55 protein-coding genes and 1 riboswitch (1 of these 56 running past the window's edge) are annotated in these 55,418 nt (G+C 62.1%); of the genes, 23 read left to right on the top strand and 32 right to left on the bottom strand.

Features of this window, described 5'->3' with window-relative positions; genetic code table 11:
• From LUB09_RS19885 to yccS, 6 genes are all read left to right on the top strand, one after another.
• A protein-coding gene (locus tag LUB09_RS19885; RefSeq protein WP_231423501.1) for a TldD/PmbA family protein crosses the window boundary here: on the top strand, positions 1 to 12 show its end. The gene continues 1,305 nt to the left of window position 1, outside the view; only the last 12 of its 1,317 coding nucleotides appear in the window; the start codon falls outside the window, past its left edge; its stop codon occupies positions 10 to 12.
• 219 nt (positions 13 to 231) lie between these two features.
• Complete coding sequence (locus tag LUB09_RS19880; RefSeq protein WP_231423500.1) at positions 232 to 1,122, top strand: alpha/beta fold hydrolase; 891 nt, start codon at positions 232 to 234, stop codon at positions 1,120 to 1,122.
• Between the two features lie 35 nt (positions 1,123 to 1,157).
• Complete coding sequence (gene mdtD, locus LUB09_RS19875; protein WP_209985764.1) at positions 1,158 to 2,585, top strand: multidrug transporter subunit MdtD; 1,428 nt, start codon at positions 1,158 to 1,160, stop codon at positions 2,583 to 2,585.
• Between the two features lie 130 nt (positions 2,586 to 2,715).
• The gene (dbpA, locus tag LUB09_RS19870; RefSeq protein WP_231423516.1) at positions 2,716 to 4,053 is read left to right on the top strand and encodes an ATP-dependent RNA helicase DbpA; all 1,338 of its coding nucleotides are present in this window, start codon (positions 2,716 to 2,718) and stop codon (positions 4,051 to 4,053) included.
• 163 nt (positions 4,054 to 4,216) lie between these two features.
• On the top strand, positions 4,217 to 5,395 hold the full coding sequence (locus LUB09_RS19865; protein WP_231423499.1) for an NAD(P)/FAD-dependent oxidoreductase: 1,179 nt from the start codon (positions 4,217 to 4,219) through the stop codon (positions 5,393 to 5,395).
• A gap of 160 nt (positions 5,396 to 5,555) precedes the next feature.
• Positions 5,556 to 7,739, top strand: coding sequence for a YccS family putative transporter (gene yccS, locus LUB09_RS19860; RefSeq protein ID WP_231423498.1), 2,184 nt, complete (start codon positions 5,556 to 5,558; stop codon positions 7,737 to 7,739).
• A 94-nt stretch (positions 7,740 to 7,833) separates the two neighbouring features.
• On the opposite strand, the gene LUB09_RS19855 is transcribed toward yccS, so the two are convergent.
• Complete coding sequence (locus tag LUB09_RS19855) at positions 7,834 to 8,571, bottom strand: substrate-binding periplasmic protein (RefSeq protein ID WP_209985772.1); 738 nt, start codon at positions 8,569 to 8,571, stop codon at positions 7,834 to 7,836.
• 200 nt (positions 8,572 to 8,771) lie between these two features.
• On the opposite strand from LUB09_RS19855, the gene LUB09_RS19850 reads away from it, so the two are divergent.
• A complete protein-coding gene (locus tag LUB09_RS19850) occupies positions 8,772 to 9,224 on the top strand; it encodes a GNAT family N-acetyltransferase (protein WP_231423497.1) in 453 nt (150 codons plus the stop codon).
• Between the two features lie 101 nt (positions 9,225 to 9,325).
• Here the strand turns inward: LUB09_RS19850 and LUB09_RS19845 are convergent, their stop codons facing one another.
• Genes LUB09_RS19845 through LUB09_RS19835 form a run of 3 tightly spaced genes read right to left on the bottom strand, consistent with a single transcriptional unit; the run spans position 9,326 to position 12,289 of the window.
• Positions 9,326 to 9,622: a winged helix-turn-helix domain-containing protein gene (locus LUB09_RS19845; RefSeq protein ID WP_209985779.1), complete on the bottom strand. Its 297-nt coding sequence runs from the start codon at positions 9,620 to 9,622 to the stop codon at positions 9,326 to 9,328.
• A gap of 17 nt (positions 9,623 to 9,639) precedes the next feature.
• Positions 9,640 to 10,140, bottom strand: coding sequence for a M48 metallopeptidase family protein (locus LUB09_RS19840; RefSeq protein ID WP_209985783.1), 501 nt, complete (start codon positions 10,138 to 10,140; stop codon positions 9,640 to 9,642).
• A 43-nt stretch (positions 10,141 to 10,183) separates the two neighbouring features.
• Positions 10,184 to 12,289: a putative bifunctional diguanylate cyclase/phosphodiesterase gene (locus LUB09_RS19835; RefSeq protein ID WP_209985787.1), complete on the bottom strand. Its 2,106-nt coding sequence runs from the start codon at positions 12,287 to 12,289 to the stop codon at positions 10,184 to 10,186.
• Positions 12,290 to 12,597: 308 nt separating this feature from the next.
• Between LUB09_RS19835 and LUB09_RS19830 the strand changes: the two genes are divergently transcribed.
• Positions 12,598 to 13,263 (top strand): polysaccharide lyase family 7 protein, encoded by a 666-nt coding sequence (locus LUB09_RS19830; protein ID WP_209985789.1) that lies wholly within the window; start codon positions 12,598 to 12,600, stop codon positions 13,261 to 13,263.
• Positions 13,264 to 13,311: 48 nt separating this feature from the next.
• Here LUB09_RS19830 and LUB09_RS19825 read toward each other — a convergent pair whose 3' ends face one another.
• From LUB09_RS19825 to tkt, 7 genes are all read right to left on the bottom strand, one after another.
• A complete protein-coding gene (locus LUB09_RS19825) occupies positions 13,312 to 13,707 on the bottom strand; it encodes a hypothetical protein (protein WP_231423496.1) in 396 nt (131 codons plus the stop codon).
• Between the two features lie 872 nt (positions 13,708 to 14,579).
• Positions 14,580 to 15,644 carry a class II fructose-bisphosphate aldolase gene (gene fba / locus LUB09_RS19820; protein ID WP_003234513.1) on the bottom strand — a complete coding sequence of 355 codons (1,065 nt, stop codon included), beginning with the start codon at positions 15,642 to 15,644 and terminating at the stop codon, positions 14,580 to 14,582.
• 123 nt (positions 15,645 to 15,767) lie between these two features.
• Positions 15,768 to 16,103, bottom strand: a complete 336-nt coding sequence (locus tag LUB09_RS19815) for an MliC family protein (protein ID WP_231423495.1) — start codon at positions 16,101 to 16,103, stop codon at positions 15,768 to 15,770.
• A 61-nt stretch (positions 16,104 to 16,164) separates the two neighbouring features.
• Positions 16,165 to 16,392: a hypothetical protein gene (locus LUB09_RS19810; RefSeq protein WP_209985799.1), complete on the bottom strand. Its 228-nt coding sequence runs from the start codon at positions 16,390 to 16,392 to the stop codon at positions 16,165 to 16,167.
• Between the two features lie 32 nt (positions 16,393 to 16,424).
• Positions 16,425 to 17,588 carry a phosphoglycerate kinase gene (locus tag LUB09_RS19805; RefSeq protein ID WP_231423494.1) on the bottom strand — a complete coding sequence of 388 codons (1,164 nt, stop codon included), beginning with the start codon at positions 17,586 to 17,588 and terminating at the stop codon, positions 16,425 to 16,427.
• Positions 17,589 to 17,605: 17 nt separating this feature from the next.
• Complete coding sequence (gene epd / locus LUB09_RS19800) at positions 17,606 to 18,664, bottom strand: erythrose-4-phosphate dehydrogenase (RefSeq protein WP_209985805.1); 1,059 nt, start codon at positions 18,662 to 18,664, stop codon at positions 17,606 to 17,608.
• A gap of 166 nt (positions 18,665 to 18,830) precedes the next feature.
• On the bottom strand, positions 18,831 to 20,828 hold the full coding sequence (gene tkt / locus LUB09_RS19795) for a transketolase (protein ID WP_209985808.1): 1,998 nt from the start codon (positions 20,826 to 20,828) through the stop codon (positions 18,831 to 18,833).
• A gap of 272 nt (positions 20,829 to 21,100) precedes the next feature.
• Here tkt and LUB09_RS19790 point away from each other — a divergent pair, with 272 nt between their 5' ends.
• From LUB09_RS19790 to mltA, 5 genes are all read left to right on the top strand, one after another.
• The gene (locus LUB09_RS19790; protein ID WP_231423493.1) at positions 21,101 to 22,096 is read left to right on the top strand and encodes an ArsR/SmtB family transcription factor; all 996 of its coding nucleotides are present in this window, start codon (positions 21,101 to 21,103) and stop codon (positions 22,094 to 22,096) included.
• Between the two features lie 19 nt (positions 22,097 to 22,115).
• Positions 22,116 to 23,306, top strand: a complete 1,191-nt coding sequence (gene metK / locus LUB09_RS19785; protein WP_122542141.1) for a methionine adenosyltransferase — start codon at positions 22,116 to 22,118, stop codon at positions 23,304 to 23,306.
• Positions 23,307 to 23,410: 104 nt separating this feature from the next.
• Positions 23,411 to 25,075 (top strand): NAD-dependent DNA ligase LigB, encoded by a 1,665-nt coding sequence (ligB, locus tag LUB09_RS19780; RefSeq protein WP_231423492.1) that lies wholly within the window; start codon positions 23,411 to 23,413, stop codon positions 25,073 to 25,075.
• A gap of 40 nt (positions 25,076 to 25,115) precedes the next feature.
• Entirely contained in the window at positions 25,116 to 25,511 is a 396-nt protein-coding gene (locus LUB09_RS19775; protein WP_209985816.1) for a DUF1090 domain-containing protein, read from the top strand.
• A gap of 42 nt (positions 25,512 to 25,553) precedes the next feature.
• Complete coding sequence (gene mltA / locus LUB09_RS19770; protein WP_231423491.1) at positions 25,554 to 26,750, top strand: murein transglycosylase A; 1,197 nt, start codon at positions 25,554 to 25,556, stop codon at positions 26,748 to 26,750.
• Positions 26,751 to 27,066: 316 nt separating this feature from the next.
• Here the strand turns inward: mltA and LUB09_RS19765 are convergent, their stop codons facing one another.
• Positions 27,067 to 27,453, bottom strand: coding sequence for an MAPEG family protein (locus LUB09_RS19765; RefSeq protein ID WP_057006563.1), 387 nt, complete (start codon positions 27,451 to 27,453; stop codon positions 27,067 to 27,069).
• Between the two features lie 194 nt (positions 27,454 to 27,647).
• Between LUB09_RS19765 and LUB09_RS19760 the strand changes: the two genes are divergently transcribed.
• A complete protein-coding gene (locus LUB09_RS19760) occupies positions 27,648 to 28,907 on the top strand; it encodes a cation:proton antiporter (RefSeq protein WP_057006562.1) in 1,260 nt (419 codons plus the stop codon).
• Here the strand turns inward: LUB09_RS19760 and LUB09_RS19755 are convergent.
• Positions 28,901 to 29,788: a formate/nitrite transporter family protein gene (locus LUB09_RS19755; protein WP_209985822.1), complete on the bottom strand. Its 888-nt coding sequence runs from the start codon at positions 29,786 to 29,788 to the stop codon at positions 28,901 to 28,903. The two genes, LUB09_RS19760 and LUB09_RS19755, sit on opposite strands and share 7 nt — an antisense overlap.
• A 75-nt stretch (positions 29,789 to 29,863) precedes the next feature.
• Entirely contained in the window at positions 29,864 to 30,268 is a 405-nt protein-coding gene (locus LUB09_RS19750) for an acyl-CoA thioesterase (RefSeq protein ID WP_034128915.1), read from the bottom strand.
• Positions 30,269 to 30,466: 198 nt separating this feature from the next.
• Positions 30,467 to 30,572, top strand: a riboswitch (S-adenosyl-L-homocysteine riboswitch).
• 21 nt (positions 30,573 to 30,593) lie between these two features.
• Between LUB09_RS19750 and ahcY the strand changes: the two genes are divergently transcribed.
• The 5 genes from ahcY (at position 30,594) to LUB09_RS19725 (ending at position 37,148) form a co-directional block, all read left to right on the top strand.
• Positions 30,594 to 32,003: an adenosylhomocysteinase gene (gene ahcY / locus LUB09_RS19745; protein WP_231423490.1), complete on the top strand. Its 1,410-nt coding sequence runs from the start codon at positions 30,594 to 30,596 to the stop codon at positions 32,001 to 32,003.
• Between the two features lie 171 nt (positions 32,004 to 32,174).
• A complete protein-coding gene (metF, locus tag LUB09_RS19740) occupies positions 32,175 to 33,020 on the top strand; it encodes a methylenetetrahydrofolate reductase [NAD(P)H] (protein ID WP_209985829.1) in 846 nt (281 codons plus the stop codon).
• A 78-nt stretch (positions 33,021 to 33,098) separates the two neighbouring features.
• Positions 33,099 to 34,178, top strand: a complete 1,080-nt coding sequence (locus LUB09_RS19735) for a hypothetical protein (RefSeq protein WP_231423489.1) — start codon at positions 33,099 to 33,101, stop codon at positions 34,176 to 34,178.
• Positions 34,179 to 34,241: 63 nt separating this feature from the next.
• Entirely contained in the window at positions 34,242 to 35,033 is a 792-nt protein-coding gene (locus LUB09_RS19730; RefSeq protein WP_231423488.1) for a substrate-binding periplasmic protein, read from the top strand.
• A 222-nt stretch (positions 35,034 to 35,255) separates the two neighbouring features.
• On the top strand, positions 35,256 to 37,148 hold the full coding sequence (locus tag LUB09_RS19725; protein ID WP_209985840.1) for a DEAD/DEAH box helicase: 1,893 nt from the start codon (positions 35,256 to 35,258) through the stop codon (positions 37,146 to 37,148).
• A 126-nt stretch (positions 37,149 to 37,274) separates the two neighbouring features.
• Here LUB09_RS19725 and LUB09_RS19720 read toward each other — a convergent pair whose 3' ends face one another.
• Both LUB09_RS19720 and LUB09_RS19715 read right to left on the bottom strand, forming a co-directional pair.
• Positions 37,275 to 37,853, bottom strand: coding sequence for a YceI family protein (locus LUB09_RS19720; protein WP_209985844.1), 579 nt, complete (start codon positions 37,851 to 37,853; stop codon positions 37,275 to 37,277).
• 32 nt (positions 37,854 to 37,885) lie between these two features.
• Positions 37,886 to 38,437 (bottom strand): cytochrome b, encoded by a 552-nt coding sequence (locus LUB09_RS19715; protein WP_209985849.1) that lies wholly within the window; start codon positions 38,435 to 38,437, stop codon positions 37,886 to 37,888.
• Between the two features lie 273 nt (positions 38,438 to 38,710).
• Here LUB09_RS19715 and LUB09_RS19710 point away from each other — a divergent pair, with 273 nt between their 5' ends.
• Both LUB09_RS19710 and LUB09_RS19705 read left to right on the top strand, forming a co-directional pair.
• The gene (locus LUB09_RS19710; protein ID WP_209985854.1) at positions 38,711 to 40,117 is read left to right on the top strand and encodes an adenosylmethionine--8-amino-7-oxononanoate transaminase; all 1,407 of its coding nucleotides are present in this window, start codon (positions 38,711 to 38,713) and stop codon (positions 40,115 to 40,117) included.
• 30 nt (positions 40,118 to 40,147) lie between these two features.
• Positions 40,148 to 40,867, top strand: a complete 720-nt coding sequence (locus tag LUB09_RS19705) for a 16S rRNA (uracil(1498)-N(3))-methyltransferase (RefSeq protein ID WP_231423486.1) — start codon at positions 40,148 to 40,150, stop codon at positions 40,865 to 40,867.
• A 49-nt stretch (positions 40,868 to 40,916) separates the two neighbouring features.
• Here the strand turns inward: LUB09_RS19705 and LUB09_RS19700 are convergent, their stop codons facing one another.
• Genes LUB09_RS19700 through LUB09_RS19690 form a run of 3 tightly spaced genes read right to left on the bottom strand, consistent with a single transcriptional unit; the run spans position 40,917 to position 43,445 of the window.
• Positions 40,917 to 41,819: a transporter substrate-binding domain-containing protein gene (locus LUB09_RS19700; RefSeq protein WP_209985860.1), complete on the bottom strand. Its 903-nt coding sequence runs from the start codon at positions 41,817 to 41,819 to the stop codon at positions 40,917 to 40,919.
• 24 nt (positions 41,820 to 41,843) lie between these two features.
• Positions 41,844 to 42,194: a RidA family protein gene (locus LUB09_RS19695; protein WP_231423483.1), complete on the bottom strand. Its 351-nt coding sequence runs from the start codon at positions 42,192 to 42,194 to the stop codon at positions 41,844 to 41,846.
• A gap of 9 nt (positions 42,195 to 42,203) precedes the next feature.
• Positions 42,204 to 43,445, bottom strand: a complete 1,242-nt coding sequence (locus LUB09_RS19690) for a D-amino acid dehydrogenase (protein WP_231423481.1) — start codon at positions 43,443 to 43,445, stop codon at positions 42,204 to 42,206.
• Between the two features lie 108 nt (positions 43,446 to 43,553).
• Here LUB09_RS19690 and LUB09_RS19685 point away from each other — a divergent pair, with 108 nt between their 5' ends.
• On the top strand, positions 43,554 to 44,456 hold the full coding sequence (locus LUB09_RS19685) for a LysR family transcriptional regulator (RefSeq protein WP_231423479.1): 903 nt from the start codon (positions 43,554 to 43,556) through the stop codon (positions 44,454 to 44,456).
• A gap of 34 nt (positions 44,457 to 44,490) precedes the next feature.
• On the opposite strand, the gene trhA is transcribed toward LUB09_RS19685, so the two are convergent.
• Positions 44,491 to 45,108, bottom strand: coding sequence for a PAQR family membrane homeostasis protein TrhA (gene trhA, locus LUB09_RS19680; protein ID WP_209985871.1), 618 nt, complete (start codon positions 45,106 to 45,108; stop codon positions 44,491 to 44,493).
• 147 nt (positions 45,109 to 45,255) lie between these two features.
• On the opposite strand from trhA, the gene LUB09_RS19675 reads away from it, so the two are divergent.
• A complete protein-coding gene (locus LUB09_RS19675) occupies positions 45,256 to 46,176 on the top strand; it encodes a LysR family transcriptional regulator (protein ID WP_057006547.1) in 921 nt (306 codons plus the stop codon).
• A gap of 123 nt (positions 46,177 to 46,299) precedes the next feature.
• Here LUB09_RS19675 and madM read toward each other — a convergent pair whose 3' ends face one another.
• From madM to LUB09_RS19615, 12 genes are all read right to left on the bottom strand, one after another.
• Positions 46,300 to 47,064, bottom strand: coding sequence for a malonate transporter subunit MadM (gene madM, locus LUB09_RS19670; RefSeq protein ID WP_057006546.1), 765 nt, complete (start codon positions 47,062 to 47,064; stop codon positions 46,300 to 46,302).
• A gap of 1 nt (position 47,065) precedes the next feature.
• Positions 47,066 to 47,470, bottom strand: coding sequence for a malonate transporter subunit MadL (gene madL, locus LUB09_RS19665; RefSeq protein ID WP_124425307.1), 405 nt, complete (start codon positions 47,468 to 47,470; stop codon positions 47,066 to 47,068).
• A gap of 68 nt (positions 47,471 to 47,538) precedes the next feature.
• A complete protein-coding gene (gene mdcH / locus LUB09_RS19660) occupies positions 47,539 to 48,438 on the bottom strand; it encodes a malonate decarboxylase subunit epsilon (RefSeq protein WP_231423477.1) in 900 nt (299 codons plus the stop codon).
• Positions 48,435 to 49,031 (bottom strand): malonate decarboxylase holo-ACP synthase, encoded by a 597-nt coding sequence (locus LUB09_RS19655; RefSeq protein WP_231423476.1) that lies wholly within the window; start codon positions 49,029 to 49,031, stop codon positions 48,435 to 48,437. The genes mdcH and LUB09_RS19655 overlap by 4 nt, the downstream gene beginning before the upstream one ends.
• The gene (mdcE, locus tag LUB09_RS19650; RefSeq protein ID WP_209985879.1) at positions 49,025 to 49,795 is read right to left on the bottom strand and encodes a biotin-independent malonate decarboxylase subunit gamma; all 771 of its coding nucleotides are present in this window, start codon (positions 49,793 to 49,795) and stop codon (positions 49,025 to 49,027) included. The genes LUB09_RS19655 and mdcE overlap by 7 nt, the downstream gene beginning before the upstream one ends.
• Entirely contained in the window at positions 49,792 to 50,634 is an 843-nt protein-coding gene (locus LUB09_RS19645) for a biotin-independent malonate decarboxylase subunit beta (protein ID WP_231423475.1), read from the bottom strand. Before LUB09_RS19645 ends, mdcE begins: the two co-directional genes overlap by 4 nt.
• A complete protein-coding gene (locus LUB09_RS19640; RefSeq protein ID WP_057006540.1) occupies positions 50,627 to 50,926 on the bottom strand; it encodes a malonate decarboxylase subunit delta in 300 nt (99 codons plus the stop codon). Before LUB09_RS19640 ends, LUB09_RS19645 begins: the two co-directional genes overlap by 8 nt.
• A complete protein-coding gene (locus tag LUB09_RS19635; RefSeq protein ID WP_231423474.1) occupies positions 50,926 to 51,759 on the bottom strand; it encodes a triphosphoribosyl-dephospho-CoA synthase in 834 nt (277 codons plus the stop codon). Before LUB09_RS19635 ends, LUB09_RS19640 begins: the two co-directional genes overlap by 1 nt.
• The gene (mdcA, locus tag LUB09_RS19630; protein ID WP_231423473.1) at positions 51,760 to 53,430 is read right to left on the bottom strand and encodes a malonate decarboxylase subunit alpha; all 1,671 of its coding nucleotides are present in this window, start codon (positions 53,428 to 53,430) and stop codon (positions 51,760 to 51,762) included.
• A gap of 273 nt (positions 53,431 to 53,703) precedes the next feature.
• Entirely contained in the window at positions 53,704 to 54,138 is a 435-nt protein-coding gene (locus LUB09_RS19625; protein ID WP_057006537.1) for a hypothetical protein, read from the bottom strand.
• On the bottom strand, positions 54,101 to 54,730 hold the full coding sequence (locus LUB09_RS19620) for a nucleotidyltransferase domain-containing protein (RefSeq protein WP_057006536.1): 630 nt from the start codon (positions 54,728 to 54,730) through the stop codon (positions 54,101 to 54,103). Before LUB09_RS19620 ends, LUB09_RS19625 begins: the two co-directional genes overlap by 38 nt.
• A 173-nt stretch (positions 54,731 to 54,903) precedes the next feature.
• Positions 54,904 to 55,140, bottom strand: a complete 237-nt coding sequence (locus tag LUB09_RS19615; protein WP_231423472.1) for a DUF6124 family protein — start codon at positions 55,138 to 55,140, stop codon at positions 54,904 to 54,906.
• Positions 55,141 to 55,418 lie beyond the last annotated feature (278 nt).

Raw genomic sequence — 55,418 nt, 5'->3', positions numbered from 1 at the left:
CTGACCCTCTAATCCTTGGGGGACGGGGCTTGCTGCCGGTGGCGGCGTATCAGTCATGCATGCGGTGACAGACACACCGCCATCGGCAGCAAGCCCTCTCCCACAGTGTCCTGCGTTGCTTCTGACATCTCCTTCCGAACTTGCATGACTCCCCGTGCAGCCTGTTGTCGCCTGCTGAAAAGCTCGCTATAACGGTTAGTGGCAGACCGCCACCTCACAGGAAGTGCGACGATGAATCATGGAAGTTTCGTCATAGAGAAGCTGTTCAAGCATTACAACATTCACGTAGAGCAACTGGGCAACGACCCGCAACAGAAAACCGTGCTGATGGTCAATGGCGCGCTGTCCACCACGCGCTCCTTTGCGCGCACCAGCAAGTGCCTGGCCGAACATTTCAACGTGCTGCTGTTCGACCTGCCGTTCTCCGGTTACTCGCGCGAACACAACACCGACCTCGACCTGGTGACCAAAGACGACGAGGTGCACATCCTGCGTGCGCTGGTGGAGCGCTTTGCGGTCAACCATCTGGTGTCGGCGTCCTGGGGCGGTATCTCCACGCTGCTGACCCTGGCCCATAACCCGCCGTCCATCGAAAGCTCGGTGGTGATGGCCCTGGCACCCAACCTCAACCCCGTGATGCTCGACTACGTGGAACGCGTGCGCGTGCTGATCGAGGCCGATGACAAATCCGCCGTCGGCCATCTGCTCAACGAGACGGTCGGCCAGTACCTGTCGCCGCGCCTCAAGCGCAACAACCACCGCCACCTGTCGAACATGGCGACCACCGAGTACCGCCAGGCGCGTTTTCACATCCACCAGGTGCTGGCACTGGGCGATGGCAACTACCTGCCGGCGCTGCGCCAGATCGACACGCCGGTGCATTTTCTCAACGGCGCGCTGGACGCCTACACGCCGGCCGCCGACGCCCGTTTGTTCAAGCAATACGTGGGACGCAGCAGCTTTGCCGTGGCCGAACACACCGGCCACCTGCTCGATCTGGAATCGCGCGAGGCGGCAGCGGCAGTGCACCGGGCGCTGTTGGACTTTTTGGTCGGCAAACACGCGACGCTGTCGGAATTAGACGAACCGCCAATGGGAAAACACGCGGCGGATGGCGCATAATCGGCGATACATAGCCAGCTAACCAAAGGACTGCCATGCCGACCCGCGCTCCTCTCGATGCCAAGACCGCTCGCTGGCTGCCCTGGGTGGTGGCGATTGCCTTCTTCATGCAGTCGCTGGACGGGACGATTCTCAACACGGCCCTGCCGGCCATGGCCCAGGACCTCGCGGAAAACCCGCTGCGCATGCAAGGGGTGGTGATCGCCTATATGCTCACCGTCGCCTTGCTGATCCCCGCGTCGGGCTGGATCGCCGACCGCTTCGGCACCAAGAAAATCTTCTTCGGCGCAATCATGCTGTTCAGCATCGGCTCGCTGCTGTGCGCACTGTCCAGCAGCCTGAGCATGCTGGTGGGCGCGCGGGTCGTGCAGGGCCTGGGCGGCGCGCTGATGCTGCCGGTCGGTCGGCTGGTGGTGCTGCGCGCCTACCCGCGCTCCGAGCTGGTGCGGATCATGGGGTTCATCACGATTCCCGGCCTGCTCGGTCCACTGCTCGGCCCGACCATGGGCGGCTGGATGGTGCAATACATGACTTGGCACTGGATCTTTCTGATCAACCTGCCGGTGGGCATCATCGGCTGCTTCGCCGTGTGGAAATTCATCCCCGACCTGCGCGGCAGCGAGCGCACGCGATTTGACGGTATGGGCTTTGTGCTGTTTGGCGCGGCGATGGTGCTGATCACCATCGCCATGGAAGGCCTGGGCGAACTGCACCTGCCGCACCTGCGCGTGATGCTCCTGCTGTTCGGCGGGCTGGCGTGCCTGGCGGCGTACTGGCTGCGCGCCGGGCATATCGAAAATCCGCTGTTTTCGCCGGTGCTGTTCAAGACCCGCACCTTTGCCGTGGGCATCCTGGGCAACCTGTTCGCGCGCCTGGGCAGCGGCGCCCTGCCCTTTCTGGTGCCGCTGCTGTTGCAGGTGGCGCTGGGTTATTCACCGTCCCAGGCCGGCATGAGCATGCTGCCCCTGGCGGCGGCAGCGATGTTCGCCAAGTCCATCGCACGGCCGCTGATCGAGCGCCTGGGTTATCGCGCGGTGCTCACCGGCAACACCCTGGCGCTGGGCCTGATGCTGGCGAGCATGGGCCTGGTCAGCGAGCAGACGCCCTACCCGCTGCTGCTGGCCATGCTGGCGGTGCTGGGGGCGATCAACTCGTTTCAATTTACCGCGATGAATACCGTCACCCTGATCGACCTCGATGACGCCCAGGCCAGCAGCGGCAACAGTTTGCTGTCGGTGGTCGCGCAATTGTCCCTGAGCCTGGGCGTGGCCTGCGCCGGTGCGCTGCTCGGCGGGTTCACCGCCGACGCCGGCAACGATGGCGTGAACACGGTACTTGGCGCATTCCAGCTGACCTTCCTCACGGTGGGCATCATGGCGATGCTGGCGGCCGCGATCTTCCTGCAGTTGTCGCCAAGCGACGGCAAACGGGCGATCAACCGCGAACACGATCTCGAGCACTGACGGGCGTCTCGTCTAGAACTTGCGGGGAAAATTTCACAGGGCTGCTACACTGCGCGACATTTTGTTTTGCAGAGCCAGTCCCGTGACTACCATCGCCACCGCTTTTAATACTTTGCCCCTGTCCGCCGCCATGCTGGCTAACCTCGACTCGCTGGGTTACGTCGAGATGACGCAGATCCAGGCGCAAAGCTTGCCGGTGATCCTCAAGGGACTGGACCTGATTGCCCAGGCCAAGACCGGCAGCGGCAAGACCGCCGCCTTCGGCATCGGTCTGCTGAACCCGATCAACCCACGCTACTTCGGTTGCCAGGCGCTGGTGATGTGCCCCACCCGTGAGCTGGCCGACCAGGTCGCCAAGGAAATTCGTCGCCTGGCCCGCGCCGAAGACAACATCAAGGTGCTGACCCTGTGCGGCGGCGTGTCCCTCGGCCCGCAGATCGCCTCCCTCGAGCACGGCGCCCACGTCATCGTCGGCACCCCGGGGCGCATCCAGCAACACCTGCGCAAGGGTTCGCTGGTGCTCGACGGCCTGAACACGCTGATCCTCGACGAAGCCGACCGCATGCTCGACATGGGCTTCTACGACGCCATCGAAGACATCATCAGCAAGACCCCGCCACGCCGTCAGACCCTGCTGTTCTCGGCCACCTACCCGGTGAGCATCAAGCAACTGGCGTCCAAGTTCATGCGCGCGCCGCAACAGGTGAAAGCCGAAGCGTTCCACTCCGATGACCAGATCGAGCAGCGTTTCTACGAGATCTCGCCGGAAGAACGCATGGACGCCGTGACCCGGGTGCTGGCGCATTTCCGCCCGGCGTCGTGCGTGGCGTTCTGCTTTACCAAGCAGCAAGTGCAGGAAACCGTGGATCACCTGACCGCCAAGGGCATTTCCGCGGTCGGCCTGCACGGCGACCTGGAACAGCGCGACCGTGACCAGGTGCTGGCGATGTTCGCCAACCGCAGCACCTCGGTGCTGGTCGCCACCGACGTGGCCGCGCGCGGCCTGGACATCGACGCGCTGGACATGGTGATCAACGTCGAACTGGCCCGCGACTCGGAAATCCATATCCACCGCGTGGGCCGTACCGGCCGCGCCGGTGAGACCGGCATCGCCATCAGCCTGGTGGCGCCGTCCGAAGCGCACCGTGCCCAGGCCATCGAGCAACTGCAGAAGTCGCCGCTGAACTGGGACCAACTGGACAACCTCAAGCCGCAAAGCGGAGGTCCGTTGCTGCCGCAGATGAGCACCCTGTGCATCGCCGCAGGGCGCAAGGACAAAGTGCGTCCAGGCGACATCCTTGGCGCGTTGACCGGTGATGCGGGCATCCCGGGTGCCCAGGTCGGCAAGATCGCGATCTTTGATTTCCAGGCCTTCGTGGCCGTGGAACGCGGCATCGCCAAACAGGCGCTGCAGCGCTTGAACGACGGCAAGATCAAGGGCCGCTCGCTGCGCGTGCGTATCCTGTAAGACCCTCTCCCATCCAGGTGGAGACCCCCTGTGGGAGGGGGCTTGCCCCCGATAGCGGTGTATTCAGTTGCAGATGCTCTGACTGACACACTGCAATCGGGAGCAAGCCCCCTCCCACAGTGTTGATTGCATTTCAGATCAATATTTTTGTGAGGACATGGCTGTGCGCTCGACCGAAGTTGTGATCATTGGCGCCGGCGCCGCAGGCTTGATGTGCGCACTGACCGCCGCCGGGCGCGGGAGGCAGGTCATGTTGCTGGACCACGCGAACAAGGCCGGCAAAAAGATCCTGATGTCCGGCGGTGGCCGCTGCAACTTCACCAATATGTACACCGAGCCGGCCAACTTTCTCTCGCACAACGCGCACTTCTGCAAGTCCGCCCTGGCGCGCTACACCCAGTGGGATTTCATCGCGCTGGTGGCCAAACACGGTGTGCCGTACCACGAGAAGAAACTCGGCCAGCTGTTCTGCGACAACAAGTCCAGCGACATCCTCGGCATGCTGCTCGACGAATGCATCCAGACCGGTGTGAGCCTGCACCTGGACACCTCGATCGAAACCATCGCCAGGGTCGACAACGGCTATCGGTTGCAGACCACCCTGGGCGAGCTGCACTGCGAATCCCTGGTGATCGCCACGGGCGGCTTGTCGATCCCGACACTGGGCGCGACCGGTTTTGGTTACCAAGTGGCCAAGCAATTTGGCCACGAGCTGCTGCCAACCCGCGCCGGGCTGGTGCCGTTCACCATCACCGACCAGCTCAAGGACCTGTGCGGCGAGCTGTCCGGTACCTCAGTGGATTGCCTGGTCAGCTGCAACGGCCAGAGCTTTCGCGAGAACATCCTGTTCACTCACCGTGGCCTGAGTGGGCCGGCGATTTTACAGATTTCCTCGTACTGGGAATCCGGCGACACGGTGGAGATCAACCTGCTGCCCGACCACGACGCCCACACCTGGCTGCAAGCGCAACAGGCCGAGCGCCCCAACAGCGAGCTGAAAACCCTGCTGGGCGAAATTTTCACCAAGAAGATGGCCAACCTGCTGGCGGACACCTGGTTTGCGTCCAAGCCGATGAAGCAGTACACCCATGCCGAAATTGCCGACATCGCCAACAAGTTGGGCAACTGGCAATTGGTGCCGGCGGGGACCGAAGGCTATCGCACCGCCGAGGTGACGCTGGGCGGGGTGGATACGCGAGAAGTCTCGTCCAAGACCATGGAATCCCTGAAAAGCCCGGGCCTGTACTTTATTGGCGAAGTGCTGGACGTGACCGGGCATCTGGGCGGGTTCAACTTCCAGTGGGCCTGGGCGTCGGGTTATGCGGCGGCGCAGTACGCCTGAAGGATGTACTCGATCAAATGTGGGAGGGGGCTTGCTCCCTCCCACATTTGGTTTGTGGTGTGCCTGAGAGATATTTTGCCCTCTGATGTGATCACCGCCCTTGCCGTGGCGTCATTACTGGCTCAATTTAGCGACATCGCTCCGGAAGACGCCCGACTTCATGTCATCGACCTCGTTCAAGCACTCCCTGCGGCGCCTGTGGGCGCTGGATAAATTCAGCTACAGCATTCGGGTGTTCATCGCCCTCACCGGCAGCATGGCGCTGTGCTGGTATCAGAATGAAATGGCGCTGCTGATCCCGTTGTTCCTGGGGATCATCGCCAGCGCGCTGGCCGAGACCGACGACAGTTGGCAGGGCCGCCTCAACGCCCTGGCGGTGACGCTGGTGTGTTTCAGCATCGCCGCGCTGTCGGTGGAGTTGCTGTTCCCCTACCCCTGGTTTTTCGCCCTCTCGCTCGCCCTGGCGACGTTTTGCCTGACCATGCTCGGCGCGCTGGGCGAACGCTATGGCGCGATCGCTTCGGCCACGTTGATTCTGTCGGTGTACACCATGATCGGCGTGGACCAGCGCGGCGGCGCGGTCACCGACTTCTGGCACGAGCCGGCGCTGCTGGTGGCCGGCGCGGCCTGGTACGGCGTGCTGTCGGTGTTATGGCAGGCGCTGTTTTCCAATCAGCCGGTGCAGCAGAGCCTGGCGCGGTTGTTTCGTGAGTTGGGCCGCTATCTCAAACTCAAGTCGTCGCTGTTCGAACCGATCCGTCAGTTGGATGTGGAAGCTCGCCGCCTGGAACTGGCGCAGCAGAATGGCCGGGTGGTTGCCGCGTTGAACGCCGCGAAGGAAATCATCCTGCACCGCGTGGGCAATGGTCGACCGGGCTCGAAGGTCAGTCGTTATCTCAAGCTGTACTTTCTCGCCCAGGACATCCACGAACGCGCCAGTTCGTCCCACTACCCGTATAACGCGCTGGCCGAGGCGTTCTTCCACAGTGACGTGCTGTTCCGCTGCCAGCGCCTGTTGCGTCAGCAGGGCAAGGCCTGCCAGGCGCTCGGCGAGTCGATCCAACTGCGCCAGCCGTTCATCTATGACGACAGTTTCGCCGAGGCCCTCGGCGACCTGAACGCCTCGCTGGAACACCTGCGCCTGCAGAGCAATCCGGCCTGGCGCGGCCTGCTGCGTTCGCTGCGGGCCCTGGCGGCCAACCTGTCGACCCTCGACCGCCTGCTCGGCGACGCCAGCAACCCTGACGCCCTGGCCGACGCCACCGACAGCAACCTGCTGGACCGCGCGCCGCGCAACCTCAGGGAAATGTGGACACGCCTGCGCACCCAGCTCACGCCAACATCGCTGCTGTTTCGGCATGCGTTGCGCCTGTCCCTGGCGCTGACTATCGGCTACGCCACCCTGCATGCCATTCACGCGTCCCAGGGTTACTGGATCATCCTCACCACGCTGTTCGTTTGCCAACCCAACTACGGCGCGACGCGGCGCAAGCTCGGCCAGCGGATCATCGGCACGGCCATCGGCCTCACAGTGGCCTGGGCGCTGTTCGACCTGTTCCCCAGCCCTCTGGTGCAGTCGATGTTCGCCATCGCCGCCGGCCTGGTGTTCTTTATCAACCGTACCACCCGCTACACCCTGGCCACGGCGGCCATTACGCTGATGGTGCTGTTTTGTTTCAACCAGGTGGGCGATGGCTACGGGCTGTTTCTGCCAAGGCTGTTCGATACCTTGCTGGGCAGCCTGATCGCGGGCCTGGCGGTGTTCCTGTTCCTGCCGGACTGGCAGGGGCGGCGCCTGAACAAAGTGCTGGCCAACACCCTGACCTGCAACAGCATCTACCTGCGCCAGATCATGCAGCAATACGCCGCCGGCAAGAGCGACGACCTGGCCTACCGCCTGGCCCGACGCAACGCGCACAACGCCGACGCGGCGCTGTCCACCACGCTGGCCAACATGCTGATGGAGCCGGGGCACTTTCGTAAGGAAGCCGACGTGGGCTTCCGCTTTCTGGTGCTGTCGCACACCTTGCTCAGCTATTTGTCGGGGTTGGGCGCACACCGCGACACGCAACTGCCGCCGCAGATGCGCGAGCAGTTGATCGACGGTGCGGGCGACAGCCTCGCGGCGAGCATCGATGAAATCGCCAGCGGCCTGGCCAACAAACAACCGATTGCGATTCAAAGCGATGCAGAGGAAGCCCTGGCGGCGCAGCTTGAGCAGATGCCGGATGAAATCGATGAAGGGCAGCGACTGGTGCAGACGCAGTTGGCGTTGATTTGCCGGCAGTTGGGGCCGTTGCGCACGTTGGCGGCGCATTTGATCAAGGATACCCGCGCGGCTTGAATCGCTATCGGGAGCAAGCCCCCTCCCACAGTTTGATGTGTGAATACCTTTCAACTGTGGGAGAGGGCTTGCTCCCGATTGGTCCTCAAGAACATTACATCCCGTGCTGTTTCATCAACCGCGCATAACTGCCATCCGCCTTCATCCTGGCAATCTCGCGATCAAACCCGGCCACAATCTGCGCATGCTCGGGGTTCTTCAGGCTCACCAGGATATGCAGGCTGTTTTCACTCAATGGCTTGGGCAGAAACTCCACTGCATTGCGCACCCGCGCGGATTCACGCGCCAGGTAAAAGCGCGCCACGTATTCATCCTCCACCGTCAGCCGCACCCGCTCGGCCGCCAACATGCGCACGGCCATGGCGAAGTTGTGCACCGGAATTTTCTGCAACTGCGTGTCGGCATCGAACGCCGTCGAATACGCATAGCCGCGCACTACCGCGATGGGTGCCTCGTGCAGTTGCGCCAGGTTCTCGAACTCGATCGGGTCTTCGCGGCGCTTGATGAATCGCACGCGATTGAGCAGGTACTCGGCGGAAAACTGCCCCAACTGCGTGCGCGCCTCGTCATACCAGGCGTTGATCAGCACGTCATAACGCCCATCGCCCACGCCCTTGAGAGCACGGGCCCAGGGCACCTGCTCGAAGTCACTGGCGTAGCCGGCGCGGGCCAGAGCAGTCGTGACGATATCGGTGGCCAGGCCGCCATTGACCAGCGTGGCATCGGTAAACGGCGGCCACGCATCTGCAGTCAGGCGCAAGCGCTGCGCGTACAGGGGCTGGGCCAGCAACAACACTCCAAATAAAGCAACGGCACGAGAGAATCGCGGCATGCTCAAAATCCTTGGCAGGCAGGCTTTGGCCCTGGCGCAGGGCAATCCTGAGGCTGTAACAGTAGCTCAGATTACACAAACTGACCGGCGGCGCACCCAGACAATGATGGCAAATTGAGGTCATTCACAAAAATAGCTGATTTAGACACGAACGCTCGTCCCGCTTACTATCGGCGCCAGGCACTTATCGGACATCTATCATGACAGTGGATTGGCTCTGCAAGCATCACACCGACCTGGGCAAGGAGCAGCTGTACGCCATCCTGCGGCTGCGTTGCGAGGTGTTCGTCGTTGAGCAGCAGTGCGTTTATCAGGACATCGACGGGCAGGACCTGGACGGTGACACCCATCATCTGATGGCCTGGGAAGGCGATGAACTGGTGGCTTACCTGCGCCTGCTTGACCCAGCGCTGCAAGGCGGCGATGTGGTCATCGGCCGGGTGGTCGTGGCGCCCTCGGCGCGCGGTACGGGGTTGGGACACCAGATGATGGAGGAAACACTCAGGCAGATTGAGCCTATCTGGCCGGATACGCCGATTTATCTATCGGCCCAGGCGCATCTGCAGGGGTATTACGGGCGGTATGGGTTTGTGGCAGAGGGGGAGCAGTATCTGGAGGATGGGATTCCACATAGGGGTATGCGGCGTGCCTGAGGGCGCTATCGGGAGCAAGCCCCCCACATTTAAAGGTGTTCACACGTCAACATGTGGGAGGGGGCTTGCTCCCGATGGCGTCAGCCCAACCACCGCCAGCTTCAGGGATACCCCAACACCCGCTTGATCGACGCCAGATTTGCCTCGATCCACTGACGGTCTATCGCCCCCCAACTGCGCACCCGATAGCACCCCGCATGGTTGCGGGCGCCGTCTTCCTGCTCGAACTCACACACAATATCCAGATCCGCCAACGCCGCAATCGTGTCCTGGGCGGTGCGGCGCGGCATGCCCGTCAGTTCGGTCAACGCCGGCACGCTGCTGGCCTGCCCGCTGTCGATCAGGTAGGCCACATACAAGCGGCGGTAGAAACTGCTCTTGGTCTTGCTCACGTCCATGGTCGTTCGCCTTGTGCTTAAGTCTTGCCCTGCAAATCGCGCCAGGTGAGGTACACCCGCAGGTCGAATTCCACCTGATGGTAGCCCGGCATCATGTACTCGCAGAGTTTGTAGAACGCTTTGTTGTGGTCCGATTCCTTGAAGTGCGCCAGCTCGTGCACCACGATCATGCGCAGAAATTCGGGCGCCGCTTCCTTGAACAGCGCGGCGATGCGAATCTCTTTCTTGGATTTGAGGTTGCCTCCCTGCACCCGGGAAATCGTGGTGTGCAGGCCCAGGGCGCGGTGCGTGAGATCCAGGCGGTTGTCGAACAGCACCTTGTCGATGGCCGGCGCATTGCGCAGGTGCTCCTGCTTCAAGGCCAGGGCGTACGCATACAGCGCCTTGTCGCTCTGCACGGCGTGGCGCTCGGGGTAGCGTTGCTCGAGGTAGGCGCTCAATTGGTCCCTGGCGATCAATTGGCGAACGTGTTCCTGGAGGGCCGCTGGGTAGGCCTGGAGGTATTTCAGGGTGGTCATTGAGGTCTGCAACAGGCTTGGGATGGGCGCCAGTGTAGCGAATTCAACGTTGCCGAGCGCGTGCCCAGTCAACGACCTCATCGGCCATCAAGGGCTTTGATGCCCATGCGCCCTGAATGAACCGGCAGCCATTGGCCTTGAGCCAATCGGCCTGCGCCTGGGTATCCACGCCCTCGGCTACCACCAGCACGTCGAAATGCGTGCACAGCTCGATAATGCTGCGGGCCATCGCTGCATCCCGCGCCGAATCCGGCAGCCGGGCGACCAATTGCGGGTCCAGCTTGAGGGTGTCGAACGCCAGATCGCGCAGGTGGGCGAGTGAGCAGTTGCCCAAACCGAAGTCGTCCAGGGCAATCCGTACACCGATGCGGCGCAACAGCTTGAGCTGTTTGATGGATTCTTCGAGGTTGCTCATCAGGCTGTCTTCGCTGATTTCCACCTCCATCTGACGGCCCTGCAACCCATGTCGGTCAAGCACCTGCTGCAACTGGGTCGCCAGGTTGGGCATATTGAACTGACTTGCGCTCAGGCTCACGCTCAGCACCAGTTCACCGTCGAAACAGGTCTGCCAGGCCTGGCGTTGCGCGGCGACTTGCTGGTAAATCCAGGCGCTCAACTGGCTGATCAGCCGCGCTTCTTCCAGCAGCGGCAGAAACAGCCCCGGCGGTACGTCGCCGACGCTGGGATGCTGCCAGCGCAACAGCGCTTCGACGCCGCGCAAACGACCGGCGTCGAGGGACACCTGGGGCTGGTATACCAGGGTGAATTCCTTGTTGTGGATTGCCGTGCGAACGCTGTCTTCCAGCATCAGGCGCGAACGTGCGCGACCGTTCATTTCCTGGTCGTAATAGCGATATTGCTGACGTCCCGCGCGCTTGGCTTCGTACATGGCAATGTCGGCCGCGCGCAGCAGGCCGTTCAGGTCCGAGCCACAATCGGGAAACGTAGCAATGCCGATGCTGACCCCAAGCATCACATCCAAACCATCAACCTGATGACAAACAGACACTCGTTCGATCAGCTTCTCTGAGATCTTTGCCGCCTGTTCCGGGAACTCCAGCTCCAGCAACGCGGTGAACTCATCCCCACCCATGCGCCCGAGAAGGTCGCACGAGCCCAGGCATGCCTTGATCTGCTCGGACACCCAGCGCAGCACCCGGTCACCGGCATCATGGCCCAACGAATCGTTGACCCGCTTGAACCCGTCGAGGTCCAGGTAGAGCAGCACCAGCGACGCCTCACTGCGTTCGCCGCGCAGCAGAATGCTGTCCACCGCCTGTTGAAAACCACGACGGTTCAACAGCCCGGTCAACGGGTCGGTAACGGCCTGGAACTCCAGTTGCTGATGCAGGTGACGCACTTCGGACATGTCCAGCACCGTCACCACCATGGCCTTCTGCTCGGCGGGCAGGCGCGCGCAGGACAACGCCACCGGCACCTGCTGGCCTCGGCTGGTACGCAGGATCGCATCGTGCAGGCGCCAGGTTTCGCCGCTGCGGTAACCGGCGTACATCTGCGAATCGAACCAGGCCGGCACATGGGGTTTTTGCAGAAAGCGCAGAAACTCCTGGCCCTGCAGCTCATCGGTGGTGGCGTTGAGCAGACGCGAGATCGCCGGGTTGGCGTACTGAATCACGCCGTCCTCGCCGACCACCAGAATGCCCTCGGCGGCGTTGTCGAGCACCGAGGCGTTGAACGCGCGGGCCAGCTCCAGATCATGGCTCAAACGCTGCAAGGCCCGGCGGTTGCGCTGGTGGTCGAGCAACGCCTGGACTTTGGGCTTGAGGATAAGCGGATCGAAGGGCTTGAACAGGTAGTCGATGGCACCGCTGGCGTAGCCCTCCAGCACGGAGGCCGGCGACTGCGCGTTGGCACTCAGGAAGATGATCGGCGTCATGCAGGTGCGCTGGCTGCCGCGCATCAGGCGAGCGACTTCAAAGCCGTCCATGCCGGGCATCTTCACGTCCAGCAAGACCAGATCGACGTCGTGCTCCAGCAACAGTCCCAGCGCTTGCACACCGGAATCGGCGGTTATCACCTGCCAATCGTCATGCTGCAACAGCGCGCGCATGCTGATGAGGTTTTCCGGGTAATCATCGACCACCAGAAGAACCGAACTGCCATCGCGGTGGTGTGGAGCGCATTCCATGCTACGTCTCTTCCTTAGGAACTGACCCGGTCACTTCCGACAGAAAACCCGGACAAATACTGAGGCCTCACTCTAGCCTTGGAACCTGCAAATCAGAAGTGACGCAGGTGCCATCATTGCGCCAAAGCCGGGGAAGCCGACTAACGGTCGAGCGCTACACCCCACGGGGTACGGGAACATGGCTTTTTGGTATTCCTTTGACGCCAGAAATTTGCCACAAAATAATTAACAACCTGGTGAGTTCCGCCTATAAATAAACTCTGGAGCCCTCGGGCTAAAGCCTTCTCTTTCCTTAAAAGGCCAACACCATGATCGACCTTTCCACCTGGAACCTGAGCATTCCGGTAGGCTCGCCCCCCTCGACCATCGACACCCCCAAGCTGATGAACGGCTTCAAGGACCAGTACTTTCAGGCTGAAGGCAGCAACGTGCAATTCTGGACACCGGTAACCGGCACGCGCACCGACAATGCCATCTACCCCCGCAGCGAACTGCGCGAAACCTACGCCGACGGCCGCCTGCGCAACTGGAACTATCCCGATGCCGACAACTTCCTGCGCGCCACTCTGGAAGTGAACCAGGTGCCCTCCAGCGGCAAGGTCGTGATCGGCCAGATCCATGCCTACGACAGCCAGAAACCGCTGATCAAGCTGGAATACCAGTTCAAGGAAAAAACCCAGAGCGGCAACATTGTCGCCAAAGTGCGCATGCGCCCGGACGACGACGAAAGCCGCGTGATCACCGTCGCCACCAACGTGCCGCTGGACAAGAGCTTTACCTACGTGATCAACCTCAACAAGGCAGGGCTACTCAGCGTGGAGGCCGCCGACGGGCAATGGAACGAGCGTATCGGCGCGGCATGGGGCGCAAAGCCTTTGTACTTCAAGGCGGGGGTGTACGTGCAGGACAACAGCGGCGACAGCAAGGAAGGCGCGCGGGTGAAGTTTGCGAAGCTGGATATTGATCACGAGTGACGCCAGGAAGCAGCCCCGTGAATAGCGGGGCTTCTCAGTCAGATCACATTATTCAACGCACATCAACATGAAGCCCATTGACGAATCACCGGCCGGCTTGTTGTCGCCCACCTTGAGCGTCAAGACGTTAACGTAATTAATCGCCGGAACGCTGCCCAACTTGGCGTGTCCGTAGAAAATGTGATCATTGGAGCTGACATCGGTGACCGAGACCGTACAGAAACGCGGAACCTCCTTAAACGTCCCGGGAACAAATCTGACCTTGTAGTCTGAAAAGTAATCAGGCTGAGCGGTTAACTTAACGTCCTTTATCCACAGAGGCGATTGGGCGGTTATTACGCCCTTTGCATCAACAGACGCGGTGAATACCCGCTCCTTCGCAAAGGCTTCCGTGCCTATTGTCAACAACGCCATCATGACAGCGGCTTTTTTGATATATCCCATCACTAACTCTCCATCATCAAATAGATTCAATGCGCGTTCAAAACACGAACTTAAACTATTCGAGATGAATAAAATCACACCTTGGATGGCGCACATAAAAAATAGAAAATAATCAATGCCTGACGGGATTCACCCTACAAGATATTTAATGTTCAGGCATCTTTCCATGCCTGCCAGGATAATTCGCGGTTGCTCGAATACGGCGCCGTATCCCGCGGATCCATCTTCAAATATCGACACACCTGCCTTTATGAAGATTCCGACTAAATCTCGGAATGCAGGCGTCTAAAAATTATAAAGAACTGTCATAACTCACAGTGGAACACGCCCCCCACAATAAATATGCTCAGACGTGGCGGTGATCGTGTCGTACCGGCCTTGATAGACGACTTAAAAAAATCTCATCAGGAAGAATCCCATGACTATTGCACCGTACTTTACGTCCCCAGAGCCTCATAGCACACACCCGCACTCGAATGTACCTGTTACAGGCGTAGGAGAACCTCGCACTAACGTGAGTATTTGTATTGCGAATCACGGATACGAATTGGCCAGTGTTTTCTGTGACGAAAACGGTCACTTTTCTGCCACATTAAGATTTCAGGGCCCTGAAACCATAGCCATTACCGCACAATGTAGACTCGCAAACAGTGCATCGTCCTGGGGACCCAGTATGACTATTAATTTAAGCTAATACTGGCGCAGCAAAAAAGTTACTTAAGCAGCTCGCCAATACTCGCCTGATGCCATCGCAGTTAGGCTACTCAAAAACTAATCTGGTTACACCCCGTACGGCGGACACTCATTTTTCATGAGTGTCCGTATGCATAAAAAAAGCCCGCATCATGCGGGCTTTTTTTGATACCTAAGGCCTAGTTCACCTTGGCGTTCAACTCACCCTTCAAATACCGCTGATACATGGCTTCCAACGAAATCGGTTTGATCTTCGAAGCATTACCCGCCGTACCAAAGGCTTCATAGCGAGCGATACATACATCGCGCATCGCGGTCACGGTGGCGCCGAAGAACTTGCGCGGGTCGAACTCGCTCGGGTTGGTGGCCATCAGGCGACGCATTGCGCCGGTGGAGGCCAGGCGCAGGTCGGTGTCGATGTTGACCTTGCGCACGCCGTGTTTGATGCCTTCGACAATTTCTTCAACCGGCACGCCGTAGGTTTCTTTAATGTCGCCGCCGTACTGGTTGATGATCGCCAGCCACTCCTGCGGCACGGAGGAAGAACCGTGCATCACCAGGTGGGTGTTGGGGATGCGCTTGTGGATTTCCTTGATGCGGTCGATGGCCAATACGTCGCCGGTCGGCGGCTTGGTGAACTTGTAGGCGCCGTGGCTGGTGCCGATGGCGATGGCCAGGGCGTCGACCTGGGTCTTTTTCACGAAATCAGCGGCTTCTTCCGGGTCGGTCAGCATCTGGCTGTGATCCAGTACGCCTTCGGCGCCGATGCCGTCTTCTTCGCCGGCCATGCCGGTTTCAAGCGAACCCAGGCAACCCAGCTCGCCTTCCACCGAAACACCGCAGGCGTGAGCCATGGCCACGGTTTGCTGGGTGACGCGTACGTTGTACTCGTAGTCAGTGGGGGTCTTGCCGTCTTCGCCGAGGGAGCCGTCCATCATGACCGAGCTGAAGCCCAGTTGGATGGAGCGCTGGCACACGTCAGGGCTGGTGCCGTGGTCCTGGTGCATGCACACCGGGATGTGCGGGAATTCTTCGATGGCGGCGAGGATCAGGTGACGCAGGAAAGGCGCACCGGCGTATTTGCGGGCACCGGCCGAAGCCTGGACGATCACGGGGGAGTCGGTCTTGTCAGCGGCTTCCATGATGGCGCGCATCTGCTCGAGGTTGTTGACGTTAAAGGCTGGGACGCCGTAGCCGAACTCGGCTGCGTGGTCCAGCATTTGACGCATGCTGATAAGTGCCATTGTGTTGTCTCTCCCGGTAGAGGGTCGTTAATCGTGCAAGCCTGCCGTAGCGGCGGCTGCTATTCAAGTTATTGCAGATCAAGGGGTTAAGCCTGGCCTGCTGAATCGTTATAGCTGTCGGATTCAGTTGGCTTTGCAGCCCCTTCCGATCAAATCATCGGTGGCGACCCAGTAAACCAGGCCTTCCTCACCCTTGGTATGAAACGCCAATTGGCCGTCGCTATACAGAACACCCGAGGCGGCAACCTCTTGCTTGAGGCGATAAACCTGGTCCGAACCGCCAAGGCGCACATCCACTTCGGAACGGGCTGCATTGGCAAAGCGCCAGTTGACCTCGGCTTTGCTGTCGCAGGTCCAGGTGGTCCATTTGTCTGCCGGCTCTGGCGCCTTGTTGAACATGTTCATGCTGCTGCAACCGGCCAACAAGGCCAGGGCTGCCAGGGCGAATACGCCTTTCATTACCACTCCTCGAACGACGGCCCAAGGGCCGCCACTGCTGTCGGTTAGTTGATCAGACCCGTCATGGGCAACCCTGTTCCTGACCGTTGGGCGCGGCGTCGTATTGTTCCAGCCGTTCATTGCCGATGCGCTTGTTGATCACCGGCATGGTTTCGGCTTGCCAGTCGGCCTGGTAGCAGCTTTTTTTCGGCGCAGCCCCAGGCTTTTCTGCCTCGGGCGCAACGCTTGGCGTGCTGCCGCAGCCGGCCAACAGGCCCGCTGCGATCACCCATGCCAACGACTTGATCATGGGAATGCTCCTTTTCCGGATCATGGCAGGCCTCAGCCCTTGGCCCGGGTTTCCAGCACTTCAACGGCCGGCAGGACTTTGCCCTCGACGAACTCGAGGAACGCGCCGCCACCGGTAGAAATGTAGGAGATCTGATCAGCAACGCCATATTTATCGATGGCGGCCAGGGTGTCGCCACCGCCGGCGATGGAGAATGCCGAGCTTTCAGCGATGGCCTTGGCCAGTACTTGGGTGCCGTTGCCGAACTGGTCGAACTCGAACACGCCGACCGGGCCATTCCACAGAATGGTCCGGGACGCCTTCAGCAGTTCAGCGAAGTTGGCCGCGGTTTGCGGGCCGATATCCAGAATCATGTCGTCATCGGCCACGTCGGCGATGAGTTTGACGGTGGCTTCGGCGCTTTCAGCGAATTCCTTGGCCACCACCACGTCCACTGGCAGCGGCACGCTGACTTTGGCGGCGATGGCGCGGGCGGTGTCGAGCAGGTCCGGTTCGTACAGCGACTTGCCCACCGGGTGGCCAGCGGCGGCGAGGAAGGTGTTGGCAATGCCGCCGCCGACGATCAACTGGTTGCAGATCTGGCTCAGGCTGTTGAGTACGTCCAGCTTGGTGGACACTTTGGAGCCGGCGACGATGGCGGCCATCGGTTGTGCCGGAGCGCCCAGGGCCTTGCCCAGTGCGTCCAGCTCAGCGGCCAGCAACGGGCCAGCCGCGGCAACCTTGGCGAACTTGGCCACGCCGTGGGTCGACCCTTCTGCGCGGTGAGCGGTGCCGAAGGCGTCCATCACAAACACATCACACAGCGCCGCATATTGCCGGGCCAGTTCGTCGCTGTTCTTTTTCTCGCCCTTGTTGAAGCGCACGTTTTCGAACAGCACGATGTCGCCGGCTTTAACGTCGACACCGTCCAGGTAGTCGGTCACCAGCGGCACGTCACGGCCCAGGGCCTTGCTCAGGTATTGCGCCACCGGCTTGAGGCTGTTTTCAGCCGAGAACTCACCTTCGGTCGGGCGACCCAGGTGGGAGCAGACCATCACGGCCGCGCCTTTTTCCAGAGCCAGCTTGATGGTCGGCAGCGAGGCCAGGATTCGCGCATCGCTGGTGACCACACCGTCCTTGACGGGGACGTTGAGGTCTTCGCGAATCAGTACGCGCTTACCTTGCAGATCGAGGTCGGTCATCTTCAACACGGTCATGGGTCGCAGTTCCTGAATTACTGTTGAGGTTGTTGGGGTGAGGCCACTTGCAGGTAGTGCTGGGCAACGTCGAGCATGCGATTGGCAAAGCCCCATTCGTTGTCGAACCAGGCCAGGATATTCACCAGCCGAGGGCCGGAGACGCGGGTCTGGCTGGCGTCGACGATTGCCGAATGCGGGTCGTGGTTGAAATCACAACTGGCGTGGGGCAACTCGGTATAGGCCAGCAGGCCTTTGAGCGGGCCGCGGGTGGCAGCGTCGCGCAGTATCCGATTGACCTCCGCGGCATCGGTGTCGCTGATGCTCTGCAGGGTGATGTCCAGGCAAGACACGTTTACCGTCGGCACCCGTACGGCTTTGGCCTGGATTCGCCCGGCAAGTTCCGGCAGCAATCGCTCGATGCCACGGGCCAGGCCGGTGGACACCGGGATCACCGACTGGAACGCCGAGCGCGTGCGACGCAGGTCTTCATGGTGGTAGGCATCGATCACCGGCTGGTCGTTCATCGCCGAGTGAATGGTGGTGATCGACACGTAATCGATGCCAATCGACCGGTCCAGCAGGCGCAACAGCGGCACGCTGCAATTGGTGGTACAGGACGCGTTGGACACCAGCAACTCGGCGCCGGTCAGGCAGTCCTGGTTAATGCCGTAGACGATGGTGGCGTCGACATCCGCCTCGCTGGCCATCGGCTGGGAAAACAGCACACGCGGCGCGCCGGCGTCGAGAAAACGCTGGCCGTCGGCGCGGGTGTTATAGACACCGGAACATTCCAGCACCAGGTCGACACCCAGTGCCTTCCAGTCGATGCCTTCGGGGGTGGCACTGCGCAATACCTGCACGCAGTTGCCATTGATATGCAGACAGTCGTCTTCAACCCGCACTTCGCCGGGAAAGCGGCCGTGGGTGGAGTCAAAGCGTGTCAGGTATTCGATGCTGGCCATGTCGGCCAGATCGTTGATCGCGACAATCTCGAACCCGGCTGCCGCCCCTCGCTCGAACAGCGCACGCAAGACGCAACGACCAATGCGGCCGTAGCCGTTGAGTGCAACTTTGTAGGGACGCGGTTGGGGCATGGGGTTCTCGATCAACTTGGGTGAAGGGGTGAATGTGCCGCCGCCTTCGCGAGCAAGCCCGCTCCCACATTTTGATCGGGTTCACACAATGGAACTGTGAACCCATTCAAGTGTGGGAGCGGGCTTGCTCGCGAAGAGGCCAGCACAGCCACCTCAATCTACAGCCTTAGTCTTCCAGCAGCTCTTCAGCCTGACCCAGGATGTTTTCCAGAGTGAAACCGAACTCTTCGAACAACGCTGGCGCCGGCGCCGACTCACCGTAGGTGGTCATGCCGATCACGCGGCCTTCCAGGCCCACGTACTTGTACCAGTAGTCGGCGTGTGCCGCTTCAACGGCGATACGCGCGCTGACCTGCAACGGCAATACCGATTGCTTGTAGCCAGCGTCCTGGGCTTCGAACACGCTGGTGCACGGCATGGACACAACACGTACGTTGCGGCCTTGCGCGGTCAGCTTGTCGTAGGCCTGCACAGTCAGCCCCACTTCGGAACCGGTGGAGATCAGGATCAGCTCTGGCTCACCGATGCAGTCCTTGAGCACGTAGCCACCACGGCTGATGTCGGCGATCTGTGCGTCGGTACGCACCTGATGCTGCAGGTTCTGACGCGAGAAGATCAGCGCCGAAGGGCCGTCCTTGCGCTCGATGGCATGCTTCCAGGCCACCGCAGATTCCACCGCGTCGGCCGGGCGCCAGCAATCCAGGTTCGGCGTGGTCCGCAGGCTGGTCAGTTGCTCGACCGGCTGGTGCGTCGGGCCGTCTTCGCCCAGACCGATGGAGTCGTGGGTGTACACATGGATCACGCGTTTTTTCATCAGCGCGGCCATGCGCACGGCGTTACGCGCGTATTCCATGAACATCAGGAAGGTCGCGCCGTAAGGCACCAGCCCCCCGTGCAGGGACACGCCGTTCATGATGGCGCTCATGCCGAACTCGCGCACGCCGTAGTACATGTAGTTGCCGCTGGCGTCTTCGGCCGACACGCCTTTGCAGCCTTTCCACAGGGTCAGGTTGGAACCGGCCAGGTCGGCCGAGCCGCCGAGGATCTCGGGCAGCAGCGGACCAAAGGCGTTCAGGGTGTTCTGGCTGGCTTTACGGCTGGCGATGGTCTCGCCCTTGGCCGCAACTTCGGCGATGTAGGCCGAGGCTTTTTCCGAGAAGTCGGCCGGCAGGTCACCGGCCAGACGACGTACCAGTTCGTTGGCCAATTCCGGGAATTCGGCGGAGTAGGCGGCAAAACGCTGGTCCCACTCGGCTTCAGCTGCCAGGCCTTTTTCCCTGGCGTCCCATTCGGCGGCGATATCGGCCGGAATTTCGAACGGGCCGTAGTTCCACTTCAGCGCTTCGCGGGTCAGGGCGATTTCCGCGTCACCCAGCGGGGCACCGTGGCAGTCTTCCTTGCCCTGCTTGTTCGGCGAGCCGAAACCAATGGTGGTTTTGCAGCAGATCAGGGTCGGTTGCACGCTCTTGCGCGCGGTGTCGATGGCGGTCTTGATCTCTTCCGGATCGTGGCCGTCGACGTTGCGGATCACCTGCCAGTTGTAGGCTTCGAAACGCTTCGGGGTGTCATCGGTGAACCAGCCTTCGACTTCGCCGTCGATGGAGATGCCGTTGTCATCGTAGAAGGCAATCAGCTTGCCCAGGCCCAGGGTGCCGGCCAGGGAGGCGACTTCATGGGAAATGCCTTCCATCATGCAGCCATCACCCAGGAACACATAGGTGTGGTGGTCGACGATGTCATGGCCGGGACGGTTGAACTGCGCGCCCAGGACTTTTTCAGCCAGCGCAAAACCCACGGCGTTGGCCAGGCCCTGGCCCAGGGGACCGGTGGTGGTCTCGACGCCCGGGGTGTAGCCGAATTCCGGGTGACCCGGGGTGCGGCTGTGCAGCTGGCGGAAGCTCTTGAGGTCGTCAATGGTGACGTCGTAGCCGGTCAGGTGCAGCAGCGAATAGATCAGCATCGAACCGTGGCCGTTGGACAGCACGAAGCGGTCACGGTCGGCGAAGGAGGGATTGCTCGGGTTGTGCTTCAGGTAATCACGCCAAAGGACCTCGGCGATATCCGCCATGCCCATCGGGGCACCGGGATGGCCGCTGTTGGCTTTTTGCACGGCATCCATGCTGAGGGCACGAATGGCGTTGGCACGCTCACGACGGCTGGGCATCGCTGTTCTCCTGAGGATTCTGAATAGTGAGTGATTAAAAGAAACGCAAAAAAGGACCGGCATTTTCCCTCAGCCACCGCCTGTGGGCAATGACCGATACTCACATGAGGCCGTTTTTCCTGTGGTTGGCGCGCCAATGCCCTGTAGAACCGCGCCACCCGCTCGTCCAGAAGATAGAGCGGCTGCTTATAACCGCCACTTATCGTTCAATATCAAAACTTTTTGATATTGGCCTTGCGATGACTCCACCCCGTCACTAGACTGCTGGCCTTATGAACCTGACCGTGCCTTCCCTGCGTCCCGACGATAGCGATGAGCTGGCCGCCCTGTGCAAGGCCGCCGGTGACCCGTTGCGCCTGAACGTATTGCGCGCGCTGGCCAACGATTCGTTTGGCGTATTGGAGCTGTCGCGGATCTTCGCCATCGGTCAGTCCGGCATGAGCCACCATCTGAAGGTACTGGCTCAGGCCGACCTGGTGGCCACCCGCCGCGAAGGCAACGCCATTTTTTACCGGCGCGCCCTGCCCCACACCGAGTTGCTCGGCGGCAAACTGCACGGCGCCCTGCTCGAAGAAGTCGACAACCTGAGCCTGCCCGGCGACGTGCAGACACGCATCAGCGAGGTGCACGGGCAACGCGCAGCCGCCAGCCAGGATTTTTTCTCACGGGTGGCCGAAAAGTTTCGCGCCCAGCAGGACTTGATTGCCGGCCTGCCTCAGTACCGCGAAAGCGTATTGGCGCTGCTCGACAAGTTAAGCTTCAGTAACAAGGCCACCGCACTGGAAGTAGGCCCCGGCGACGGCGGTTTCCTGCCGGACCTGGCGCGGCGTTTTGTGCAGGTTACGGCGCTGGACAACAGCCCGGCGATGCTGGAGCTGGCCCGCCAGTTGTGTGAGCGCGAGGCGCTGGGCAATGTCACCCTGCAACTGGCTGATGCGTTGAGCGACACGCCCTTGCAGGCCGACTGCGTGGTGCTGAACATGGTCCTGCACCATTTCGCCGCCCCGGCAGACGCCCTCAAACAAATGGCCGGGTTGCTGCACCCCGACGGTAGCCTGCTGGTTACGGATTTATGCAGCCACAACCAGAATTGGGCCAGGGAGGCCTGCGGTGATCTCTGGTTGGGTTTTGAACAGGACGATCTGGCCCGTTGGGCCACCGCTGCGGGACTCGTTCCCGGGGAAAGCCTCTATGTAGGTTTACGTAATGGTTTCCAGATCCAGGTCCGCCACTTTCAGCGACCGGCTGGCGACACTCACCATCGGTAAATATCAGGAAATCATCGAGATGAGCGAATACTCCCTTTTCACCTCCGAGTCCGTGTCTGAAGGGCATCCGGACAAAATCGCCGACCAGATTTCCGATGCGGTGCTGGACGCCATCATTGCTGAAGACAAATTCGCCCGCGTGGCGTGCGAGACGCTGGTGAAAACCGGTGTAGCAATCATCGCCGGTGAAGTGACCACCACCGCCTGGGTCGACCTGGAGCAGATCGTTCGTGATGTGATCACCGACATTGGCTACAACAGCTCCGACGTCGGCTTTGACGGCGCCACCTGCGGCGTGATGAACATCATCGGCAAGCAGTCCCCGGACATCAACCAGGGTGTGGACCGCGCCAAGCCGGAAGACCAGGGCGCCGGCGACCAGGGCCTGATGTTCGGCTACGCCAGCAATGAAACCGACGTGCTGATGCCGGCACCGATCACCTTCTCGCACCAGTTGGTGCAGCGTCAGGCCGAAGCCCGCAAAACCGGCCTGCTGCCGTGGCTGCGTCCGGACGCCAAGTCCCAGGTGACCTGCCGTTACGAAGGCGGCAAAGTCGTGGGTATCGACGCCGTTGTACTGTCGACCCAGCACAATCCGGACGTTTCCTACGCCGACCTGCGCGAAGGCGTGATGGAGCTGATCGTCAAACACGTGCTGCCGGCCGAGTTGCTGAGCAAGGACACCCAGTTCCACATCAACCCGACCGGCCAGTTCATCATCGGTGGCCCGGTGGGTGACTGCGGCCTCACCGGTCGCAAGATCATCGTCGACAGCTACGGCGGCATGGCCCGTCACGGCGGCGGCGCGTTCTCGGGTAAAGACCCGTCCAAGGTTGACCGTTCGGCGGCCTACGCCGGTCGTTATGTGGCCAAGAACATCGTGGCCGCCGGCCTGGCAGAGCGCTGCGAGATTCAGGTTTCCTACGCGATCGGCGTGGCCCAGCCTACGTCGATCTCGCTGAATACCTTCGGCACCGGCAAGATCAGCGACGACAAGATCGTCAAGCTGGTGCGTGAGATCTTTGACCTGCGCCCGTACGCAATCACCACCATGCTCGACCTGCTGCACCCGATGTACCAGGAAACCGCAGCCTACGGGCACTTCGGTCGTACGCCTGCGCAGAAAACCGTCGGCGACGACACCTTCACTACCTTCACCTGGGAAAAAACCGACCGCGCCAACGACCTGCGCACCGCCGCCGGCCTGTAACTTCGGCAAGCGGAAATACCCGGTAAAAAGCCCCGCCCTGTCGGGGCTTTTTTGTGCCCGCGGGAATCATTTAGGCTGAGGACCCTTTTCGAGCAAGGATGCTCATGATGCGTCTGGTGATTGTTCTCTTACTTTGTACCCTGGCCTGTCGAACATGGGCCGAAGACTGCCCCCCACAAGCGCAAACTCAGGTTGGCACCCTGGCCGAACAGATCCGATTGTGGGACGACAGCTACCACCGCCTCGGCCAGTCGCCCGTCAGCGATGAGCTCTATGACCAGGCCCGCCAGCGTTTGGCCAACTGGCGCCAGTGTTTCCCCCGGACCACGGCGGTGGCTGACCAGCCATTGGCCAGCGCGCGGGGCACGTTGCGCCATCCGGTCGCCCATACCGGCCTGGAAAAGCTCGCCAACGAAGCGGCCGTCGCCGCCTGGCTGGGCAACCGGCACGACGTGTGGGTCCAGCCCAAAGTCGACGGCGTCGCCGTCACGCTGCGGTACCGCAAAGGCCGCCTGACGCAGGTGATCAGCCGCGGCGATGGCCAGCTCGGCCAGGACTGGTCGGCGTCTGCGCGCAGGATTCCCGGCGTCGTCCAGCAACTGCCGGAGCCCCTCGACCTGCTGCTGCAAGGCGAACTCTACTGGCGTCTCGACGACCACGTGCAATCGGCGCAGGGCGGGCTCAACAATCGCGGCAAGGTGGCCGGTCTGATGAACCGCCGCCAGTTGAGCAACGCCGAGGCCGCCGGTATCGGCCTGTTCGTCTGGGCCTGGCCGGAAGGCCCGGCATCCTTCGTCGAACGCCTGGCCAGCCTTGAGCGGTGGGGCTTCGGGGATACCCGGCGCTACAGCCAGCCCGTCCGGAACATCACCGACGCCGCATACTGGCGCGTCTATTGGTACAACCAGCCCCTGCCCTTCGCCAGCGACGGCGTGGTGCTGCACCAGGCGCAGCGCGCACCCGCCGAGCGCTGGAAAGCCAGCCCGCCCTACTGGGCGGCCGCCTGGAAATACCCGGCAGCCAAAGCCCTGGCGCTGGTGCGTGACGTCCAGTTCAAGATCGGTCGCACCGGGCGCATCACACCCATACTGGAACTGGAGCCGGTGCGGCTGGACGACCGGCAGATCAGTCGGGTGAGTGCCGGCTCGCTGAGGCGCTGGCAGGCCATGGACATCCGCCCTGGCGACCAGGTGTCGATCACCCTGGCCGGGCAGATCATCCCGCACCTGGACCAGGTCATCCTGCGCAGCACCCACAGGGAGGACCTGGCCGTACCCGACCCCCGTCACTATCACGCCTTGAGTTGCTGGCAACTGGATCCGGGGTGCGATGAGCAGTTGCTCGCACGCCTGACCTGGCTGAGTGGCAGCCAGGGGCTCGCACTGCCCCATGTGGGCCGCGAAACCTGGAGCCTGTTGATCGAGGCCGGCCTGATCGCAAGCCTGCTCGATTGGTTGACCCTGGAAGCGACAGAGCTTGCTAACATTGACGGCTTCGGTGATCGCAGCCGCGCGCGGGTAATTGACAGCCTGCGCAGCGCCCGGCAACGGCCGTTCGCACAATGGCTCAAAGCCTTGGGTGTACCGCCTGCGGCACGCAACAATCTGGACGGCGACTGGCAGACGCTGGTCGCCAGAGACCACCAGGCCTGGCTCGCCATCGATGGCATCGGCCCGGGTCGCGCGGCGCAACTGAGCGCTTTTTTTCGCGATCCGCACGTGCTGAGCCTGGCCGAAACACTACGCGTGGCCGGTATAGACGGGTTTTGAACCCTGCCCGGCCCCTTCGATTGCGCCCCTGGAGTAACCCATGAAATTTCTAGCCCCTTTCGCGCTGTTTACCGTCGCCAGTTTCATGACCATGCCGCTACTGGCCGCTGAAGAAGCCGACCCACTCACCGGCTGCGCCGCCAAGCGCCAGGCCATCAGCACCCAGATCGAGCAGGCCAGGGCCCAGGGTAACGGCGCACAACAGGCTGGCCTGGAAAAAGCCTTGAGTGAAGTCACCGCCAACTGCACCGACGCATCCCTGAAAAAGGAGCGTGAAAACAAGGTGCTCGACGCCAAGCACGAAGTCAGCCGCCGTCAGGCCGACCTCGACAAGGCGATGAAAAAGGGTGACGCCGACAAGATCAACAAGCGCAAGGACAAGCTCGCCGAGTCGCGCAAAGAGTTGCAGGACGCGGTGGAAGAGCTCGACCAATAACGGCCGCCAGTGATCGCAAAATTGTTTTCAGGAAGTGCATGCATGAATGTCACCGTTAAACCCTGGGGCCGCCGCCTGGCGTGGGCCCTACCGATGATCGCGCTGCTGGCCGGCTGCGACATGGGCAAAGACACCGGCAACGTCGCCGTTGAACCGCAGCCTGCCAAGCCCCATGCCATCGCCACGTATGTCGGCGCGCCGTGGGAAGCCTTGCCGGCCGTGTCCGACAGCGACCTGCTGGCCGGGTTCGAGTCCTGGCGCAGCGCCTGCCAACGCCTCAAGGCCGACCCGGTATGGGGCACTACCTGCGCCGCAGCGGCCAGCGTGCCCACCGATGCCGTGGCAGTACGCGGTTTTCTCAAGGAGCGTCTGGACGTGTTCGGCCTGCGCTCGGCGGACGACAGCGCGAACGGCTTGATCACCGGCTATTACGAGCCGGTCTACCCCGGCAGCCTGACCGAAACCGCCAGCGCCCACGTGCCGGTGTACGGCGTGCCGGACGACCTGATCATCGTCAATCTGGAGAGCATCTACCCTGAACTCAAGGGCAAACGCCTGCGTGGGCGCCTCGAAGGCCGCGTGCTCAAGCCCTATGACGATGCAGCCACCGTCAACAGCCAGGGCTCCACGGCCAAGCCGATTGCCTGGCTGACCAACCCCATGGACCTGCAATTCCTGCAGATCCAGGGCTCCGGCCGTATTCAACTGGCCGATGGGCGCCAACTGCGCGTCGGCTATGGTGACCAGAACGGCTACCCCTACCGCCCCATTGGCCGTTGGCTGGTGGAGCAGGGCGAGCTGAAAAAAGAAGACGTGACCATGGGCGCCATCAGCGCCTGGGCCAAGGCCAACCCGCAACGCGTACCCGAACTGCTGGCGAGCAATCCCAGCTACGTCTTCTTCAGCGCCCGCCCCGACAGCAACGAAGGCCCACGCGGCTCGCTCAATGTGCCTCTGACCGCCGGCTACAGCGTGGCGGTGGACCGCAAGGTCATCCCGCTGGGCAGTCTGCTGTGGCTGTCGACCACCAAACCGGACGGCTCACCCATCGCCCGACCGGTGGCCGCGCAGGACACCGGTGGCGCGATCACCGGCGAAGTGCGTGCGGACCTGTTCTGGGGCACCGGTGAGGCGGCGGGTGAACTGGCAGGAAACATGAAGCAGCAGGGACAAATCTGGATGCTCTGGCCCAAAGGCGTAGCGTTGCCGCATGTACCGGATGCGCCGACCGGGACCTGACAACGCTATCGCCCAGCAAACTGAGGCTCGTGGAGAGCGGGTCTGTCGGGGCAAGCCCTAATGCCGTTCAGTTAAGCGCAGATTCCCTGTGGCGAGCAGGCTTGTCCTGCGTTGGGCTGCGCAGCAGCCCCAAAGCCAGGCGCTGAGCCGTATCAGGTACACCGCGTTTTGCTCGATGGGGGGCGCTTCGCACCCCAACGCGGGGCAAGCCCGCTCGCCACAATAAGCCCACACATTTTCCTTAACTGAACGGCATTAGGGCAAGCCCGCTCGCCACAGATCAGCCCCGCTAACACAGGCAGGCTTGCATCAGGCTTCAGATCGAGACGAAGAAGAAACTCGCGATCAGCGCCATACCCACCACCCACACCAGCGAACGCAGCATCGCCCAGTCCGCCAGGTAGCAAATGATGTACAGCAGACGACTGGTGATAAACAGCACCGCCAGCACATTGATGGTCACCAGTTCGGCCGTGCCGGCCAGGTGCGCGATGATCACCGCCGCGGCGAACGCCGGAGTCACTTCAAAGCTGTTGAGTTGCGCACTGTGGGCGCGCTTGGCAAACCCATCGAGGGTTTCCAGGTAGGCGCGGGGGTCGTGGTTCTGCCGTGGGCCAAACTTGCCGCCGCTGAACTTGGCCACCCCCGTGCACAGGTAAGGCAGGAAAATTGCGATCAATACACACCAGAAAGCTACCGTCATCACTGAATTCCTTTTGTCGTTTTATGCAGCAATTAGAGTTCTAGCACTAAAAACGCCCAATCGCACCTAACCGCTTAGGTGCCATGGCACACACAAAGGTTCTATCGCGCTTTCGCCACCACGGCCTGCAACATCATGTTGATATTGCTGTCCATGCCCCATCAATCACTTTGCCTGTCTTCCAAGGACCCCGGATGCTTGAACTTGTCGCCGCCTTCATTTGCCTCACCACCCTGCTCACCTATGTGAACTACCGGTTTATCGGCCTGCCGCCCACCATCGGCGTGATGGTCACTGCGCTGCTGTTTTCCCTGATTCTGCAAGGCCTGAGCTTTCTCGGTTTTCCTGGCCTGGAGGAACGCATCCAGCAGCTCATCGGCCAGATCGACTTCGGCGACCTGCTGATGAACTGGATGCTCTCGTTCCTGCTGTTCGCCGGTGCCCTGCACGTCAACCTCAACGACCTGCGCAGCTACCGCTGGCCCATCGGCCTGCTGGCGACTTTCGGTGTGCTGATCGCCACCGTGGTGATCGGCAGTCTGGCGTATTACATTTTTGCCCTGTTCGGCTGGCACGTCAGCTTCCTGTACTGCCTGCTCTTCGGCGCGTTGATTTCGCCCACCGACCCGATTGCGGTGTTGGGCGTTCTGCGTACCGCCAACGCCTCGAAACCGCTGAAGACCACCATCGTCGGCGAGTCGTTGTTCAACGACGGCACGGCGGTGGTGGTGTTTACCGTGCTGCTTGGCATCGCGCAGTTGGGAGAAACCCCAACAGTCGGCGCCACCGCGATGCTGTTCGCCCATGAGGCGATTGGCGGCGTGGTGTTCGGCGGGCTGATCGGCTACCTCGTGTACCTGATGATCAAGAGCATCGAGCAGCACCAGATCGAAGTGATGCTGACCCTGGCGCTGGTGATCGGTGGCTCGGCGATGGCGTCCGAATTGCACGTCAGCGCGCCGATTGCGATGGTGGTGGCCGGCCTGATCATCGGCAACCTGGGGCGCAAACTGGCCATGAACGACATGACCCGGCGCTACCTGGACGGCTTCTGGGAATTGCTCGACGACATGCTCAACGCACTGCTGTTTGCGCTGATCGGTATGGAACTGCTGCTGTTGCCGTTCAACTGGCTGCACGTATTTGCGGCCAGTTTGCTGGCGGTGGCCATCCTGCTCTCGCGCCTGCTCACCGTGGCGCCGGCAATTCTGCTGCTGCGGCGCTGGCGCACGGTGCCACGCGGCACCATTCGCATCCTCACCTGGGGCGGTCTGCGCGGCGGCGTTTCGGTGGCATTGGCCCTGGCATTGCCGTTGGGCCCGGAGCGCGACCTGCTGCTGAGCATCACCTATATCGTAGTGCTGTCGTCGATCCTGTTGCAGGGTTTGAGCATCGGCAAACTGGTCAAGCGCGTGACCCGGGGCGAACCCGAGGCCACGCCCGACGCTCACTGATCCTTCTTGACCTGCTGCGGATGCCTGGGGTCCGCAGCCTGTTTGCCGGGCAGGCTGCCTTCGCTGCGGATCTGCGCATGGCTGATCAAGGCAAAGATAAAACTGCCGCCGATGATATTGCCGGCCAGCGTCGGCCCGGCGAACACCAGCCAGAAGTCGTGCCACGACAGCTCACCGGCGAACACCAGGTAGGACACCTCCGCCGAACCGACGACGATGTGGGTGAAGTCACCCAGCGCCATCAGGTAGGTGATTAGGATGATGATCCACATCTTGGCGCTTTCCATCGACGGGATCATCCACACCATGGTGGCGATCATCCAGCCCGAGACGATGCCCTTGGCAAACATCTGGCCGGCGTCGTTTTCCATGATCTTGCGGCCAATTTCGAGGAAGGCCATGTCGGTCTTGGCGTCGAAGATCGGCAGGTGCAACATCACGTAGGCCACCAGCAAGGTGCCGCACAGGTTGCCCACCAGCACCACCGACCACAGGCGCAACAGCCGACCGACATTGGCCAGCGTCGGCTTGCTCATCACTGGCAGCACGGCCGTCAGGGTGTTTTCGGTAAAGAGTTGCTGGCGCGCGAGGATCACCGCCAGGAAGCCTGCGCAATAACCGAAGCTGGCGATGACCTTAAAGGCCTCACCATCCGGCAGCCGTGAGTTGAGCAACCCCATCGCCATCAGCGACAGCCCCATGGTCAACCCGGCAGCCAGTGCCGACCACCAGAGTGCGGCGACGTTGCGTTCCAGTTCCTGATCGCCCTGGGTGCGGATGATTTCGTGCAGTACCGCCGCGCGGGGCGGCTGGTTCTCGTCTACGTCCTGCTGCTCTTCCTGCGACAGGTTGGGAGTCTTGCCGTCTGCTTGCGTGGCCATGGTGATACCTGAACGGGGGGCGATGTTCAGGTACGACCTATGGCCAATCAATAGCGTTCACTGGCCCCGGCAGTATTATTCGCTGAGGCCGTCTTCCTGGAACTGGTCCTTCACGTACTTGATCTCGGTACGCCCGTGGGGCGCGGGCAAACCGTCCTCACCGAGGTTCACGAAGACCATTTTCTCGACGGTCAGGATGCTCTTGCGGGTGATCTTGTTGCGCACCTCACAGGTGAGCGTGATGGAGGTGCGGCCGAACTCGGTGGCGGTGATGCCCAGCTCGATGATGTCGCCCTGGCGCGAGGCGCTGACGAAGTTGATTTCGGAGATATATTTGGTAACGACGCGCTGGTTGCCCAGTTGGACAATCGCGTAGATTGCCGCTTCTTCGTCGATCCAGCGCAACAGGCTGCCGCCGAACAGGGTGCCGTTGGGGTTGAGGTCTTCGGGTTTAACCCATTTGCGGGTGTGGAAGTTCATGGTCACTCCAAAGCGTCTGGCCAAATGATGGGCAGCATCATGGCAGAGCCCGCGCCCGAGCTCTATGCACCAATGCCTATCGCGCCCATGAGCGATCTGCATGCCGCCGACGGAAAGGCTTGGGAAGTGCCACGTACACCGCTATAATCCCCACCGATTCAAAACGGTCATCTCACCTTGATACCGTTCTCCCGCCACCTGTCCGAGGGGCGCTGCAGCAGGTTCACCCTGTCAGGCTCGGATGGGGCGTTGCCCGGCCTGGTTTCACGGCTGGATACTAAACGCACAACGGCGCCCATTCGCACACTACGAATGGAGGCTCTCTATGAGCGCTGTAATCACGCCTGCAGAATTCAACGACTACAAAGTCGCCGACATGTCCCTCGCCGCCTGGGGCCGTCGCGAAACCTTTATCGCCGAATCCGAAATGCCTGCCCTGATGGGCCTGCGTCGCAAGTACGCCGCTGAGCAGCCGCTCAAGGGCGCGAAGATTCTCGGCTGCATCCACATGACCATCCAGACCGCCGTGCTGATCGAAACCCTGGTTGCCCTCGGTGCCGAAGTGCGTTGGTCATCCTGCAACATTTTCTCGACTCAGGACCAGGCTGCCGCTGCCATCGCCGCCGCCGGCATCCCGGTATTTGCCTGGAAAGGCGAGACCGAAGAAGAGTACGAGTGGTGCCTGGAGCAGACCATCCTCAAGGATGGCGCGCCATGGGATGCCAACATGATCCTCGACGACGGCGGCGACCTGACCGAGTTGCTGCACAAGAAGTACCCGGCCATCCTCGACCGCGTCCACGGCGTGACCGAAGAAACCACTACCGGCGTGCATCGCCTGCTGGACATGCTGGCCAAGGGCGAGCTGAAAATCCCGGCCATCAACGTCAATGACTCGGTGACCAAGAGCAAGAACGATAACAAGTACGGCTGCCGTCACAGCCTCAACGATGCCATCAAGCGCGGCACCGACCACCTGCTGTCGGGCAAGCAGGCCCTGGTGATCGGCTACGGTGACGTGGGCAAGGGTTCGTCCCAGTCCCTGCGTCAGGAAGGCATGATCGTCAAGGTTTCCGAAGTCGATCCAATCTGCGCCATGCAAGCCTGCATGGACGGTTTCGAAGTGGTTTCGCCGTTCATCGATGGCGTCAATGACGGCACCGAAGCCAGCATCGACAAGGCCCTGCTGGGCAAGATCGACCTGATCGTGACCACCACCGGCAACGTGAATGTGTGTGACGCGAACATGCTCAAGGCCCTGAAAAAGCGCGCCGTGGTGTGCAACATCGGTCACTTCGACAACGAGATCGACACCGCTTTCATGCGCAAGAACTGGGCATGGGAAGAAGTGAAGCCGCAGGTGCACAAGGTTCACCGCACCGGCGCTGGCACCTTTGATCCGCAGAACGACGACTATCTGATCCTGCTGGCCGAAGGCCGTCTGGTAAACCTGGGTAACGCCACTGGCCACCCAAGCCGCATCATGGATGGCTCGTTCGCCAACCAGGTACTGGCGCAGATTTTCCTGTTCGAACAGAAATACGCCGACCTGTCGCCCGCCCAGAAAGCCGAGCGTCTGACCGTGGAAGTACTGCCGAAGAAACTCGACGAAGAAGTGGCCCTGGAAATGGTCCGCGGCTTCGGCGGCGTGGTGACCCAACTGACCAAAACCCAGGCCGACTACATCGGCGTGACGGTTGAAGGCCCGTTCAAGCCGCACGCTTACCGGTACTGACAGCAGCAGCAAGCTTTTAGCTACAAGCGGCAAGTAAAGGCGCTTGCGGCGAGGGCTTGCTACTTCCTTACTCTTTAAGCAGCCATGAGCGGTGAGCTTCAAGCGACAAGAACAGGCGCACCGCCCCTCTTGCAACTTGAAGCTTGCAACTTGCAGCTGGAGCCCTCCCCCATGTCCCAAGACCGTCGCTACAGCTTCGAGTTCTTCCCGACGAAGACCGATGCTGGGCATGAAAAATTGATGGCGACTGCCAAGCAGTTGGCCAGCTTCAACCCCGACTTCTTCTCCTGCACCTACGGCGCCGGCGGTTCGACCCGCGATCGCACGATCAACACCGTGTTGCAGCTGGAAAGTGAAATCAAGGTTCCCGCCGCACCGCACTTGTCGTGCGTGGGCGACAGCAAGGCCGACCTGCGCAGCCTGCTGACCCAATACAAAGCCGCCGGCATCAAGCGCATCGTCGCCTTGCGTGGCGACCTGCCGTCCGGCATGGGCATGGCCAGCGGCGAGCTGCGCTACGCCAATGAGCTGGTGAGCTTCATTCGCGAGGAAAGCGGCGATCACTTCCACATCGAAGTGGCGGCTTACCCGGAAATGCATCCCCAGGCGCGCAACTTCGAAGACGATCTGCAGAATTTCGTGCGCAAGGCCAACGCCGGCGCCGACAGCGCGATCACCCAGTACTTCTTCAACGCCGACAGCTACTTCTACTTTGTCGAGCGTGTTCAAGCCATGGGCGTGAACATCCCGATCGTCCCGGGCATCATGCCGATCACCAACTACAGCAAGCTGGCGCGTTTTTCCGACGCCTGCGGGGCCGAGATCCCACGCTGGGTGCGCAAGCAACTGGAAGCCTACGGCGACGACGTCAAGAGCATCCAGGCGTTCGGCGAGCAGGTCATCACCCAGATGTGTGAACAGTTGTTGCAAGGTGGCGCGCCAGGGTTGCACTTCTATACCCTGAACCAGACCGAGCCCAGCCTGGCCATCTGGAACAACCTCAAGCTGCCGCGCTGAAGGTTGCCCGACCGTGCCAAGGCCCTCGTCTTTACGAGGGCCTTTGACGTTTTACCTGCCCACGGAACCCCGTCGTCCATGAATACAGCGTCCCCGTCTTCCCGCCCGCAACTGGTGTACCTGGTCTTCGGCTCCGAGACCTACCACCAGGAAGCCGTCTTCAGCATCGCCAGCGCGCTGGCGTTTCTGCAGGCCACCCCGGACGCCGTGGATATCCAGGTATTCAGCGACAACCCCGAGCCCTATCGCCTGCTGCCGGTGCGCGTGCGTGCGCTGGACGACGCCACGCGCAAACGCTGGAGCGAGCCTCACGGCTACCACTTTCGCACCAAGCACGTGGTATTGCGCCAGGTGCTCGAAGAGTCGCCGGTGGCGATGCTGATCGACACCGACACCTTCTTCCACCATTCGCCCCTGGCCCTGTTCGAACGCGTGCAGCCCGGCACCCTGCTGTGCAACGCCTTCTACACCCGATACGGCGACAACCACGAAAGCATTCTCTACACCGCACTGCACCAGCGCCTGCTGGAGATGGGCGTGGCGGACGATGACATGATGACCCTCAACTCCGGGGTCATGGGCCTGACCCGGCAGGACGCGGCGGTGCTGGATCGCTCGATTGAACTGATGGACGAGCTGTTCCCCCACGCCCAGGGCGCCTACACCCTGGAAGAGTTTTGCCTGTCGATTGCCGCCTACCGCACCGTGAATGTGCGCGAGTGCCCCGACCTCATCCACCATTACTGGAGCCGCAAACAACTGTTCCGGGCCAAGGTCAAGGCGTGGATTGCCAAGCACGCAGCGGCGCCCACCAGTGCCCAGGCGCTGGCCGACACGCGCCAGGTGTCCGCCCACCTGCCACGCCCGCCACGCCTGCAACGCCTGATGTACAAGTTGATCACGCTGGTGCTGCCCAAGCATCAGCAACAGTTCATCCGCGAAATTCTCTACGGTTGCTACGAACACGAGAATGAATTCGACCAGGCGTGTGGCCCGGTTTGGTGGGACAAGGCGCGGCAGAATCAGGAAGAGCGCCAGAAACGCCCGATTGATGCCCACCAGCTTGAACACTGGTTCGCCAACCCCGTGGTGCGCCTGATTCTGGGCGAGCGGCGTTCGGCAATCTATCAACACCTGATGACGACACCCGGCAAATAGCCCTCGCCGCAAATGCCCGTGCCAGCGCTTTTCTTTAGCGCTGGAGCATCGTAACCTCAGGCCATGCCTGTCCTTTTCAAGCTGTTGAGCGCTGCCCTTCTTACTTGCCTGAGCCTGGCCGCTTACGGCGAGACACTGCGCATTGTCACCGAGCCCTGGGCGCCCTATGTGTACGACGACAAGGGCACTATGCGCGGGCTCGACTACGAAACCACGGTGATTGTGTTCGAGCGCCTGGGCGTGGAAGTGCAGTGGCAATTCCTGCCGTGGAAGCGCTGCCTGGCGATGCTCGAGCAGGGCCACGCTGACGGCGTGCTGGATATTTTTCGCAATCATGCGCGCGACGCCCAACTGCTCTACCCCAGCGAACCGCTGTCGACCGTGGAGTTCGTGTTGTTCTATGCCAACGACCGCCCGCACCCGGCCAACTCTCTGAATGATCTCGCCGGGCTGACGGTGGGTACGTCGCCGGGTTATCTCTACGCGGACAGCTTCAACGACGCCCCGCAGTTCAACCGCGAGCCCGCCGCGAGCCATGAAGCCAACTTCGGCAAACTGCTGCTCGGGCGCATCGACCTGGCAATCACCGACCGTCGCGTAGGACAACACCTGATCAAGAATCTTGCGTTGCAGGACAAGGTCAGCCAGGCACCGCTGGTGGTCAACCGCCAGCCACAGTTTCTCGCCGTGCGCCGTGGCGCGGGCATGGACCTGCTGGTACAGCGCTTTGCCGCCGAGCTCAAACGCTTCAAGCAGGAGCCCGCCTACGCCGCCCTGAGCGCCAAATATGCCGGAGTTCAGGCTATTTCGGCAGCGCAAGGCACCGTTGAGCAGCAGGAAAGCGGCGTAAAGTGATTGCTCTGTTATACTCCGGCCTTCCCGCCAGGCTTACGCCCGGCCGCTGAGGTCTTGAAAAAGGCACCCAACCCCGCTACAGCGCAGCTTTGCAGCCCGCGCGAGCCGGTGGAGTGCCCGCCAGACGCAGCAGGACCGGACGGGATTACGCTCCCCTAAGCGCCATTCACGCCCGGCAAGATTATCCCTTTGGGCCAAGCCCTAACTAAAACAGGATTACTCATGTCCTTTGCTTCCCTCGGTCTCTCCGAGGCTTTAGTCCGCGCCATCGAGGCAGCGGGCTATACCGAGCCTACTCCGGTGCAACAGCGGGCCATTCCCGCCGTGTTGCAAGGTCGCGACCTGATGGTTGCGGCGCAGACAGGTACTGGTAAAACCGGCGGTTTCGCCCTCCCGATTCTGGAGCGGTTGTTCCCCAACGGTCACCCGGACAAATCCCAGCGTCACGGCCCGCGCCAACCGCGCGTACTGGTCCTGACCCCCACCCGCGAACTCGCCGCCCAGGTGCACGACAGCTTCAAGCTGTATGCCCGCGACCTGAAGTTCGTCAGCGCCTGCATCTTCGGCGGCGTCGGCATGAACCCGCAGGTTCAGGCCATGTCCCGTGGCGTTGACGTGCTGGTTGCCTGCCCGGGTCGCTTGCTCGACCTGTGCGGCCAAGGCAGCGTCGACCTGTCCCACGTGGAAATCCTCGTGCTGGACGAAGCCGACCGCATGCTCGACATGGGCTTTGTCCATGACGTGAAAAAGGTCCTCGCCCGCCTGCCGGCCAAACGTCAGAACCTGCTGTTCTCGGCGACGTTCTCCAACGACATCACCGCCCTGGCCGGCAAGCTGCTGCACAACCCGGAACGCATCGAAGTCACGCCGCCCAACACCACGGTCGAGCGTATCGAGCAACGCGTCTTCCGCCTGGCCGCCAGCCACAAGCGCTCGCTGCTGGCGCACCTGATCACCCACGGCGCGTGGGAACAGGTGCTGGTGTTCACCCGCACCAAGCATGGCGCCAACCGCCTGGCCGAATACCTGGACAAGCACGGCCTCACCGCCGTCGCCATCCACGGCAACAAGAGCCAGAACGCGCGCACCAAAGCCCTGGCCGACTTCAAGGCCGGTGAAGTGCGCATCCTGGTGGCCACCGATATCGCCGCGCGCGGCCTGGACATCGACCAGTTGCCGCACGTGGTCAACTTCGAGCTGCCAAACGTCGACGAAGACTATGTGCACCGTATCGGCCGTACCGGCCGCGCCGGTCGTTCGGGCGAGGCCATCTCGCTGGTTGCACCGGACGAAGAAAAACTGCTGAAAAGCATCGAGCGCATGACCAAGCAGAAAATCGCCGACGGCGACCTGATGGGCTTCGACTCGAGCGCCGTAGAGGCCGAAAAACCAGAAGTGCGCGAGCGTCCGGACGTGCGTAATCCACGCAACCCACGCGGTCCGAAGGGCGATGGCCCGAATGGTGGCGGTGGCGGCGGTGGTCGTCGCGACAAGGGCAAGGACAAGGGCGGCAAGGACAAAGCGCCTGCCAATGCCCGTGGCGAACGCCCGGCCCGTGAGCAGAAGCCTCGTGAAGGCACGCCGGCACGCGAACAGCGTCAGCCGAGCCAGCCGCCACGCGCCGCGTCGGACCGCGCCCCGGACGAGTTCCTGGACGATGACGTGGACAACTTCGGTAACCGCGTCGACTACGTGCCCCAGGCCAAACCGGCCCAGGGCCGTGGCCGTCGTCCGGGTGCGCCGGCACAAGGCGCCGGCGCTGGCGCCTCTGCTCCCCGTGGCGGTCAGCCGCAGGGCGCTCGCCAGAACGGCCCGCGCAACAGCAGCGGCGGCACCACCGGCACTCCGCCGGCCAAACGCAGCGGCCCGCGCAACGGCGCACCGCGTGACGGCCAGGCGCGCCGCGAAGACTCGCGCAGCAACAACCGCCGCCCGGCCCGTGACGAGCCACAACGCTCCTCCGAGCCAGCCGTGCAGAACCCGCGCAGCGGCCCGGCGCCGAAGATTATCCACAAGGAGTCCAAAGCCGACCGCTTTCCGACACCCGAGCAGTTGGATCAACTGCCAGGCCGTCCTCGTGGTGAAAAACCAGCGCTGCTGACCCGCAACCGCTAAGTTTCAAAAAGCCATAAAAAATGCCCCGGCTCTTTGGAGACGGGGCATTTTTTTGCCTGTGATACAGATCAAAAATGTGGGAGGGGGCTTGCCCCCTCCCACACTGAACGCATTCAGACGAGAAAATTACTTCTGCTTCACGCCTTCCAGCGAGATGTCCAGGTCGACAGTCTGCGACGTCGGGCCTGGGCCCTTGATGCCGAAGTCGGTCAGGTTAAGCGTCGTGGTGGCGTTGAAGCCGGCGCGTTCGCCGCCCCATGGATCCTTGCCTTCACCGTTGAAGGTGGCCTTGAATACCACGGGCTTGGTCACGCCGTGGAAGGTCAGGTCGCCGGTCACGTCAGCGGTTTTCTCGCCGGTGGATTTGACGGCAGTGGACACGAACTTGGCATCGGCAAACTTGGCGACGTCCAGGAAGTCCTTGCTGGAGATGTGCTTGTCACGCTCGGCGTGGTTGGACCACAGGCTCGCGGTCTTCACGTCGACGGCGATTTTGCTGGCTTCAGGCTTGGCGGCATCCCAGCTGAAGGAGCCATCCCAGTCCTTGAAGGTACCGTGGATGTAGCTGTAGCCCAGGTGGCTGATTTTCCAGTCGATGAAGGCGTGCTGGCCTTCCTTGTCGATCTTGTAGTCAGCGGCCATTACCTGGCCTGCGGACAACAGCGCAGTACCGATTGCCAGAGCAGCGAGGGTCTTTTTCAACATGCTTTCTATTCCTTGTGAGTCGAGGTTGAACATCAGGCTTTGCGCCCCAGCATTCGCAGCAGGGTCACATCACGATCGATAAAGTGGTGTTTCAACGCAGCCACGCCATGCAAGCCGGCGAAGACCACCAACACCCAGGCCAGGTACAGGTGCACCCAGCCGGCGGTGTCTGCCTGGTCCGGTAGACCGGAAACCAGCGCAGGAATTTCAAACAGGCCAAACACCGGGATACCGACACCGTCTGCGGTGGAAATCAGGTAACCGGCAATCATCACCGCAAACAGGCCCACGTATAAAAATGCGTGGCCGAAGGCGGCACCGATACGGGTCATACGGCTGTAGCTGGCCAGCGCCGGCGGCGGCGGGCTGAGCAGGCGCCACACCACGCGCAGCAGCATGATGGCGAACAGCGTGATGCCAATGCTCTTGTGCAGGTCCGGCGCCTCTTTGCGCCACGCACTGTAATAGTCCAGGCCGACCATCCACAGTCCCAGCGCGAACAGACTGAACACCACCAGGGCCACGCCCCAGTGCAGAACCATGCTGACCCAACCGTAACGGGCCGGAGAATTGCGTAACTGCATGTACTTAATCCCGTAAGTGCTGTGCCCAAGACTAGCGATTTATCTATCGAATTAAAGCCGAAAATTTTGCTTTGAAATATCGAAAAATGCGATCTGGAGGGTATGAACAGTAAATTAACATCGGATTAAGGACTATCCCGAATAAACGTGACACACCGTCCTGCGTTTACTGCCAATTCATCCGTAATGGGTTGTGACACAGCCGCCCATTGCATAGGCTTGCGCGACTGTTTCGCCTGCGCCCGGCGCAGGACCGCTTCGAGGAGATCACCGATGGGCCTGAATAACCAGTGGATGCAGCGCGACCTCGCGGTGCTGTGGCATCCCTGTACCCAGATGAAAGACCACCAGCAACTGCCGCTGATCCCGATCAAGCGCGGCGAAGGCGTGTGGCTGGAAGACTTCGAAGGCAAGCGCTACCTCGACGCCGTCAGTTCATGGTGGGTCAACGTGTTCGGTCACGCCAACCCGCGCATCAACCAGCGCATCAAGGACCAGGTCGATCAGCTGGAACACGTGATCCTCGCCGGCTTCAGCCACCAGCCGGTGATCGAGCTGTCCGAGCGCCTGGTGGCGATGACGCCCGAGGGCCTGACCCGCTGCTTCTACGCCGACAACGGTTCGTCATGCATCGAAGTCGCCTTGAAGATGAGCTTTCACTACTGGCTCAACCGCGGCCTGCCGAATAAAAAGCGCTTCGTCACCCTCACCAACAGCTACCACGGCGAAACCATTGCGGCGATGTCGGTGGGCGACGTGCCGCTGTTTACCGAAACCTACAAGGCGCTGCTGCTCGACACCCTCAAAGTGCCGAGCCCGGACTGCTACCTGCGCCCCGAGGGCGTGAGCTGGGAAGAACACTCGCGCACGATGTTCCTGGCCATGGAACAGACCCTGGCCGAGCACCACGACACCGTCGCCGCCGTGATCGTCGAACCGCTGATCCAGGGCGCCGGCGGCATGCGCATGTACCACCCGGTCTACCTCAAGCTGCTGCGCGAAGCGTGCGATCGCTACGGCGTGCACCTGATCCACGATGAAATCGCCGTGGGCTTTGGCCGCACCGGCAGCATGTTCGCCTGTGAGCAGGCCGGCATCCGTCCGGACTTCCTGTGCCTGTCCAAGGCCCTCACCGGCGGCTACCTGCCGTTGGCGGCGGTGGTCACCACGGATGATGTCTACGACGCCTTCTACGACGACTACCCGACCCTGCGCGCCTTCCTGCATTCCCACAGCTACACCGGCAACCCGCTGGCCTGCGCTGCGGCCCTGGCAACCCTGGATATTTTCGAAGAAGACAACGTCATCGAAAACAACAAGGCCCTGGCCCAGCGGATGGCCACGGCCACCGCGCACCTGGTGGACCACCCCCACGTCTCGGAAGTGCGCCAGACCGGCATGGTATTGGCCATCGAAATGGTCCAGGACAAAGCCACCAAAACCGCCTACCCGTGGCAGGAACGCCGTGGCCTCAAGGTCTTCGAGCACGCCCTGGAGCGCGGCGCGCTGTTGCGGCCGCTGGGCAGCGTGGTGTATTTCCTGCCACCGTATGTGATTACACCGGAGCAGATCGACTTCCTGGCCGAAGTGGCCAGCGAAGGCATCGACATCGCGACCAACAGCAAAGTCAGCGTGGCGGTGCCAACCGATTTTCACCCAGGCTTCCGCGATCCGGGTTGATTGCCTTCACACCTTTTCCAGAGAACAGAAATGAGACTGTCCCGCTTTTTCACCGACGCGCCGCTGAGCCTTGGCGAGCATGAACTGCCCGAAGCCCAGGCGCACTACATCAGCCGTGTGTTGCGCATGGGCGAAGGCGACGCCGTGCAATTGTTCGACGGCTCCGGCCAGGAGTTCCTGGGCAGCCTGCTGGAAGTGGGTAAAAAGCGCGTCACTGTGCAACTCACCGAAAACTTCGCTGGCCAGGCTGAATCGCCCCTGCATATCCACCTCGGCCAGGGTCTCTCGCGTGGCGAGCGGATGGACTGGGCAATCCAGAAAGCCACCGAGCTGGGCGTCAACGCCATCACGCCGATTTTCAGCGAGCGCTGCGAAGTGCGGCTTAAAGACGAACGCGCCGACAAACGCCTGCTGCACTGGCGGCAGGTGGCGATCAGCGCGTGTGAGCAATGCGGGCGTTCGACGGTGCCGGTGATTCATCCGCCGTTGTTGCTGGCCGATTGGCTGAAGCAGACAGAGGCCGAGTTGAAGCTGGTGCTGCACCCGGTGGCCGAGCCGATGGTCAGCCATGCGAGGCCTGCGAGCCTGGCCTTCCTGATCGGACCTGAGGGTGGGCTGACGGATGGAGAAGTCGAAACCGCGCAAGGCGCCGGCTTCCACGCCGCCCGCCTCGGCCCGCGGGTATTGCGCACCGAAACGGCACCGGTGGTGGCGCTGGCCGTTGCCCAGCAATTATGGGGCGACTTCTAACCTGCCTTGCAAACTCAATCAAGCCCGCTCCCACATTTGAATTGGGTTATCACTCCACCGGGTCACTTACCGGTTTGGCAATAATCGCCTTCAACTCGCGGGTCATCGGGAATTCCAGATTCAGGCCCTTCGGCGGGATCGGCTGTTCGAACCAGCGCTGGTATATCCCGTTGATCTCGCCACTGCGGTACAGGTCGCCGAGCGCCTCGTTGACCACCGCGAGAAACTGCGGGTCGTCCTTGCGCACCATGCAGCTGTAGATCTCTCGCGACTGCTCCTCGCCCACCACCACCCAGTTATGCGGGTCCCTGGCCTTGGCACGCTCGCCGTAGAGCAACGCATCGTCCATATAGAACGCCACGGCGCGGCCTGTCTCGAGCATCTTGAACGCTTCGCCGTGGTCCTTGGCGCTGATGACAAACATATTGGCCTCGTGCTCGGCGTTGTAACTCTTGAGAAAGCGCTCGTTGGTGGTGCCGGCGGTGGTGACCACGTTCTTGCCAGCGAGGTCAGAAAACCCCTTGATTCCGCTGTCTTTGGCCGTCAGCAACTGGCCTTTCACGTAGATAAACCCGTAGGAAAACGCCACCTGTTTCTGCCGGTCGGCGGTCACCCCCGTGGAGCCGCACTCCAGGTCGACAGTGCCGTTCTGCACCAGCGGAATACGTGTTTGCGAGGTCACCAGGTTGTATTTCACCTTAAGGTCGGCCCCGCCGATTTTCTGCTGGATACGCTCGACGATCTTGCTTGCCAGGTCTACCGAATAGCCCATGGGCTTGCCGCTGTTATCCCCCACATAGGAAAACGGTACCGACGCATCGCGATAACCCAGGGTGATGGATCGGGCATTGGCGATCTTGCTTAGCGTGCCGTCCAAAGGGGTTTGAGTCGCATAGGCCTGCGCGCCAAACAAAAGCCCCAGGGTGCAGCCGGTCAACAGGATTCTTTTCATTGTTATGCTCCGTTGGTCTTTGAGTTATTTACGTACGGCAATCACGCTGATTTCCACCAGCACAGTCGGCCGCGCCAGCTCCGCTTGCAGGGTAGTGCGTGTAGGCGCCAGCCCCGGCGACAGCCATGCGGACCACACCTCGTTCATCGGCGCAAAACCGCTGCCAATGTCTTTCAGGTAAATCGTCGCGTTCAGCAGGTGATCCTTATCGCTGCCCGCCTCGGCCAACAGCGCATCGATTTTGGCCAGCACTTCGCGGGTTTGCGTCATCACGTCCTGCCCTTCCCCCGGCACCTGGCCTGAGAGGCACACCAGGTCCTTGAAAGTGACTGCGCCACTGAGACGCTCGTTGCTGCTGATTCGGTTGATGGTCATGGGGCATCCTCAAGCGGCGCGGGGCGTCAGGCCCTGCATGTCAATGGAAGGAACCTGTTGGTTGATCAGTTCAGCCAACAGTTGGGCGCTGCCGCTGGCCAAGGTAAAACCGAGGGCGCCGTGACCAAGGTTCAGCCACAAATTGCGATAAACACTGGCACCAATCAGCGGCACGCCGGTCGGGGTAGCTGGACGCATGCCGGCCCATTCGACCGCGTGGGCGTAGTCGCCGGCCAGCGGAAACGTCTCCAGAGCCTGGCGTTTCATCAAGGCCAGCCGTTTGGGCTCAAGGCTGGCATCAAAGCCGACGATATCCACCATGGCAGCTATGCGCAGTTGCTCACCGATGCGCGCGTAGACGATCTTGCGCTCATAGTCGGTGATGCTCACATTCGGCGCCTGGTGCTGCGCGCCAATCGGCACGCTCAGGCTGTAGCCCTTGAGCGGATACAACGGCAGTGATAACCCCGGCAAGCCCAACTCAGCGCTGCGATGCCCTGCCGCCAGCACCACATGCTCGGTCGGCATCACCTCATCACCCAACTCGAGGGTGTGCACCGCCCCGTGGGTGTGACGAATGCCGGTGACCCTGCGGCCCAACAAAAACGTGCAACGCCCCGATGCCTCAAGCCGCGCCGCCAATTGCTGGCAAAAGGCATGACAATCCGCGACTTCCTCGTCGGGCGTATAGATCCCGCCGACAAAATCATCACCCGCGAGCGCCGGTTCCAGGCGCGTGCAATCGGTAGCGGACAGCACCTGCTGCTGCAGGCCATCCGTGACCCTGCTGCGTGCATGCGCGAAGGTCGCGGCGCTGCGAAAGGTCACCAGCTTGCCGTTGCGCCGCCAGTCGAAATCGCCCAGGCGATCCTCCTCGCGCCATTGCTGCAAGGTGCCTTGGCTCAAGGTCGCCAGGCGCAGCAAGTGGGCGGCGTTGCGCGTGTTCACCGAGCCCCGGCAGGCGCCGATAAAAGCCGCCATCCAGCGCCATTGCTGTGGATCAAGCCGGGGGCGCAGCTTCAGGGGTGAGTCACCACGCAATAACCAGCCAATCGCCTGCAGCGGCACCCCGGCATCAGCCAGGGGTGCGACATAGCGGTAGGACAACTGCCCGCCATTGGCGAAGCTGGTTTCGCTGCCCAGGCTGTCGCGTGCATCGATCACGGTCACTTCATGGCCGGCACGCACCAGCGCATACGCGCTCGCCAAGCCAATGACCCCACCTCCGATGATGCAAACCTGCCTGGCCATACCGCCCCCCCAGCCGTTGATTAAGAGCGCTCAAGCCTAGGGGCAGGTGACAGGCTGACGACAATGAATAAAGATGGTCCACCTATAAACAAAGGTTATGGACTTGCCATGCGCTTGCGTCATATCGAAATCTTCCAGGCCATCCGCCAGACCGGCTCCGTCAGCGCCGCCGCACAGTTGCTGCACGTCTCGCAACCGGCGGTGACCAAAGTCTTGCAGCACGCCGAGTTGCAGTTGGGTTTTCCGCTGTTCCTGCGGGTTCGCGGCAAATTGCAACCCACACCGGAGGCGCTGGCGCTGGAAAGCGAAGTCGAGAAAGTCACCGCGAGCCTGCAAGGCGTGCGGCGCCTGGCCAAGAGTTTGCGCCGCGCGCCGGGACACAGCGTGCGTATCGGCGCGATCCCGGCACTGGCGTTGTCGTTGTTGCCGCCGGCAGTGTTGGAATGGAGACGCGACTACCCGGACATCGCCTGCGAGCTGTCCAGCGACCACAGCCGCGAACTGGTGCAGAAGCTGTTGATGCGCGAGATTGACCTGGCGCTGACGCTGAATTTTTCCGGCCATCCGGGGCTTACCACCCAGGTACTCGCCAACGGCGTGCTGGTGGCGCTGGCGTCCAAGGGTTATTGGCCCGACGCCGAGCTGAACCAGCCATTGCCCCTGGCCGACCTGGCGGGCGCTGCGCTGATCGGCCTTTCCAGCGCCGACCCACTGGCGACCAAGCTCGACAGTTACCTGGAAAATGTCGACCCGCCGCCGCGCGTGACGATATCGGTGCAGACTTACTCCCTGGCCCGCGCCATGGTCGAGTCCGGTGCCGGCCTGACCGTTATCGACCCCTTTACCGCGCTTGGCGCATCCACCGCCACCACCTGCATCCGCACACTCACCCCGCCGCTGCCGATCACCCTTTACGCCCTGACCCGGGCCGACGAGCCGCCGCCGCATATGCTGGCGAAGTTGCTGAGCATCGCCAGCCAATGGGCACAAAAACAGTTGGCGACGCTATAACGGCAGAAGCGCGCTTGCTCCTGCCGTCTATGGATCAGAGCACGTAATGCATGATCGCCACGAAATGCAGCAGGCTCCCGCCGATCACGAACAGGTGCCAGATCCCATGGGAATGCCGCAGCCGGTCCTCCAGGGCAAAAAAGATAATGCCCACGGTGTACAGCAGCCCGCCCGACGCCAGCCATGCAAACCCCGCCGTGCCCAGCGCGGCGAGCAGCGGCTTGACCGCCACCAGCACGATCCAGCCCATCACGGCATAGATCACAATCGACAGGATCCGTGCTTCGGAGCGCGGCTTGATCTCCTGCAGGATGCCGATCACCGCCAGCCCCCACACAATCCCGAACAGCGTCCAGCCCCACGGCCCGCGCAGCGTTACCAGGCAAAACGGCGTGTAGCTGCCGGCGATCAATAAATAGATCGAAAAGTGATCAACCTTTTGCATGATCTCTTTTCGCCGGCCCTGCACGCTGTGGTACACCGCCGAGGCGCTGTACAGCACCATCAACGTAAAGCCATAAATCGCCACGCTGACGATCTTCCAGGGGCTGCCGTCCAGGCTCGCCACCACCAACATCCACACAGCGCCAATACACGCCGCGACCGCACCAAGCAAATGGCTCCAGGCGTTGAATCGTTCTCCGTGGTACATCTGTCGTAAACCTCCCGTCAGCCAAAAGAACAGGCTGGCAAGCGTCCAGCCTTGCGCATCAGAGTGCAAGTGCTGTGTGTTGTTCCTGGCTGGGAGCGCTGCGCTTTTGCAGGCACAATCGAGGGCATTCGAACCCGAGCCACGGCCATGCTGATCGACGAAGAATTCACCCTCAAGAAGCTGGAAATCTTCCTGGCGTTCATGCGCACCGGCAACCTGGCCCGCGCCGCCGCCGAGCTGCACACCAGCAACGTCAGCGTGCACCGCGCCATTCACTCCCTGGAAAACGCCCTGCGCTGCCCGCTGTTCAAGCACGAGGGGCGCAACCTTACGCCGCTGGAAAGTGCCTACGTACTCGAAGAGCGCGCACAAAAACTGGTGGCCGACGTGGTCGACAGCGTGCGCCTGACTCGCGAAGCCGCCGGTTTCTCCGCCGAGCGTTTCAAGCTGGGCTCGCTCTACTCGCTGACCGTAAAGACCGTGCCGCAACTGATCATGGGCCTGAAGATCCGCCGCAGCGAACTCAACATCGACCTGATCCTGGGCTCCAACTTCGACCTGCTCTACAAGCTCAAGAACATGGAGGTGGACGCGATCCTCATCTCCCTCGACGAACACGCCAACGACCCCGACTGCGAGCAGATCGCGCTGTTTTCCGACGACATTTTCCTCGCCACGCCCGCGGATTCACCCTTCGACCGCGAGCAGGAGATCGACCTGGCCGATGTGCGCGACGCCACTTTCATCACCCTCACCCAGGGCTTCGCCACCCACCAGGATGGCAACCGGGTGTTCAAGCAGGCGGGGTTCGAGCCGAAGGTGGCGATGCAGGTCAACGACATCTTCACCTTGCTGAGCATGGTCAGTTCCGGCGTGGGTTATGCCCTGCTGCCCGGGCGGATTGCGGCGGTGTACGAGAACCGCGTGAAGCTGATACCGCTGCAACCCAGGTACCGGTTGCAGCAGCAGATTGGGGTGGTGTTCTTGAAGGCCAAGGAGCGCGATCCGAACTTGCTCGCCCTGCTGGCGGAGTGTCGGATGTATGCCAATCGGCAGCTGCCAGCCTGAGACACCGCTATCGGGAGCAAGCCCCCTCCCACAGGTTGACCGCGTACTCGTGCTGGAATGCAGTCAAGTGTGGGAGGGGGCTTGCTCCCGATAGCGCCAGACCAGCCACCACCCACCTCGAATTCAGCCCACCAACCCCCGCACAATGAAGTACAACAACGAAGGCCCCAGCAAACACCCAAGCCCGGTATGGAACGTCGCGGTCAACGCCCCATACGGCACCAACCGCCGATCCGTCGCCGCCAGCCCCGCCGTCACCCCGCTGACCGTGCCGGCCAGCCCACCAAACACCATCGCCGACCGCGGGTTGTCCAGCCCCATCCAGCGCGCCGCCACCGGCGTGCCCACCATCACCAGAATCGCCTTGATCAACCCGGTGGCAATCGACAGCGCCATCACATCCGAGGTCGCGCCAATCGCCGCGCCGGTGACCGGGCCGACGATGTAAGTCACGGCGCCCGCGCCAATGGTGGTCATGCTGACCGCATCGCGATAGCCGAACACCCAGGCCATGCTCGCACCGACGATAAACGGCAGGATCGTGCCCAGCAGCAGCGCGATCACACCGATCATCCCGGCCTTGCGCGCCTCGGTGGCCTGCACCTCAAACGCGGTGGCGACGATGGCGAAATCGCGCAGCATTGCGCCGCCCATCAGGCCGATGCCGGAGAACAACGCCAGGTCCGCCAGGCCCTTCTGCCCGCCGGTCAACGTGCCGCCCACCCAGGCCAGCACCAGGCCGATGACGATAGCAATCGCCGAACCATGAATGCGCCCGAACGTGAGGCGTTTGGACAGCACCACGGAAATCCACATCACCACGCCGACAAAGGCAAACGCGGTAATCAGACCGTTGTGTTCCAGGCCTTTCTCGATGAGGTCCCACATGTCAGCGACCTCCCGCAGCGAGGATCAACGGCTCTTCGGGCGGCAACGGCTCGCCCTTGTGCGTGCGGCTGATCAGGGCGATGGTGCATCCGCACACCACCACGGAACCGATGGCCGCGAGCACCGCCACCGGCCCGCCATGCAGGGCGGTGACCACGTTCTGCTGCGCTGCCATCGCCACCACCACGGGGATGTACATGGCGCCCCAGAAACCCACGCCCATCTCGCAATCCTTGGTCATGCCGCCGCGCTTTTGCATCCACAAACGCGCGCAGATCAGCAGGATCATCGCGATCCCCACTCCGCCCACATTGGATTTGACGCCCAGCAACACGCCCAGCATGTCGCCCATGATCACGCCCGCCAGCGTGCAGATCGCCAGCAATGCCACACCGTAGATAATCATTGTTGTTGTCCTCAAAGTGCTCGTTCGAAAGTTTTTGTTGTTGTGCTTCGAAAGCCTTGGGTAGTGCTTTATCGGTGGCGGCGTTCCTCCTCTTGCAGCAGGGCCTGCAAGGTGTCCAGGCGCGCGCCTTCGCAGGCGATCACCGTGCCCTGGTCAAACAGGCGGCGTGACAGGCCGGTGAGCACGGCGCCGGGGGGCAGTTCGATCTGCAGGCGCACGCCGCGCTCGTAGGCGCTTTGCACGGTGCCGCGCCAGTCGACGATGCGGCACATGTTGAAAGCCAGGTCGTCGCGCAACTGCTCGGGGTTGTGGATCGGCCGCGCGCGGGTGCTGCTCAGGTAGGTAATGCGCGGTCTGTTCAGTGGCACGAACGCCTGCGCCAGCGCCTGGGCCGGTTGTTCAAGCAGCGCGCAGTGGGACGGCACGCTGACGGCCAGGCGCCTGGCCACGCCGTTGCCCCTGATGCGCTGGGCGACGCGCTGCATGGCCTCGTCACTGCCGGCGATGACGGTCTGGTTATCGGCATTGATATTGGCCAGGTACACCGGTGTTTCGGCGCTGTGAATCTCCGCCAGCAGGGTTTCGACGGTGGATAACTCGGGGCCGATCAGCGCGGTCATGCCGTAGCCCTGTGGATAAGCGTTCTGCATCAGTTCGCCGCGCAGGGCCACCAGCCTGAGCGCATCGGCAAAGTCCAGCGCCCCGGCGATCACCGCTGCCGGGTAGGCGCCAATGGACAGGCCCGCCACGTAATCCGGCGTGTGCTGCAACCGCCGTGCGTGGGCGACGCCAGCGATCAACAGGCACAGCTGAACGGCGCGGGTCGACGCCAGGGCCTGCGCAGAATCGAGTTGGCGCACCTCTTCACCCAGGGCGGCGCTGGCCTCGTCCAGCACAGCGGCGGGCAGTTGCTCAAGCATGCGTGGCCGTTGCGCGCCCTGCCCCGGAAACACCAGCAGGCTGCTCATGCCACGGCCTGCCAGGGGTCTGTAACCAGCTGCGCACCGCCACTGGTTTTGAGCAGCACGCGGCGCGATCCGCCGGCCCATTCGCGCAGGGCCACCGCGCCGAACGGGGTTTGCAGTTGCAGGTCCACGGCACATACCGCCGTGTCGAGGACGGCCAGCAGGCCCTGCGCATCGCCGCGCTCAAACCGCTCGGGGCTGCGCAGAATCAAATCCAGATCGCTGTGGGCATGCAGCGCTTCAATGCCGGTCGCCAATTCAAATCCGGCGCTGCCGGCGACGCCCCACGCGTGCTGACCCAACAGTGGGCGCAGGTGCTCGAGCGCACGCAGCGCGGGGAGATCCCGCGGCGAAACCACGGCGCCGAGCGCTTCCGGCACCACCCGCCGGGTCACCTGCGCAAGGGGCATCACCGTGGCAAAACGCTGCTCACGCAAACGCCCGCGCACCCCGACCGCCACATGGCCCGGCGCGACGAGCGCGCGGCGCACCACCACCGGATGGCCGGCGCTGATGGCTTCCACCGCCCAGGTCGGGGCGTCCGCGGGCAACTGCGCCGGGGTCATGCCCCAGAGCAGGTCGTGGGCGTTCACCATTGCTCCCGCAGCAACTGGCGCACATGGCTGGAAGCGGCGCGATTGCTGGCGCCCAGACGACCGCTCAAGTCACGGCCGTCTACATCCCGGATGGCCTTGAGCAGGCAGTCGCCGACCCGCGCCACATCGTCCGCCGTGGGCTGTTCGATCTGGCTGACCGACAGGGTCTCCCACAGCAAGCCAAGGCTGGCGAAGCTGTCGATGTCGTAAGCCATGGGCGGCACACTGGCGGCCAGGGCTTCGAGTTCTTCGACGCTGCGCAACGTCACTCGCGCGGCCGAGGCCTTGCCCATCGCATGCACCATCACGCCCGGATCGCGCAGGGCAATCAGCCGGTTGGCCTGGTAGCCGTGGGCGAGAAACGCGCCGGACATGGCGTTGCCCACCAGCAGCCCGATCACCGGGTGCCCGGCCAGGCGTGCGCGGGCATAACTGTCGGCGGCGGCGGCCAGGGCCTGGTGAATGCCGAGGGCTTCTTCGCGGCGGCCATAGGCCTGGCTCGGCACATCGACGATGGCGATGATCGGGCGCTGGTCACCACGGGCGATGGCATCGTCCACCGCCTTGGCCAGGCCCCAGCCTTCCAGCAGGCCGACCTCGCCATTGCGTGCACGGGGGAAGCGGTTATCCGGGTCGGTGACCACGGCAATAAAGCGCACCGGCTGTCCACCCAATACGCCGTCAGCGACTTTCAGCGAGGCCGGCAAGCCTTCGACCACTGTTGCGCCCGTGCTCAGTGCGTTAAACCATTGCAACCCTCTCATGAGCGCTCTCCCTGATACAGCGCGCGAACCGTCGCCGGCTCGATTTGCGGGGTGGCGTCCAGCGCGTCCAAGCGCGCCAGGTAATGCTCGGCCTGTCGGCTGCGTTGTTGCGCGGGCACGCCTTGCTGCAACAGCGCGGTGACGGTCTGCTGGATCTGCGCCACATCGTCGGCCACATAACGGTCGGCCAGGCCGCTGTTGAAACGCTGCTCGCCGCCGGTCAGGCTCCAGATAAACGGGCGGTCGCGGGAATCGTATTCCTCCAGGCCCGCTTCCTGTTCGATCACTTGCGGGCCATTCAGGCCCAGGCGTGCTTCGCGGGTGACTACCAGGTAGCTGCACAACCCGGCCGCGATGGACATGCCGCCGAAACAGCCGACACTGCCCGCCACCACGCCGATCACCGGCTGGTACTGGCGCAGGTCGACAATCGCCGCGTGAATATCGGCAATCGCGGCAAGGCCCAGGTTGGCTTCCTGCAGACGCACGCCGCCGGTTTCCAGCAGTAATACGGCACGGGTCTCGATGCCCATGCGGTTGTCTTCAGCCGCCAGCTCCAGCGCCCCGGCGATTTTGGCCCCGCCCACTTCACCGAGGCTGCCGCCCTGAAAATTGCCTTCAATGGCGGCGATCACCACCGGCAGACCGGCGATGCTGCCCTTGGCGATCACCACGCCGTCATCGGCCTGGGGCACCACGCCCTGCCGGCTGAGCCACGGGGACATGACGCGCTGAAACGGATCGATCAGTTCTCGGAACGTGCCGCTGTCGAGCAGCGCCCTGGCGCGCTGCCGGGCACCGAGTTCGACGAAGCTGTGCTTGTTGAGCAAGTCAGTCATGGCCGATCTCCTCGAAGCCCTGCTCCAGGCGCAGGCGCACCACGCCCGGGGTGGCGCCGAAATCGTGGATATCGATGTTCAACGCCGGCGGCGTGTGTTCCTGAAAGATGCGTTCGAACAGGTGCTGCCAACGCAGCTGCGCGCCGTTCACCGAGGTCTGCACCTGGATGTTCAGCGTGCCGGGCGTGCCCGGTTCCAGCAGCACTTCCAGATCGCCAGAGCCGACGCAGCCCACCAGTGCACGGCCTTTGGGCGGCTGCCCGGCGGGGAATTCAAAGGACAAGGTTTCCATCACAGTGCTCCGTCGAGGCGGTCGATAAACAGGCAGGCGGCCAGCAGGTCGGCGGCGCCGCCGGGGGAGGCGTTCAGCGCCAGCAGTTGCTGGTCGAGTGCGTGCAACTGGCGGCGCCCGGCGAGGCTGGCGCTGCCGCCGGCGTCGAGCACGGCCTGGGCGCCCTGCTGCATCGCCTGCAGGCCTTCAAGGCCGGCGCGGTAGAGCACGCAGGTGTCGCCAAGGTCCGTCATGATCGCGAGCAAGGCATCCAGGCGCGCGTTCTGTTCGCCGGTGTTCTGCTGGCGGCTTTTGCGCAGTTGCGGCAGGCCGCGTTGCATCACCGAGGGGAAGCCGAGCTGGGCTTCTTCACGGGCGCCGCGTGCGCCGTAGCGCTGAGCAACCAAGGCGCCGTGGCTTGCGGTGTGCGGCGCGTAGCGGTCGTTGAGCAGGGCCAGTCGGGCGGCGTTCAGCGTGAGGGCGCGTGGCTCCAGCGCGGCGGCAGCGGTGAGCAGGCCGAGCGCCCAGATCGCCCCGCGATGGGTGTTCACGCCATCGGTGGTGACGAGCATCGCCTGCTCGCCTTCGCGGCCGATACGGCCGAGGGCTTCGCGCAGCGGCACGCCGACCTCGCCGCATTCCAGCGCCGCTTCAGCCATGGCCTTGAACATCGGCCACAGCGACAACGCCGAAGCATGCATCAGGCCCAGGTGCAGATCGCGGTGAGCGCCGTTGCCACGACGGTCCACCAGTGCGGGTTTGGGCGACAGGTCGGCTTCATCGATCAGCGCATCGACGGCCAGATCGGCCAGGCGATCGGCCAGGCTCAGTTCATGCAGTTTGAGGGCGCGCATTTACCAGCTCCTGAATTTGGCGGGCGGGTTGTACAGGCCACCGGACCAGTCCACCAGGTCGGCCACGCTCTTGGCGGCCAACAGCTCGCGGGTGGCGTCGGTGCGGCGGATACCGAGGTCTTCGGGCAACGCGATCAAGCCTTCGCGGCGCATGCGCGCGGTGTCTTTGGGGTTATGGCGCAGGCCGATGGCGGTGACCCCGGCAACGGCAGCGATCATCGCCTGGCGCTCTTCGAGGGAGCGCGCCTTGTACAGGTAGGCGATGCCTTCTTCGGTGAGCAAGTGGGTGACGTCATCGCCGTAGATCATGATTGGCGCCAGGGGCATGCCGCTTTTGCGCGCCACGTCCACCGCATCGAGGGTGTCGACGAAGGTGGGTTTGCCGCCTTCCTGAAAGGTCTCGACCATTTGCACCACGAGTTTTTTGCCGCGTTCCAGCAACGCTTCGGGCGCGTCGCCGTGGCGCATGTCCAGCCACGCCGGAGTGCCGTGGCGACGACCGCGCGGGTCGTGGCCCATGTTCGGCGCACCACCGAAACCGGCGAGGCGGCCACGGGTGACGGTGCTGGAATGGCCGTCGCCGTCCACTTGCAGGGTGGCGCCGATGAACAGGTCCACCGCGTATTGGCCGGCAAGCTGGCTGAACATCCGGTTGGAGCGCATCGAGCCGTCGCGGCCGGTGAAGAACACATCCGGGCGGGCGGCGATGTAGTTTTCCATGCCCAGCTCGGTGCCGAAGCAGTGCACACTTTCCACCCAGCCGCTTTCGATGGCGGGTATCAGCGTGGGGTGCGGGTTGAGGGTCCAGTTGCGGCAGATTTTGCCCTTCAGGCCCAGGGATTCACCGTAGGTGGGCAGGATCAACTCAATAGCGGCGGTGTTGAAACCGATGCCGTGGTTGAGCGACTGCACGTTGTGTTTTTCGTAAATGCCACGGATCGCCATCATCGCCATCAGCACATGCACCGGCTTGATGTGGCGCGGGTCGCGGGTGAACAGCGGTTCGATGTAGAACGGTTTGTCGGCCACCACCACGAAATCCACCCAACTGGCGGGGATGTCGACACGGGGCAGATCGGTGACGTCATCCACCAACTGATTGACCTGCACGATGACGATGCCATCGCTGAACGCGGCGGGCTCGATCAGCGCCGGGGTGTCTTCGGTGCTGGCGCCGGTGTAGATGTTGCCGGCGCGGTCGGCCATGAACCCGGCCGATAGCACCACGTTGGGGATCAGGTCCACCACCAGGCGCGCGTAGAGTTCGATGTAGGTGTGGATCGCGCCGATTTCCAGCAGGCCGTCTTCGAGCAACTGGCTGATGCGCAGGGACTGGGTGCCGGCGAAGGAGAAGTCCAACGTGCGGGCGATGCCTTTTTCGAAGAGGTCCAGGTGCTCGGAACGGCCGACACTGGGCATGATCATGTGCAAATCGTGGAGCTTGGCGGGGTCGGCCTTGGCCAGCGAGCGGGAGAGGAAATCGGCTTGCTTCTGGTTATTGCCCTCCAGCACCACGCGGTCGCCGGGCAGGATCAGTGCTTCGAGTGCTTCGACGATCCTGTCGCCGGGCAACACAGCCCCGTCTGCGTAGTGCGAAACCAGCCCGAGCCGCCGCTGTTTCTCGTCGCGACGCCGCGTCCAGCGCGCGTTCGGGGTGCTTGTTGTTGTCATGGTTGCTCCACGGGTTTGCTGTCGTGGGCTTACCTTAGGAGTGAATGGGGGGGCTATCAATCAAGTTGGACGGCGGATCGTTACGGCTGGAGTAATGGAGTATGAGCAAATGCTGAGTTGGGCTGAGTGAAGAACAACATGTGAGAGGGGGTTTGCTCCCGATAGCGGTGCCTCAGTTGATAAATAGGCAACTGACCCACCGCTATCGGGAGCAAGCCCCCTCCCACATTTGCTCGGTGGTGTTCAGTGGATCACGGTCGCAGGAAAGGCGCGTTATCCCCATTTATGACCAGCAAGAAGCTCTTCCACTTTCTTCAACAGCGCCATTGCGGCGCTCATCAATTGACTTAGCAGCGCCTCGTCTTCATCCATGTAGCCCTCATATTCCGCCAGATTTCGGCGCTCATGGCACAGCACCAATAACCTCACCTCCACCTTGTTCGCTTCGGTGGTGTGTACCAGACATTGAAAGACCAGATAGCGTTTGTCGGAGCGATACCCTTGCAGACGCAAGGCTGTAAGCGCCATGGCATGAGCGGCGTTGTAGGCCAGGTCGAAACGACTGGCGAACGATAGCGGCGCGGTTGCGGCGTCTTTCAACCGGTCACGGGCCGAGCGCATCAGCCCATCACATTCCTTGCGATCCGGCGGCTCGGCTTTCAAGCCACCACTACGTTGCAGATTCTCCAGGTTTGCCTTGCTGTCCATCCATGGATTCCAGGGGATTTCCCCCAATCAGATTGATCTTGTCCTGCTGTACGACCCGTTGCACAAAGCTGTTGCCGGCATTCCATTTGCCGATCCAGTCTTGAGGGGTGTAAAGCGTCGGGTTGATGGTGCGGCCCAGTTGCTCTTCCAGCGGTATGAGCTGTTCCATGACTTCACTGTAGTTGAGGCTTTTGCCGATCAGCATGAGATCTATGTCACTGGATGAGTGCGCCTCGCCCTTGGCGATGGAGCCGTAAACAAACGCCCAGGTGATCTGCGCGGCGAACGGTGCCAGTGCGTTGCGCAATGGCTCATCCAGGCCAAGCGTCTTGCGCACGATAGCCAGCATCTCCGAGTAGATCGGGCACAGAGGGTTGGCCTGGTAATGGGTCTGGTTGCCCTGGCGCGTTACGCTCAGGATGCCGGCCAGCTGCAAACGCGTCAGCTCGCGGGTGAGACTACCCTTACCCACCTGGGCCCAGCGCGCGATTTCATTGGTGAAGAAACTTTTCTCGGGCTTGCCGAACAGCAGGCCAAGCACTTTCTGCTGGGTGACGGTGAAAAGCGCGGAACTGAGCGATAAGGTTTGCATGGTGAAGGCCGGAGAGTCCCAATAAGGGAACGATAGGTCCCTTTATGGGAACGATCAAGCACAAAATGTGCGAGGGAGTCTGCTCCCGATAGCAGGCGGTCAGTTGATAAATAGGCAACTGACCCACCGCTATCGGGAGCAAACCCCCTCCCACATTTGCTCGGTGGCGTGGTTTAGATAGGCGAAGGACTGACTTGCTCCATTGCTCTGTCGACCAGCAATTGGCCGAGCTCGGCCAGCTGTTGAATGCCGAGCATGATCGCGCGCTGGGAAGCGTCCAGGTCGAAGGCCAGCGTGCAAGTGAGTGCGTTGAGGGAGGACAGGGTTTCGCTGGCATTGACCAGCAGGGTTTCGGTGGTTAGCTGGGGGGTTACGGTAAAGAGGAGTGGACTCGGGGTGGGTTTTACCATGATTTACAGCTCCGATATGTGATGGAGGCTGCGCCCTTTCCGCTTGCACGCGAATAAGGGTGGCAGCTGTGCGCAGGTGTGCAAGACCGGGCATATCGGACCCCGGCAGACCTCGAAAGATCTCCCGCGCGCAGCTGCCATAACAAGTACAGCAGGATCGAGTAGGAGGCGGGATTACTCCCGCCGTCCTCTCACACCACCGTACGTACGGTTCCGTATACGGCGGTTCAGGCTATGCGGTTGAGTCGGTTTATCGTATCCAGTATCGAGACCAGCCC

Origin of the sequence: Pseudomonas sp. Leaf59, assembly GCF_920984685.1 — a bacterium.
Classification (GTDB): Bacteria; Pseudomonadota; Gammaproteobacteria; order Pseudomonadales; family Pseudomonadaceae; genus Aquipseudomonas.
Note: the sequence above shows the minus strand (reverse complement) of the source record. Positions and strands in the feature narration are given on the sequence as shown.

Excerpts from the sequence above, each read along its gene's own strand:
- LUB09_RS19880 (WP_231423500.1), top strand. The coding sequence starts at position 232 with ATGAATCATGGAAGTTTCGTCATAGAGAAGCTGTTCAAGCATTACAAC.
- mdtD (WP_209985764.1), top strand. The coding sequence starts at position 1,158 with ATGCCGACCCGCGCTCCTCTCGATGCCAAGACCGCTCGCTGGCTGCCC.
- dbpA (WP_231423516.1), top strand. The coding sequence starts at position 2,716 with ATGCTGGCTAACCTCGACTCGCTGGGTTACGTCGAGATGACGCAGATC.
- yccS (WP_231423498.1), top strand. The coding sequence starts at position 5,556 with ATGTCATCGACCTCGTTCAAGCACTCCCTGCGGCGCCTGTGGGCGCTG.
- LUB09_RS19855 (WP_209985772.1), bottom strand. The coding sequence starts at position 8,571 with ATGCCGCGATTCTCTCGTGCCGTTGCTTTATTTGGAGTGTTGTTGCTG.
- LUB09_RS19850 (WP_231423497.1), top strand. The coding sequence starts at position 8,772 with ATGACAGTGGATTGGCTCTGCAAGCATCACACCGACCTGGGCAAGGAG.
- LUB09_RS19845 (WP_209985779.1), bottom strand. The coding sequence starts at position 9,622 with ATGGACGTGAGCAAGACCAAGAGCAGTTTCTACCGCCGCTTGTATGTG.
- LUB09_RS19840 (WP_209985783.1), bottom strand. The coding sequence starts at position 10,140 with ATGACCACCCTGAAATACCTCCAGGCCTACCCAGCGGCCCTCCAGGAA.
- LUB09_RS19835 (WP_209985787.1), bottom strand. The coding sequence starts at position 12,289 with ATGGAATGCGCTCCACACCACCGCGATGGCAGTTCGGTTCTTCTGGTG.
- LUB09_RS19830 (WP_209985789.1), top strand. The coding sequence starts at position 12,598 with ATGATCGACCTTTCCACCTGGAACCTGAGCATTCCGGTAGGCTCGCCC.
- LUB09_RS19825 (WP_231423496.1), bottom strand. The coding sequence starts at position 13,707 with ATGGGATATATCAAAAAAGCCGCTGTCATGATGGCGTTGTTGACAATA.
- fba (WP_003234513.1), bottom strand. The coding sequence starts at position 15,644 with ATGGCACTTATCAGCATGCGTCAAATGCTGGACCACGCAGCCGAGTTC.
- LUB09_RS19815 (WP_231423495.1), bottom strand. The coding sequence starts at position 16,103 with ATGAAAGGCGTATTCGCCCTGGCAGCCCTGGCCTTGTTGGCCGGTTGC.
- LUB09_RS19810 (WP_209985799.1), bottom strand. The coding sequence starts at position 16,392 with ATGATCAAGTCGTTGGCATGGGTGATCGCAGCGGGCCTGTTGGCCGGC.
- LUB09_RS19805 (WP_231423494.1), bottom strand. The coding sequence starts at position 17,588 with ATGACCGTGTTGAAGATGACCGACCTCGATCTGCAAGGTAAGCGCGTA.
- epd (WP_209985805.1), bottom strand. The coding sequence starts at position 18,664 with ATGCCCCAACCGCGTCCCTACAAAGTTGCACTCAACGGCTACGGCCGC.
- tkt (WP_209985808.1), bottom strand. The coding sequence starts at position 20,828 with ATGCCCAGCCGTCGTGAGCGTGCCAACGCCATTCGTGCCCTCAGCATG.
- LUB09_RS19790 (WP_231423493.1), top strand. The coding sequence starts at position 21,101 with ATGAACCTGACCGTGCCTTCCCTGCGTCCCGACGATAGCGATGAGCTG.
- metK (WP_122542141.1), top strand. The coding sequence starts at position 22,116 with ATGAGCGAATACTCCCTTTTCACCTCCGAGTCCGTGTCTGAAGGGCAT.
- ligB (WP_231423492.1), top strand. The coding sequence starts at position 23,411 with ATGATGCGTCTGGTGATTGTTCTCTTACTTTGTACCCTGGCCTGTCGA.
- LUB09_RS19775 (WP_209985816.1), top strand. The coding sequence starts at position 25,116 with ATGAAATTTCTAGCCCCTTTCGCGCTGTTTACCGTCGCCAGTTTCATG.
- mltA (WP_231423491.1), top strand. The coding sequence starts at position 25,554 with ATGAATGTCACCGTTAAACCCTGGGGCCGCCGCCTGGCGTGGGCCCTA.
- LUB09_RS19765 (WP_057006563.1), bottom strand. The coding sequence starts at position 27,453 with ATGACGGTAGCTTTCTGGTGTGTATTGATCGCAATTTTCCTGCCTTAC.
- LUB09_RS19760 (WP_057006562.1), top strand. The coding sequence starts at position 27,648 with ATGCTTGAACTTGTCGCCGCCTTCATTTGCCTCACCACCCTGCTCACC.
- LUB09_RS19755 (WP_209985822.1), bottom strand. The coding sequence starts at position 29,788 with ATGGCCACGCAAGCAGACGGCAAGACTCCCAACCTGTCGCAGGAAGAG.
- LUB09_RS19750 (WP_034128915.1), bottom strand. The coding sequence starts at position 30,268 with ATGAACTTCCACACCCGCAAATGGGTTAAACCCGAAGACCTCAACCCC.
- ahcY (WP_231423490.1), top strand. The coding sequence starts at position 30,594 with ATGAGCGCTGTAATCACGCCTGCAGAATTCAACGACTACAAAGTCGCC.
- metF (WP_209985829.1), top strand. The coding sequence starts at position 32,175 with ATGTCCCAAGACCGTCGCTACAGCTTCGAGTTCTTCCCGACGAAGACC.
- LUB09_RS19735 (WP_231423489.1), top strand. The coding sequence starts at position 33,099 with ATGAATACAGCGTCCCCGTCTTCCCGCCCGCAACTGGTGTACCTGGTC.
- LUB09_RS19730 (WP_231423488.1), top strand. The coding sequence starts at position 34,242 with ATGCCTGTCCTTTTCAAGCTGTTGAGCGCTGCCCTTCTTACTTGCCTG.
- LUB09_RS19725 (WP_209985840.1), top strand. The coding sequence starts at position 35,256 with ATGTCCTTTGCTTCCCTCGGTCTCTCCGAGGCTTTAGTCCGCGCCATC.
- LUB09_RS19720 (WP_209985844.1), bottom strand. The coding sequence starts at position 37,853 with ATGTTGAAAAAGACCCTCGCTGCTCTGGCAATCGGTACTGCGCTGTTG.
- LUB09_RS19715 (WP_209985849.1), bottom strand. The coding sequence starts at position 38,437 with ATGCAGTTACGCAATTCTCCGGCCCGTTACGGTTGGGTCAGCATGGTT.
- LUB09_RS19710 (WP_209985854.1), top strand. The coding sequence starts at position 38,711 with ATGGGCCTGAATAACCAGTGGATGCAGCGCGACCTCGCGGTGCTGTGG.
- LUB09_RS19705 (WP_231423486.1), top strand. The coding sequence starts at position 40,148 with ATGAGACTGTCCCGCTTTTTCACCGACGCGCCGCTGAGCCTTGGCGAG.
- LUB09_RS19700 (WP_209985860.1), bottom strand. The coding sequence starts at position 41,819 with ATGAAAAGAATCCTGTTGACCGGCTGCACCCTGGGGCTTTTGTTTGGC.
- LUB09_RS19695 (WP_231423483.1), bottom strand. The coding sequence starts at position 42,194 with ATGACCATCAACCGAATCAGCAGCAACGAGCGTCTCAGTGGCGCAGTC.
- LUB09_RS19690 (WP_231423481.1), bottom strand. The coding sequence starts at position 43,445 with ATGGCCAGGCAGGTTTGCATCATCGGAGGTGGGGTCATTGGCTTGGCG.
- LUB09_RS19685 (WP_231423479.1), top strand. The coding sequence starts at position 43,554 with ATGCGCTTGCGTCATATCGAAATCTTCCAGGCCATCCGCCAGACCGGC.
- trhA (WP_209985871.1), bottom strand. The coding sequence starts at position 45,108 with ATGTACCACGGAGAACGATTCAACGCCTGGAGCCATTTGCTTGGTGCG.
- LUB09_RS19675 (WP_057006547.1), top strand. The coding sequence starts at position 45,256 with ATGCTGATCGACGAAGAATTCACCCTCAAGAAGCTGGAAATCTTCCTG.
- madM (WP_057006546.1), bottom strand. The coding sequence starts at position 47,064 with ATGTGGGACCTCATCGAGAAAGGCCTGGAACACAACGGTCTGATTACC.
- madL (WP_124425307.1), bottom strand. The coding sequence starts at position 47,470 with ATGATTATCTACGGTGTGGCATTGCTGGCGATCTGCACGCTGGCGGGC.
- mdcH (WP_231423477.1), bottom strand. The coding sequence starts at position 48,438 with ATGAGCAGCCTGCTGGTGTTTCCGGGGCAGGGCGCGCAACGGCCACGC.
- LUB09_RS19655 (WP_231423476.1), bottom strand. The coding sequence starts at position 49,031 with ATGGTGAACGCCCACGACCTGCTCTGGGGCATGACCCCGGCGCAGTTG.
- mdcE (WP_209985879.1), bottom strand. The coding sequence starts at position 49,795 with ATGAGAGGGTTGCAATGGTTTAACGCACTGAGCACGGGCGCAACAGTG.
- LUB09_RS19645 (WP_231423475.1), bottom strand. The coding sequence starts at position 50,634 with ATGACTGACTTGCTCAACAAGCACAGCTTCGTCGAACTCGGTGCCCGG.
- LUB09_RS19640 (WP_057006540.1), bottom strand. The coding sequence starts at position 50,926 with ATGGAAACCTTGTCCTTTGAATTCCCCGCCGGGCAGCCGCCCAAAGGC.
- LUB09_RS19635 (WP_231423474.1), bottom strand. The coding sequence starts at position 51,759 with ATGCGCGCCCTCAAACTGCATGAACTGAGCCTGGCCGATCGCCTGGCC.
- mdcA (WP_231423473.1), bottom strand. The coding sequence starts at position 53,430 with ATGACAACAACAAGCACCCCGAACGCGCGCTGGACGCGGCGTCGCGAC.
- LUB09_RS19625 (WP_057006537.1), bottom strand. The coding sequence starts at position 54,138 with ATGGACAGCAAGGCAAACCTGGAGAATCTGCAACGTAGTGGTGGCTTG.
- LUB09_RS19620 (WP_057006536.1), bottom strand. The coding sequence starts at position 54,730 with ATGCAAACCTTATCGCTCAGTTCCGCGCTTTTCACCGTCACCCAGCAG.
- LUB09_RS19615 (WP_231423472.1), bottom strand. The coding sequence starts at position 55,140 with ATGGTAAAACCCACCCCGAGTCCACTCCTCTTTACCGTAACCCCCCAG.